A 55,951-nucleotide genomic window follows, 5' to 3' on the forward strand; every position below is an offset into this window, starting at 1 on the left:
GGTGTCGCTGGACCGGGATCTGATTCTTTATCTGTTCGGTACGCCGGGTCAGCATCGGTTCTGGTTCATGTGGGATGACCTGGTGCGGGGGGCGATCGGTGCGGTGGTGCTGGTCGACACCCGGCGGCTGGCCGACAGTTTTCCCGCGGTGGACTACTTCGAGGAGGCGCGGCTGCCGTTCGTCGTCGGCGTCAACGGCTTCGACGGGCAGCACACCCATTCGGACGACGAGCTGCGGGAGGCGCTCACGATCTCACCCGGGATTCCGATCGTCCGTACGGACGCCCGGGACCGGGAGTCGGTGAAGAGCACCCTGATCAGGCTCGTCGAGCACGCCCTGACGTCGCACGTCGGCGCGCTCCGTTGACGACCCCGGACGCCGCCGTCCTGCGATCTCACCTTGGCGGCGCGGGCGTGAACGCCGTACGGGCGGATAGTCTGGGGAGACTGATGGTTCACCGACCCGTCCACTCGCTTCGAGGCTGGCCAAACACGTGTTCGAGACGCTTTCCGACCGGCTGACTTCGGTCTTCTCCTCCCTTCGGTCCAAAGGCAGGCTTTCCGACGCCGACATCGACGCGACCTGCCGCGAGATCCGTATCGCGCTTCTTGAGGCGGACGTCGCGCTGCCGGTCGTGAAGGACTTCGTGGCCCGGATCAAGGAGCGGGCCCGCGGCGCCGAGGTCTCCCAGGCGCTGAACCCCGCCCAGCAGGTCGTGAAGATCGTCAACGACGAGCTGATCGATGTGCTCGGCGGTGAGACGCGGCGGCTCCGCTTCGCCAAGAACCCGCCGACCGTGATCATGCTGGCCGGTCTCCAGGGCTCGGGTAAGACGACCCTCGCCGGCAAGCTCGCCAAGTGGCTGCGCGACCAGGGGCACGCCCCGCTGCTCGTGGCCTGCGACCTGCAGCGACCCAACGCCGTGCAGCAGCTCGCCGTCATGGCCGAGCGGGCCGGGGTGGCGGTGTACGCCCCCGAGCCCGGCAACGGCGTGGGCGACCCGGTCGCGGTGGCGCGGCAGTCGGTGGACCACGCGCGGCGCCAGCAGCACGACGTGGTCATCGTCGACACCGCCGGCCGCCTCGGCATCGACCAGGAGCTGATGAAGCAGGCCGCCGACATCCGCGACGCGGTCACGCCGGACGAGGTCCTGTTCGTGCTGGACGCGATGATCGGCCAGGACGCCGTGAGCACCGCCGGCGCGTTCATGGAGGGCGTCGGCTTCGACGGCGTCGTGCTGACCAAGCTCGACGGCGACGCCCGCGGCGGCGCGGCCCTGTCGGTGCGGCACGTCACCGGCCGGCCGATCATGTTCGCCAGCACCGGCGAGAAGCTTGAGGACTTCGACGCCTTCCACCCCGACCGGATGGCCGGCCGGATCCTCGACATGGGTGACATCCTCACCCTGATCGAGCAGGCGCAGAAGACGTTCGACGAGCAGGAGGCCGCCAAGATGGCGGGCAAGCTCGTCTCCGGCGACGGCTTCACCCTGGACGACTTCCTCGAGCAGATGATGATGGTCCGCCGTATGGGGCCCATCAAGAACCTCCTCGGCATGATGCCGGGCATGGGCCAGATGCGCGAGCAGCTCAACCAGGTCGACGACCGCGACCTGGACCGCGTCGCCGCCATCATCCGCTCGATGACCCCGGGCGAGCGGCAGGACCCGAAGATCATCAACGGCTCCCGCCGGGCGCGCATCGCCAAGGGCTCCGGAGTGACGGTCACCGAGGTGAACAACCTGGTCGTCCGGTTCTTCGAGGCACAGAAGATGATGAAGCGGATGACCCAGGGCATGGGCATCCCGGGGATGCCCGGAGGGCGCAAGCAGAAGGCGCAGAAGGCCAAGAAGGGCCGCCGCGTCAGCGGCGACCCCCGCAAGGCCGCGCTCGGCAAGGCCGGGGCGAACGCGTCGTCGGACGGCTCGGCCGAGCCGAAGCTGCCCAAGGGCCTGCTCGGCAACCTCGGGAACGGCGGTCAGCTGCCTCCCGGCCTGGAGCTTCCGCCCGGCTTCGACCCCTCCAAGCTCAAGCTGCCCGGCCAGAAGTAACGAGCGCGGGTCAGAGGCCGGAGCCGGGAGACATCGGCCTGGCGTCGATCCTGCCGTCGTCGCAGATCGAGGCGGTGAACGGGACCTCCAGGTGCGCCACCTCGTCCGGCGGAATGATCATCAGCCGGGCCGAGACGGGGCACCGGGTCTCGTGGTCGGTCGGCACCACCGTCCAGTGGAGCCGCGCGTGCGCGCTCGCGCCGGGCCGCAGCGTGACCCGGTGCGGCGTCACGCTCTCGCGCCGGGTGCGGGTGCGCAGCACGTCGCCCCGGCCGTCGATCAGGACGAGCCCGACGAAGCCGTAGACCCAGCAGGTCCGGCCCGAGGCGTTGGTCAGGACGAGCGGCGCGTAGCGGTTGCCCGCCCCCGGGTCCTGCCGTCCGACGCGGGCCCGCAGTCCCGTCGTACGGCACCGAGCGGGCCCCTTCGCGGCGGAGGCCGTGGAAGCGGTGGAGGCGATGGAGGCGGAGGCCGCGCGGACGGTGCCGCGAGCCGCCGCCGGTGTCAGGGCGGCGGTGCCTGCCGGGACGGTGGAGACCGTACCCGTGTCTCCGCCTGTGCCGGCGGCCGACGCCCCGGTGGCGGCCGGGGGCGCGGCGTGGCCGGTGGACAGGGCGCAGCCGGTGGACAGCAGGATGGCCGCCGCCGCGACGCCGGCCCTGCTCGTGATTGCTCGCATGCCTGTTGGACGGCCGATGCCGCCGGTCAGTTCGCGTGATCGGACGCCCTTTCACGTGGACGCGCGTCTCCCTGACTCCGGCGCGGCCTCTCCGGGTCCTTCTCCGGGTGGTCCTTCTTCGGGCTGCCATTGCCGGGTGGCGGGGAAAACGGGGACGGCGGCGGGGCCGTCGTTGCCCGAGCATGCGCAATCATCTGGCAGAATGTCAGGCTGGAACATCGTGACCAGGCGGATGCCCTCTCACCTCCGCCGGCCGCGTCTGTCCCTCGAGCGGGCTCCCGTCGTGCCCCACTCGACGAGACACCGCTCACCCACGCTCTAATGCAGGAGAGACCACACCCGTGGCAGTCAAGATCAAGCTCAAGCGGCTCGGAATGATCCGCAACCCGCAGTACCGCATCGTCATCGCCGACGCCCGGAGCAAGCGGGACGGCCGTGCGATCGAGGAGATCGGCCTCTACCACCCGAAGGAGAACCCCTCGCGCATCGAGGTGAACTCCGAGCGGGCGCAGTACTGGCTGAGCGTCGGCGCGCAGCCGACCGACCCGGTCCTCAAGATCTTCAAGCTGACCGGCGACTGGCAGAAGTTCAAGGGCGAGCCCGCCCCCGCCACGCCGCTCCAGGTCGCCGAGCCCAAGCCCGACCGGCACGCGGCGTACGAGGCCGCGGCCCGGGAGTCGCTGTCGGGCGACACCGGCGCCGCCGCCACCACGCCGAAGAAGGCCAGGAAGCCCGTGAAGGCCGAAGAGACCGCCGAGGCCCCGGCCGCGGAGGAGAAGCCGGAAGGCGAGGCCTGAGGTGCTCGAGGAAGCCCTCGAACACCTGGTCAAGGGCATCGTCGAGCACCCGGACGACGTCCGGGTCCGCGCCCGGCGCATTCGCACCGGGCGCGTTCTCGAGGTCCGGGTGCACCCCGACGACCTCGGCAAGGTGATCGGCCGTGGCGGCCGTACGGCCAGAGCGTTGCGCACCGTCGTCAACGCGCTGTCGGACGGCAAGTACGTGCGGATCGACCTGGTCGACCTTGAAGAGGCGCGCTGAGCCGGCTCTGGCGGCGATACTCGCGCCCGGGGGACCCCGCACCGGGGTCCCCCGGTGTGTTTTCCGGGGTCCTCCGGGGCTTTCCGAGGGTGGTCCGCGGGATGCGGTGACGCCTCGGGACGGGCCTCCCGGTGCGGGTTTCCCGGGCTGAAAGTGACGAAGAAGGATTGTTGCGGAGGTAGGCGGCACGTGCAGCTAGTCGTGGGCAGGATCGGCCGTCCGCACGGCGTGCGGGGCGAGGTCACGGTCGAGGTGCGCACCGACGACCCGGATTCGCGTTTCGCCCCGGGTACGACGCTCGCCACCGAACCGGCCTCGGCCGGCCCGGTGACCGTCGAGCGGTCCCGGTGGCACAAGGACATCCTGCTGCTGACCATCGAGGGCGTGGCGGACCGCGACGCCGCCGAGGCGCTGCGCGGCACCCTGCTCGTCGTCGACTCGGCGGACCTGCCGCCGCTGGCGGACCCCGACGAGTTCCACGACCACGAGCTCATCGGCCTGACGGTCGTGACGACCGGGGGAGAACGTGTCGGCGAGGTGGCCGACGTCCTCCACCACGGCCAGGACCTTCTCGTGGTGACCCGGCCGTCCCGCGACGACGCGTACATCCCGTTCGTCAAGGCGCTCGTACCCGAGATCGACCTCGGGAAGGGGATCCTGGTCGTCGACCCTCCGCCAGGACTGCTCGACACCGAGGCGGAGTAGGAGCGGCCGCGTGCGCGTCGACATCATCTCGATCTTCCCGGAGTACTTCGCCCCGCTCGACGTCTCCCTGATGGGCAAGGCGCGCGAGCGCGGCATCCTGGACATCCACCTGCACCAACTCCGCGACTGGACCCAGGACGTCCACAAGACGGTGGACGACACGCCGTACGGCGGGGGCCCCGGCATGGTGATGAAACCGGAGATCTGGGGCGCGGCCGTCGACGCCGTGATCGGCGAGGGACGCGCCGTCTCCGGCGAGGACACGCTGCCCCGGCTGATCGTGCCCACGCCGAGCGGACGGCCGTTCACCCAGGAAGTGGCGCTGGAGTACGCCAAGGAGCCGTGGCTGCTGTTCGCGCCCGCCCGGTACGAGGGCATCGACTCCCGGGTGGTGGCGGAGTACGGCGCCCGCCTGCGGGCCGACGAGGTGAGCATCGGCGACTACGTCCTGGCCGGGGGAGAGGCCGCCGTCCTGGTGATGGTCGAGGCCGTGGGCAGGCTGCTGCCGGGGGTCCTCGGCAACGCGCGGTCGGTGGCCGACGACTCCTTCGCCCCCGGTGCGATGGCCAACCTGCTGGAAGGCCCCGTCTACACGAAACCACCCGTGTGGCGGGGGCACGAGGTGCCCGAGGTCCTCCTGTCGGGCCATCACGGCAGGATCGCCCGGTGGCGGCGGGACGAGGCGCTGCGCCGCACGCTGGAGCGCAGGCCGGAACTGGCCGCCAGGTTCGACCCGGAGAGCCTCGACAAGCACGACCGGCGGGTCGTCGAGGAGTTCGGGGAACGCCGGTCCGCCGCCGCGCCGGAGGGCGCGCCGGGTGCCGCGTTTCGCGAAGCGCCGGAAGATGTGGCAGACTGAATCGCTGCTGCCTCCTTCGGCATGTCCGGGTGAGCCCCGGTCGAGACGTGGCAGACAAGACGTATCAAGCCAAGCGCGCGTGTCCCCCTCGATGCCGAGCCGTGGCCCGGCCGGGTGGACCTCCGCGTGCTCATGTCAATGAGGAACCGCCGCCATGCACACGCAGATCCAGGAGCTCGAGAAGGCTGCCCTGCGCAGCGACGTACCGGACTTCCGCCCGGGTGACACGCTGGAGGTTCACGTCCGCGTCGTCGAGGGCAACCGGTCCCGTATCCAGGTGTTCAAGGGGTTCGTCCTGCGCCGTCAGGGCGGCGGCATCCGTGAGACGTTCACGGTCCGCAAGGTCAGCTACGGCGTCGGCGTCGAGCGCACCTTCCCGGTCCACAGCCCGGTGATCGAGAAGATCACTCTGGTCACCCGCGGTGACGTCCGCAGGGCCAAGCTGTACTACATGCGTGACCTGCGCGGAAAGGCCGCCCGCATCCGCGAGAAGCGCGAGGCGCTGCCGGCCGCCAAGTAGGGCCTTGGGGATGGTGGTCCGCGCCTCAGGTGCGGGCCACTTTCTTTTTGGCCGGGGATGCGGTGTCCTCGACGCTCGCCGTCCTGGACATCATCTAGGCTCAGCAGCGTTGGCTAGCGAGGACAGGGGCCGGGCACGAGTCGCCTGTCGAGGACGGGGTGGACGTGGTCGCCGAAGACGTCAAGCAGAACGCCGAGGACGGCAAGAAGAAAGGCTCGTTCTGGCGGGAGCTGCCCGTTCTGATCGTGGTCGCTCTCGCTCTGGCCCTGCTGATCAAGTCTTTCGTGGTCCAGGCGTTCTACATCCCCTCGGGATCGATGGAGAACACGCTCCTCATCAACGACCGGGTCCTGGTCAACAAGCTCGTCTACCGCGTACGCGACATCGCGCGCGGTGACGTCGTCGTGTTCTCCGGAGTGGACTCCTGGGACCCCGAGGTCCAGATAGAGGAGCCGTCGAATCCCGTCGTCGGGGCCATGCGCTGGATCGGCACGGCCTTCGGAATGGTGCCGGGGGAGAAGGACTACATCAAGCGGGTCATCGGCGTGCCCGGAGACAAGGTCAAGTGCTGCGACGCCCAGGGCCGTGTCACCGTCAACGGCGTGCCGCTCGACGAGAAGTCGTACCTGTACCCGGGCAACGCGCCGTCGGACCGGCCGTTCGAGGTGACCGTGCCGCCGGGCCGCCTGTGGGTCATGGGCGACCACCGCTCGCTCTCCTGGGACTCCCGCCTGCACACCGGTGATCCGGGCGGCGGTACGATCCCCGCCGACAAGGTGATCGGGCGCGCGTTCGTCATCGTCTGGCCGTTCGACCGGGCGAAGATCCTTCCGATCCCGGACACGTTCGGGCAGCCGGCCCTCCAGGCGGCCGCTGCCGGAGCCGCGCCGTTCGTGGCGGGCTTCGCCGGGGCCGTGCCGCTGGTCGCGGTGGGCCGCGGGTTCGGGCGCAGGCTGAGGCGGCGGCGGTAGGGCGGACGTGGCGAGCCCGGAGGAGAGAGCGAGAGCAAGTGAGCGAGGCCGACGAGAGCCGCTTAGGCGCGGGTAGGCCCGTGCGTCCCGTCGACGAGGACCCGGCCGTGGCCGGACCCCCGGAGACGGTGCCGGCGGAGACAGTGCCCTCCGGCATCGGGTCGGCGGGGACGGTGCCGACTGAGACCGGGCCGGGGGAACCGGGGAAGGACGCGCCCGCCAAGAAGGCCTCGGGCCTGCGGGACACCCTCCTGTACATGGTCGGCGGAGTGGTCGCCGCCCTGCTGATCCACACGTTCCTCCTGCAGTCGTTCTACATCCCGTCGGAGTCGATGCAGAACACGCTGCTGATCAACGACTACGTCGTGGTCAACAAGCTCGCGTACAAGCTGGGGTCCGTGCAGCGCGGCGACATCGTGGTCTTCAAGGGCTGGGACGGCGAGGACACGATCAAGCGGGTGATCGGCGTCGGCGGTGACCATGTGAAGTGCTGCGACGACAAGCGCCGCATCACCGTGAACGGGACGCCCCTGGACGAGGAGGGCAAGTACCTCTACCCAGGGGTCTATCCCTCCGGCCGGGACTTCGACGTGAAGGTCCCCAAGGGACGGGTGTGGCTGATGGGCGACCACCGGAACAACTCCGCCGACTCGCGCTTCTACATGGACGACGGACACCAGGGCACGATCTCGGAGGACGACATCATCGGGCGCGCGTTCCTGCGCTACTGGCCGCTGAACCGGATCTCGTTCCTGTCCCGTCCCGACACTTTCTCGGTCGTTCACTGAGCTCACCTGCGGCTTTGCCGCGGGAGGCGGTTTCGGCCGTATCGCGGGTCCCGAATGGGGCGTAATCTGCTTCTCGTCATGACAGCTGCCTATCGTCCGCGCCCGAGTGTCGTACGGCGGGACTCCGGACTCTACGGCTACGAGCGGGCCCTGGCCCGGCGGGGCTTCACGCCGGTCGCCGGGGTGGACGAGGCCGGGCGCGGCGCCTGCGCCGGACCGCTGGTGGTCGCCGCGGTCGTGCTGGGGCGGGAGATCGACGGGCTGGCCGATTCCAAGCTGCTCACCGAGGCCGTCCGCGAACGTCTCCACGAGCGGATCGTGGCGACCGCACGGGCCGTGAGCGTCGTCGTCATCCCGCCCGGGGAGATCGACGAGCGCGGCCTGCACAAGTGCAACGTCTCCGGCATGCGGCGGGCCGTCGCCGGGCTGGGGCTCGTCCCCGGTTACGTCCTCGTGGACGGCTTCCCGGTGGCCGGGCTGCCCGCGCCGTCGCTGGCCGTCTGGAAGGGCGACCAGGTCGCGGCATGCGTGGCGGCGGCCTCGATCGTGGCGAAGGTGACCAGGGACCGGCTGATGCACGGTCTCGACGAGACCTTCCCGCAGTACGGCTTCGCCCTGCACAAGGGGTACGTCACGCCGGGCCACAGACGGGCGCTGGCCCGCCACGGGCCGTGCGCCCAGCACCGGTTCTCGTTCGTGACGGTGGCCAGGGTGACTCATGGGACATCGGTCCCGGCGCGGGGACTGCGGACGGGGCAGGATGGGGACATGCGCGAGAATGAGGTCGGGGCCGGTGCCCTCTGAAGAGGGCCGGTCTCGACCGGCGATCTTGATGGGGACCTCGACGGGGATCTCGACGGGGAGCGGAAGAGGAGGACCGGGATGAGCGCCGAAGATCTCGAAAAGTACGAGACCGAGATGGAGTTGCAGCTCTACCGGGAGTACCGCGATGTGGTCGGACTGTTCACCTACGTGGTCGAGACCGAGCGGCGCTTCTATCTCACCAACTCCGTCGATCTCGACGTGCGCACCGCCGAGAACGGCGACGTCTTCTTCGACGTCAAGATGCAGGACGCCTGGGTCTGGGACATGTACCGCCCGGCCCGCTTCGTGAAGAACGTGCGGGTCGTGACCTTCAAGGACGTCAACGTCGAGGAACTGGCCAAGCCGGACCTCGAGATGCCGAAGGAAGGCTTCTCCAACTGATCACGTCCGGCGGCGGCTGACCCGGCACGGCGGCCGATCCGGTGCGGCGGCCGATCGTGCGCGGCGGCTGTCTTCCACGTGGGTGCCTGTCCACAGAACGGCGCTCGGCCGCCTGGTGCGGGGCTGTACGGCGCACCCTGGCCGCATGCGTCTCGTCACTTGTCCGCTCGTCGTCGTCCTGCTGATCGCGGCTGCGGCCTCTCCCTCGGCCGCCGCCCGCCTCACCGGCGCCGTTCTTCCCCCGAACCTCTCCCCGAAGCCGTCCCAGGCCACCGCGTCCTCGAAGGCGCCCCGCCCGTTCCGCCCCGTGGGGATACGGCTCCCCGGAGGCGCGCCCAGGTGGATGTGGCCGCTTTCCCGGCCGGCACGGCCGCTCAGGCGCTTCGATCCGCCCGCACAGCGCTGGCTCGCCGGGCACCGGGGCGTGGACCTCGCGGCGGATCCCGGCGAGGAGGTCAGGGCCGCGGGGCCGGGAACGGCCGGAGTGGCGGAGCGGGTCGCCGGGCGGGGAGTCGTGACGGTCGTGCACGCCGGAGGGCTGCGCACCACCTACCTGCCGGTGCGCGCCCTGGTACGCCCCGGTGAGGTCGTCGTGGCCGGACAGGTCATCGGCGTCATCGAGGACGGCGCCGCGCACTGCCCGGTGTCATGCCTGCACTGGGGCTTGTTGCGCGACCCGGGCTTACTGCGCGACCGGGGCCCGTTGCGTGACCGGCTCTACCTCGACCCGCTCCTCCTCTTCGGTCAGGGGGAGGTCCGTCTCCTGCCCCGATGGCCCATCGAGCGATCGTCAGATCCCGCGTATCGATGAGTGTGGCCGGACCTCCCAGGACGGCCGTTGGAGCTGGTCGTTGTACACGACGATGTCGGCGTGCTCGGTGGGGCGGGCGGTGGCGAAGTAGAGCTGCTGGGAAGGGATGTAGCGGCCGCGCCAGGTCCGTTCGACTGCGGCGGTGTCGGCGGTGGATCCCGCCAGCGCTGTGCTCCGGTCCCGGGCGCGATTCACCGTCGTCTCGAATGGGACGGACACGAAGACGCGCAGGTCCCACCGGGCGATGAGTTCCGGGCGCAGGAGGAAGACGCCGTCGAAGAGCAGTACGGCGTCCGCCGGGGCGCTCGTGGCCGGCGGGGACGTCGGGGCGTCGGCGTCTCTGTCGTAGACGGCGTGTCGGAACCTCCGGTCTCCGCCTGGGCCCAGTGGATCGAGCAGGACCCGGCACAGCGCGGCATGGTCGTGGGCGTCGAAGTAGCAGCCTTCGGCCGAGTACTGGCCGCGCCGGTAGCGCTGTGCACGGGGGAGAAGAAAGTCGTCGATGGTCGCGCGGATGACGTCGCGGTCTTGCGCGCGCAGGACGACGGCGAGCTCGTCGGCCAGCGTGGTCTTGCCGGAGGCGGGCGGGCCGTCGATGGCGACCCGTAGCGGGTGCCCGACCGTGACGGACCTGATCGCCTCGGCCAGCCGGCTGATGAGCTCGCCGCGGGTGCCCTGGTCCATCGCCGCCTCACTCACCGGGTCTCTTTTCAGCACCGTACGTCAGGCTGCGGTAGCCGGCTCGCGTTCGACGGGGACGACTCGTTGCGGACTGGCCCGGGAGTAGTCCGGGGGTGGCTCGGCCGGGCGCTGAAGGAGGGCGGGGTTGGCCGATCGAGGGTCGGCACGACGAGCGTCAGGCCCGGGGGTGGGCCTGGCGGTAGGCCGCCCGGAGCCGCTCGATCGACACGTGGGTGTAGATCTGCGTGGTGGCCAGCGAGGCGTGTCCGAGCAGCTCCTGGACGGACCGGAGGTCGGCCCCGCCTTCGAGCAGGTGAGTGGCGGCGGTGTGCCGGAGCCCGTGGGGCCCCATGTCGGGTGCCCCCTCCACCTGGGCCAGCCGGGCGTGGACGACGCGCCGGACGGTGCCCTGGTCGACGCGACCTCCCCGGACGCCGAGGAAGAGCGCCGGGCCGCTCCCTTCGCGGACCCACAGGGGCCTGCCACGCACACACCACGCGTCGAGCGCCCGGAGCGCGGGCAGACCGAACGGGACGGTCCGCTCCCTGCGCCCCTTTCCCATCACCCGGACCGTGTTGCGGTCCCGGTCCACGTCGTCGACGTCGAGGCCGCACAACTCGCTCACCCGCATGCCTGTGGCGTACAGCAGTTCGAGCATGGCCCGATCGCGCAGGTCCTTGGGTTCGTCCGCTTGGGGCGCGTCGAGAACGGCCTCGGCCTCGGTCTGGTCCAGCACCTTGGGCAGCCGGCGCTCCGCCTTGGCGGTGCCGAGAAGCAGACCCGGGTCGCTCGCCAGCCACCCCCGGCGGTGACAGAAGGCGGTGAAGACCCGCGCACACGCCGTCCGGCGGGCCAGCGTGGCCCTGGAGCGCCCGGCCTGGTGCTGGTCGCCCAGCCAGTCACGCAGGCCGGTGATGTCCAGGCCGGACAGATCCGTCTGCCCGGCGGCCGTCAGGTGCGTGATCAGCGCGGTGACGTCGCCCAGGTAGGCCCGCACCGTGTGCGGAGAGAGGTCCCGTTCGAGGCGCAGATGCCGCTCGAACTGCTCCAGCACGACGTCGAACCGTCCCCGGTCCCGCCCTTTGCCCGCTGTCATGCCGCCATACCCTCTCGCACTCCACCCTTGTCGCGCCGGCGGGCCGCGCGGGCGGCCCACACAGGTGAACCTACGCGCGCTCGGGGCGATGTGGGGGAGTGCCGAGGCGCCCTGTCAGGTTCGGGCGGCGGGCCGCAGCCGCCAACCTCGGTCGGCGTTCTCGACGAATCCCGCGGCGGCCAGGACGCCGAGGCAGGCCAGCGCCGTCCCGATGTCCACCCCGGCTGAGACGGCGATCGCCGCGGGACCCGCCGCGCCACGCGCCGGGATCGCCTCCAGGACGCGCCTGGTCTCCTCGTTCAGCCCGTCGCGAGGCCGGACGGGGCCGCGCCGCTCCGGGGCGAGGTCGTCCCCGATGGAGCCGACCAATTCGACGACCTCCTCCGGGGAGGTCACGCAGACGGCCCTGCCCTGCCGGATCAGGATGTGGCAGCCTGCGGAGACCTCGGTGGTGACGGGACCGGGCACGGCCATCAGGTGCCTGTTCAGGCCTGAGGCGTGGGAGGCCGTGTTGAGCGCCCCACTGCGGGCGGCGGCCTGGACGACGACCGTTCCCCGGGACAGGGCGGCGATCACCCGGTTGCGGACGAGGAAGCGGAGCCGGGTGGGGTGCGCACCCGGTGGCCACTCGCTGAGGATCACCCCTCGCTCCCGCACGACGCGGAAGAGGTCCTCGTGCGCGCTGGGATAACAGACGTCTGTTCCGCAGGCCAGCACGACGATCGTCGGCGAACCGGAGGCCAGTGCTCCCCGGTGCGCCGCGCCGTCGATCCCGTACGCGCCGCCGCTGATCACGGTCCAGCCTCGCCCGCCGAGGCTCATGGCGAACTCGGCCGCCACGGTCGTGCCGTACGCGGTGGCGGCTCTGGCCCCGACGACCGACACCGAACGCAGGCAGGAGAAACGCAGGTTCGCCGGTCCGTCCACCCAGAGCCCGAAAGGCCTGACATGCCCAAGATCATCGAGCTGGGTGGGCCACTCGGCGTCGCCCGGGACGACGAGCCGCGCCCCCTGCCGCCGGCCCTCCGCGAGGTCGGCGGCCGGATCTCTGTAGCGGGCCGCCCAGGCGGCCGCATGCCGATCGAGGTCCACGTGGCGGGTCGACGGACCACCGCGGTCGCGCTCCTCACGCACGAAGCCGGGGTCGAGCCGGCCCCGCCTCGCCTGCTCCATGGCGTCCAGCGGGCCGTGGCGGGCGATCAGGCGGCCCATCACGGCGTCACCCGCCTCCGCCATGCGCATGAGAGCCACCCGCGCCAGCCGTGCCGACTCGTCCGGCTGCTCCGCTCCGCCCGGTTGCCCTGTCCCGCCCGGCTGTTCCGCTCCGCCCGGTTGTTCCGCTCCGCCTGGCTGTTCCAGCTTGCCTGGGTGTTCCGCTCCATCCGGTCGCTCCGGCTCGCCGGGCCGTTCGGTCTTCTTCGAGGGGTCGGTCACTCGCATCAGTCCACTCCGAGCCATAGTGCGAGGGCCGCGGATGTCTCGGTGCGGCCCGGACGGTCTTCGCCCGCGAGGTCCGCGAGCGTCCAGGAGATCCGGAGCACGCGGTCGAGGCCGCGCGCGCTGAGCGTGCCCACGTCGAGCCCCCGGTGCAGCGGGGCCATGACGGTGTCAGGCAGGCGGAACCGGCGGTGCAGCGCGGACGAGGACACCTCGGCGTTGGTGTGCCATGGAGTGCCCGCAAGCCTTCGGGCGGCCCGCTCCCGGGCCTGCCGGACCCGCTCGGCCACGGTCGCGCTGTTCTCCACGAAGTGCCGGTCGGCGAGCAACTCGGCCCGGGTGGCCCGGCCGATCCGCACCTTGACGTCGACGCGGTCGAGCAGCGGCCCGGAGAGCCGGTCGAGGTAGCGGCGCCGGCCCGCGGGGGTGCATCTGCAGGGATGCCCGCCGGTGCCCTGAAGCCCGCAGGGGCAGGGGTTGGCCGCCAGCACCAGCATGAACCGGGCGGGGAATGTGACCGTGCCGACGGCCCGGGAGATCGTGACCCTTCCCGACTCGAGCGGCTGGCGCAGGGAGTCGAGCACGGTGGTCGCGAACTCCGGCGCCTCGTCGAGGAAGAGCACGCCTCGATGCGCGAGCGACACCGCCCCGGGCCGTACGACACCGCCGCTCCCGCCACCCACGACGGCCGCCATCGTCGCGCTGTGATGCGGGGCCATGAAGGGCGGCCGGGTGAGCAGCGGGCGTCCCGGCGGCAGCGTGCCCGCCACCGAGTGGATGGCCGACACCTCCAGGGCCTTGTCCTGGTCCAGCGGAGGCAGCAGGGTCGGCAGGCGCTCGGCGAGCATGGTCTTGCCGCTTCCCGGGGGACCCAGCATCCACAGGTTGTGCCCTCCGGCGGCGCACACCTCCAGCGCCTTGCGGCCCATCGGCTGCCCGGCCACGTCGCACAGGTCGGGCCCGGATGCGTCCTCCGTGCGGTCGTCGTCCCCCGTCAGGGACGCGGCGTCCGCCACCATCGGGAGCCGGCGCAGGTCGCCCGCTCGCAGCCATCCCACGAGCTCGCCGAGGGAGGTGACCGGAACGACCGTGAGGCCGGGCACCAGAGCGGCCTCGGTGGCGTTGAACGCGGGCACCACGATGGTGCCCACACCCGTCTGGGCCGCGGCGAGCGCGGCGGGCAACACGCCCCTGACAGGCCGCACCCGCCCGTCGAGACCGAGCTCGCCGAGGAACGCCGGCGTCGCGATCCGCTGCGCGGGCACCGCGCCGGCCGCGCCGAGGATGGCCACCGCGATGGCCAGGTCGAAGATCGATCCGCGTTTGGGCAGGGTGGCCGGGAACAGGCTCACGGTGATCCGCGCGTCCGGCCAGGCGAACCCGCTGTTGATCAACGCGGACCGCACGCGCCCCCGGGCCTCGCTGATCGCGGTGTCGAGGAGCCCGATGAAGTGCGTTCCCGCTATGCCGCGGCCGACGTCGGCCTCGACCTCCACGAGGCGTCCGGCGACGCCCACGATGCCGGCGCAGTGGGTCCGGGCGACGGGCACCTCAGACCACCCCGCGTTCATGCCGGAGCGAGAAGTCGCCCGCGAACCTCTCCAGCGCGATCACATCGACCCGTATCGTGTCGAACCGCTCGGCGTGCGCGGCCAGCCACCGGCCGGCCAGCGCGCGCAGGCGCAGCAGTTTGTCGCCGGTCACCGCCTCGAAGGCCGTGCCGTGGCTGCGCCCGGAGCGGGTCTTCACCTCCACGACCACCAGCGCGTTCCCGTCCCGGGCAACGATGTCGATCTCGCCGTCGGCGCAGCGCCAGTTCCGGTCGAGGACGCGCATGCCTCGCGCCGTCAGATAGGTCACGGCCAGTTGCTCGCCGTGCCTGCCCAATTGATCTTTCGCGGCCATGGGACCACCTCCGGCCCCCGACACTCGCCGAGCCCGCCTCGGCCACGTCCGGCCGAACGCCTTTCTGTGGACAGGCGGAGCGATCCACAGGCGCGGGACGGGAAGCGCTCCCTTGTCCACAGTCCGGCCCGCTGCCGGAAATCGGGAGGGGTGGCCGCGGCAGGCTGGGCACCGGCGTGGATACTTGCCCCGGTCCACCCGGGCGGGACGGCGGAGCACCACGCCGCGGCGACGTGACGCGCCGTACGCGGAGGGTTCGCCGGGCGTTCGGGAGTGAGGAGTCGGCGGTGATCGAGAAGTTGATCCGGGATCTGGGGGCGGGTGTCGGGGTCGCCCTGCCCGCCGTGCGCGTCACGGGACAGGACCCCGTGCTGCCGTCCGTCTTCCCGCTCGGCACGATGGCCGCGGCGTCGGCCGGCGCGGTGAGCGCCGCCGTCGCCGCGTACGCCGCCCGGCACGGGCGCCCGGCCGGGCCGAATCCCGGGCCGAACTCAGGGCCGGTATCCGACCCGCATCCCGGGCCGATCGCGGGACCGAGCTCCGAGCCGGACCCAGTGCCGGGCCCAGTGCCGGGCCTCGGGCCGAACTCGGGGGCGGGGAGCGGTGACCCCGAGGTGGCGATCGACGTCCGCCACGCCGCCGTGGCCTTCCAGAGCGAGCGGCACTTCCGTACGGACGGGAAGGCCATGGCCGTCTGGGCGGCTCTGTCGGGGGACTACCCCGCCTCGGACGGCTGGGTCCGGCTCCACTGCAACTTCGACCACCACAGGGACGCCGCCCTGCGCGCGCTCGGGCTCGCCCCGGGGTCGGGCAAGGAGGCCGTCGAGAGGGCGTGCGCCGGCCGTACGGCCGTGGAGGTCGAGGAGGCGGTCGTCCGCGAGGGCGGGTGCGCGGCCGCGATGCGGAGCAGGGCGGAATGGCTCGCGCACCCGCAGGCGCGGGCCCTGGCCGGCCTCCCTCTGGTCGGTCTCTCCCGGCTGCCCGCCCCCGGTTGCCCGGAGGACGGCGGCGGGAGCCGTGGCCGGGGCGAGGTGGGGGAGCACGGCGCGGGCGGCTGGGCACGACCGCTCGGCGGCGTCCGGGTGCTCGATCTCACCAGGGTGATCGCCGGTCCGGTGGCCGCCCGCACTCTCGCGGCCTACGGCGCGGACGTCCTGCGGGTGGGCGCCGCACACCTGCCGGAGGTGCCGGGGCTCGTGGTGGAGACGGCGTTCGGCAAGCGGTCGTGCCACGTCGACCTGCGCTCGGAGACGGGCCGGGAGCGGCTGCGGGAACTGGTCCGCGGGGCCGACGTGGTCATCCAGGCGTATCGGCCGGGGACACTCCGGGCCAGGGGCTTCGGGCCGGACGACCTGGCCGCCCTGCGGCCGGGCGTCGTCTGCGTCGATGTCTCCGCCTACGGAAGCCGGGGGCCGTGGGCCTCCCGGCGCGGGTTCGACAGCCTCGTCCAGATGGCGAGCGGGATCGCCCATGAGAACGGCGACGGGCTGCGGCCCGCGCCGCTGCCCGCCCAGGCTCTCGATCACGCCACGGGATATCTGGCGGCCTTCGGCGCGGTCGCGGCGCTGATCCGGCGCACCGCCGAGGGCGGCTCCTGGCACGTCGAGGTGTCGCTGGCGCGGACCGCGACCTGGCTCGACGATCTCGGCCGGATCGACGGCGGGGGAGTGCCGCGACCTGCGGTCGAGGATCTGCTGGCGACGATGGACAGTCCCTTCGGCACGCTCACCTATGTGACGCCCCCCGGCCTCGCCGGGGGCGTGCGGCCGGGCTGGACGACCCCGCCGCCCCGCCAGGGTGAGCACCCCGCCGCCTGGGCGCTCTGAAGGGGCCGCGCCCGCGGAAGCCGCCGAGGTGAAGACCCTCTTCGGGAGCGCCGGGAGGAGCCTGCGGGGCGCCGCCGGGTGCCACGCCCGCGGAGGGTCATCGGAAGGGGCGGATCCGGGTAGACTGTTCGACGGCCTGTTAGGCCGAATTCGCACGCCCATTCACGAGCCGCCTTTCTCGGTCCGGACCGCGTCCGGTGAAAGTGGCGGCCCGGGGCGTCAGGGCGCGGGCAAGAGGGCCCGCGTGACCAACCGAGACCGTGCCCAAGGGCACACGACCATGGAGGACCATCACCATGGCCCCTGTCGTCACCATGCGGCAGCTGCTGGAGAGCGGCGTTCACTTCGGCCACCAGACCCGCCGGTGGAACCCGAAGATGAAGCGCTTCATCTTCACCGAGCGCAACGGCATCTACATCATCGACCTGCAGAAGTCGCTGTCGTACATCGACCGTGCCTACGACTTCGTGAAGGAGACCGTCGCGCACGGCGGCACCATCATGTTCATCGGCACGAAGAAGCAGGCGCAGGAGTCGATCGTCGAGCAGGCGTCGCGCGTCGGCATGCCGTACGTGAACCAGCGCTGGCTGGGCGGCATGCTCACCAACTTCTCCACCGTGCACAAGAGGCTCCAGCGGCTCAAGGAGCTGGAGGAGCTCGACTTCGACAACGTGGCCGGCTCCGGGCTCACCAAGAAGGAGCTCCTCATGCGCCGCCGCGAGAAGGAGAAGCTGGAGCGCACCCTCGGCGGTATCCGTGACATGGCCCGCGTCCCGAGCGCGGTCTGGGTCGTGGACACCAAGAAGGAGCACATCGCGATCAACGAGGCCAAGAAGCTCGGCATCCCGGTCGTCGCGATCCTGGACACCAACTGCGACCCCGACGAGGTCGACTACCCGATCCCGGGCAACGACGACGCCATCCGCGCCGTCAGCCTCCTCACTCGCGTGATCGCCGACGCCGTCGCCGACGGCCTGATGACCCGTGCGGGCGCCGGTCGCGGTGACGAGAAGCCCGCGGGCGTCGCCGCCGCCGAGCCGCTGGCCGAGTGGGAGCGCGAGCTCCTGGAGGCCCCCGCCGCCGAGGCTCCGGCCGCTGAGACCGCCGAGACCGCCGAGGCTCCGGCCGCCGAGACCGCGGAGGCCCCGGCTGCCGAGGCCGCCGAGGCTCCCGCCGCCGAGCAGGGCGAGCAGGCCGAGCAGGCCTAGGGTAGGACCACCGGTCCCCGCCGGCGCGGCTCCGGCCGCTTCCGACAGGCGGGGACCCCAGGGAAGACCTGGTCCCAGGCGCCGGTGCCGTACCGGGCACCGGCGCCCACGGCTCCACCGGGCGGGCGCGCCACACGGCCGGCCCCGCCCCCACGACGATTCGCATCCGGGTCCCGAAGAGGAAATTGGACAATGGCTTCCGTAAACATGGCCGACGTCAAGCGGCTTCGTGAGCTGACCGCCGCCGGCATGATGGACTGCAAGAAGGCGCTCGAGGAGTCCGAGGGCGACTTCGACAAGGCCGTCGACATCCTGCGCCTCAAGGGCGCCAAGGACGTCGGCAAGCGCGAGGCCCGCACCGCGTCGAACGGCCTGGTCGCCGTCAAGCACGAGGGCGACTCCCTCGCGGCGCTGCTGGAGCTCAACTGCGAGACCGACTTCGTCGCCAAGAACGAGCGTTTCCAGGAGCTCGCCGCCGACATCGTCGCGCACATCGTCGCGAGCAAGCCCGCCGACGTGCCGTCCCTGCTCGAGTCCGAGCTGAACGGCAAGACCGTCAAGGAGCTGCTCGACGAGGCCAACGCGGCGCTCGGCGAGAAGATCGAGATCCGCCGGTTCTCCGTGCTGGAGGGTGGCTTCATCACCTCCTACATGCACAAGACCGACCCGCAGCTCCCGCCGGCCGTGGGCGTGCTCGTGCAGCTCGACACGCCGAACGCCGAGATCGCCAAGGACATCGCCCAGCACACCGCCGCGATGGCCCCGAAGTACCTCAGCCCCGCCGAGGTGCCCGCCGAGGTCATCGAGAAGGAGCGGTCGCTGTTCGAGCAGATGACCCGCGAGGAGGGCAAGCCCGAGGGCGCCATCCCGAAGATCGTCGATGGCCGGGTCAACGGCTGGTACAAGGACTTCACGCTCCTTGAGCAGGCGTTCGTCAAGGACAACAAGAAGACGATCGCGAAGGTCGCGGACGAGGCCGGCGTCAAGGTCCTGGCCTTCACCCGCTACAAGGTCGGCCAGGCTTAGGCTTAATTGCCAGGATCGACCCACGCGACACGAGGAGGCCGCCGCCGTGCAGGAGAACACCAGACCCGCCACGCCGGCGGCTTCGTCGTACGACGGGCCGCTGCGGTGGAAGCGGGTGATGCTGAAGCTGTCGGGTGAGGCGTTCGCCGGTGGCGAGTCCCTCGGGATCGACCCGCGCGTCGTCGCCCAGCTCGCGGACTCGGTCGCCGAGGCGGTCCGCGAGGGCGTGCAGGTGGCCGTCGTCGTCGGCGGGGGCAACATGTTCCGCGGCGCGGCCCTGTCGCAGGGCGGCATGGACCGCGCCCGGGCCGACTACATGGGGATGCTGGGGACGGTCATCAACTGTCTCGCCCTGCAGGACTTCCTGGAGAAGCGCGGCATCGACACCCGCGTGCAGACGGCCATAACGATGCAGCAGGTGGCCGAGCCGTTCCTGCCGCGCCGGGCGATCCGCCACCTGGAGAAGGGGCGCGTGGTCATCTTCGGCGCGGGCCTCGGGTCGCCGTTCTTCTCGACCGACACCTGTGCCGCGCAGCGCGCGCTGGAGATCGGCGCCGAGGCGCTGCTGAAGGGCACCCAGGTCGACGGCGTGTACGACTCGGACCCGCGCAAGAACCCCGACGCGGTCCGATTCGACCAGCTTGAGTACGGTGAGGTGCTGACGCGGGGACTCGGGGTCATGGACGCCACCGCGATCAGCCTGTGCATGGACAACGGCCTGCCCATCGTGGTCTTCGACCTCATGGGCGAGGGCAACATCCTGCGGGCGGTCCGCGGTGAGAAGATCGGCACGCTGGTGAGTCCGGCAGGGAAGTAGGGAGCCGCAGTGATCGACGAAACCCTCCTCGAGGCCGAGGAGAAGATGGACAAGGCGGTGACGGTCGCCAAGGACGACTTCGCGAGCATCCGCACCGGCCGCGTGACGCCCTCGATGTTCAACAAGATCAACGTTGACTACTACGGGTCGCCGACGCCCATCCAGCAGCTCGCGTCGTTCCACGTCCCCGAGGCGCGCATGGTGCTCATCCAGCCGTACGACAAGGGCTCGCTGAACGGGGTCGAGAGGGCCATCCGCGACAGCGACCTCGGCGTCAACCCCAGCAACGACGGCACCGTGATCCGCGTGGTGTTCCCCGAGCTGTCGGAGGAACGCCGCAAGGAGTACATCAAGGTCGCCCGCAACAAGGCGGAGCACGGCCGGGTGTCCGTGCGGAACATCCGGCGGCACGCCAAGGAGATCCTCGACAGGCTCGTCAAGGATGGCGAGGCCGGCGAGGACGAGGTCCACCGCGCGGTCAAGGAGCTCGACGACCTCACCCAGAAGCACGTCGCGAAGATCGACGAGCTGCTGAAGCACAAGGAAGCCGAGCTGCTCGAGGTCTGACACCGCGGCCCCCGGGAGTGCCTGACAAAGGCTGCCCCACGCGCAGCAGGGCTTGATTTGTCAGACACGACCTAGGGCCGAACGGCATGACCGTGATCCTTGTGCCGCGCCATGGGCAGGTGCGGCACAAGGATCACGCGTATATGGAGAGTGAGACGCTGTGGACGGAACTGCTGCCGCCGGCGACCGGAACCCGGCGGGGGGCGCGACCGGCCCCTCCGGCGCCGGGCACGGCACCGAGAGGGACGACCCGGCGGACGCGGCCGCGCCGTCCGGCGACGCCGGGAAGGCCACCGGCCGCACCGGGCGCAACCTCCCGGCCGCCGTGGCGGTCGGCGTCGCGCTGGGCGCGGTGGTCATCGGCTCGCTCTACTTTGTCAAGGTGGCGTTCCTCGTCGTGGTCCTGGTGGCCGTCGGCGTGGGTGTTCACGAGATCGTCAAGGCGCTCGGCGGCTACGGTGTGCGGGTGCCCCTCGCGCCGCTGCTCGCGGGCATGGCGGCCATGGTGCTCGGCCCGTACTGGGGCGGTGCCACGTTCCTGGTCGGCGCGTTCGCGGTGACCGTGATGGTGCTGCTGGCGTGGCGGATGTTCCAGGGCGCCGAGGGCTTCGTCCGGGACGCGACGGCCGCGTTGTTCGTCGCGGCCTACCCGGCGCTGATCGCCGGGTTCGTCCCCCTGCTGCTGGCCCCCGAGGACGGGCCCGACCGGGTGATCGTGTTCGTCGCGGTGACGGTCTGCAGCGACATCGGGGGCTACTTCGCCGGAATCTTCTTCGGCAGGCACCGCATGTCGCCGCTCATCAGCCCGAAGAAGACCTGGGAGGGCTTCGCCGGGTCCACCCTCGCCTGCGTCGTCGCCGGCGCCTTACTGGTGCACTTCCTGCTGGGCGGCGAGTACTGGGAGGGCGCGGTCGTCGGCCTGGCCGGAGTCACCTGCGCGACGCTCGGCGACCTGGTCGAATCGGTGATCAAGCGCGACATCGGGATCAAGGACATGGGCACGCTGCTGCCGGGCCACGGCGGGGCGATGGACCGTCTCGACTCGCTGCTGTTCACGCTCGTCCCCGTGTGGCTGCTGCTCACCCTGCTCGTTCCGGTCGCCTGACGACCGGCCGCGCCCGACAACCACCGCGCCTCATAACGGTCCGCGCCGCACAACCGGTCGCCCGGCGACCGCGACGCCGGGTCAGATCCGGCTGGTGAGGGTGAGCCGCTCGGTCACCGCCCGATGCCCTTGCTCGGCCACCAGGCGGAGTTCGGCGTCGGTGAGCGGGAGCAGCCACAGCCACCGTACGACGTCCCCGCCAAACATGAATCCGGACATATCCGGTAGTCCTGGCGGGTCCATCAGCATGAGGACCCCCTCATGCCCGCCGCCCAGCGGGAACGTCACCGGCTTCTGGAACCAGCGGGCCGTGTGCCCATGCCCCAGCCAGGTCACCGACCGCCACGGGTACTGCCCGAGCCAGGAGAACAACCGGGCGGCGACCCTCGGATCCTGCCTGGTCGCGAGCGCGAGTTCCACCCGGCACGCCGTGTCGTACATCTCCGCGGTGGGCATCCGCTGGCAGCTCATGCCCACGGTCGACAGGACGGTGTAGTCCCTGGTGAACGTCGGCGGGCGCTCGCTGACGCCGACGAGCGGCAGGCGGTCGCCGCCGACGTCCCAGTAGCGACCCGGCGGGCCGAGCCTGCCGTCGAGGTGACCCAGCACGAACTGCTGGAAGGTGGCCCAGCTTCCCTCCGCCTGCCGCCACTGCCAGTAGGCGCGGGCCTTGGCCACGCGGGGGGCCAGCCCCTCCAGCGCCTCCGCGAGCGACCATGCGTACGGCGACTCCCCGACCGCGTCCCTGGCGTATCCGGGCAGGCCGCGGTCGAGGTCGGCCCAGGACGGAATGACCGCGAGGAGTTCGCCGTTCTCGTACAGGGCGACGCCGTCGCCCTCCTCGAACCACAGCACCGACAGCGCCGCGGGGTCGAGCGGCGAGGTGCCCTGCGGCCGCGTGGTGCGGTTCGCGGGCAGCACCGGCGGCAGCCCGGCGCCCACCCGTGCGGGGTCCGTCTCGGCGGGGGCCGGGACGTGGTTGGCCAGCCAGACCGCTCCGTGGACGATCCCCCGCGCGTCGCGAAGGTAAGCTACGGAGGAGGTCCGGTCGGCTTCGATCGTCAGTGTGCGGCTCCCGTAGGGGTTGGGGCTGGTGAGCACGACAGTGATGTCCACACCTCACCTCTCGTAGGCCTGCGGGATTCGGCCGCCAGACAGAATGTAGAACCGCTCGCGGCAGTCGTTAAGAGGACGGCCGCGAGGAGATGGAAAGGGTTTCGCGTGAGCGAGCAGCCGAAGACCGGGCAGCTGACCTTCGTCGCGCCCCGACGGGCCAAGCCGCAGCGCCATCTGGCCGACCTCACGATGGCCGAGCGCAGGGCGGCCGTGGCCGAGATCGGCGAGAAGCCGTTCCGCGCCGACCAGCTCTCGCGGCACTACTTCACCCGGCTGACCGGCTCGCCGGAGCAGATGACCGACCTGCCGGCGCCGCTGCGCGAGCGGCTGGTGGAGCAGCTCATGCCTCCGCTGCTGACGTCCGTACGCGAGATAACCTGCGACGGCGGCACCACCCGCAAGAACCTGTGGAAGCTGTTCGACGGCTCGCTGGTCGAGTCGGTCCTCATGCGTTATCCCGACCGCGTCACGATGTGCGTGTCCTCCCAGGCCGGGTGTGGCATGAACTGCCCGTTCTGCGCGACGGGGCAGGCGGGGCTCACCCGCAACATGTCCACCGCCGAGATCGTCGAGCAGGTCGTCGCGGGGGCGCGGGCGCTGGCGCGGGGCGAGGTCCCGGGCGGGCCGGGGCGCGTCACCAACGTGGTCTTCATGGGCATGGGTGAGCCGATGGCCAACTACAAGGCCGTCATCGGCGCCGTCCGCCGCCTGGTCGATCCCGCGCCGGAGGGCCTCGGCATCTCGGCCCGCGGGGTCACCGTCTCCACGGTCGGCCTGGTGCCGGCGATCGGCAAGCTGGCCGACGAGGGCCTGCCGGTGACGCTCGCCGTCTCCCTCCACGCTCCGGACGACGAGCTCAGGGACACGCTCGTGCCGATCAACACGCGGTGGAAGGTCGCCGAGGTGCTCGACGCGGCCTGGAGCTACGCGGCCAGGACCAAGCGGCGCGTCTCCATCGAGTACGCGCTGATCAAGGACGTCAACGACCAGGAGTGGCGGGCCGACCTGCTCGGCCGCCTGCTCAAGGGCAAGCTGGTGCACGTCAACCTCATCCCGCTCAACCCCACCCCCGGCTCGAAGTGGACCGCGTCGCGTCCCGAGGACGAGCGGGCCTTCGTACGCCGCCTGGAGTCCCATGGCGTCGCCGTCACCGTGCGGGACACGCGGGGACGGGAGATCGACGGGGCGTGCGGCCAGCTCGCCGCCGCGCCCCAGCCGTAGCGCGTCGGCCGTAGCGGGTCGGCCGCAGAGTCAGCCGTAGGGTCGGCCGCGGCGGGTCACGGCCGGATGCGGCGCAGCCACGTGTAGGCCGCCAGGCCGATCGCGGGCCACAGTAGCGACTGCGCCGTGAGCAGGAGCGGGTTCGCCAGCAGCACTCCGTGATGGGCGTCCCGCATCCAGCCCATCACCGGCACGGTGAGCCAGCGGGCCCCGGTGAGGCTGATCATCAGCATCAGCAGGTACCCGAAGATCAGGGCCATCGTGGAGACCGCCGGGGAGCGCAGGATCGGGCGGCTCGTCAACGCCCCGAGGGCGAGCCCCGCCGCCGCCGACAGCAGATGCAGCCACACGCCGGTCAGCAGCACGCCGGTCGTGGGGACGGTGGTCAGCCGGCCGAGCAGCGCGGCTTCGGCGATCGCGGCGAGCACGAGCAGCGAGGCGAACGCCGCCAGCAGGCCGCTCACCTGCTCCCGCGTTCGCAGGGCGGACAGGGCGACGGCGCGCTGCTCGTCCGGCTCGGTGTCCAGCAGGCCGCGGGCGGCCCACGCGAGCACCGGCACGAGCATGGCCGCCGAGTCGGCCGTGGCGGCGATCTCCTGACCGGTGGGCACGGCGGTGGCGTAGAGGACCGCGAGCAGCGCGAGCAGCGCGAACAGTGGTTGCAGGGCCCGGTGCGAGGCGACGTATCCGGCGACGCGGAACCGCGCCAGGGCGATCACGGAGGTCATCCCGCGGCCTCCCCGGCGACGCGGGCCGTGATGCGCACCGTGCAGCCCTCGGCGCGCAGGCGGTCGGCCAGTTCCGCGGCCCTCGACGCGGGCACCGCCACCTCCAGCACGGTCAGAGGCTCCTCGGCGGCCCGCTCGACCGGCTCCAGTTCCCGTACGGCGCGGTCGCGGACCTCGAAACGGCGCAGCCCGGGGAAGTCGCGCAGGTCGCCCTGGTGGTCGCTCACCACCACGATCCCGCCGCGCGCGCGGATCTCCCCGATGATCCGGGGAAGCTCGGCGCGGGTGGCGGTGTCGAGCCCGGCGAACGGTTCGTCGAGCACGAGCAGCCCCGGCTCGGCGAGCAGCGCCTGGGCGAGGCCCACCTTGTGGGCGCTGCCCTTGGACAGGTCCGGCAGACGCCGGCCGAGCAGGTGGTCCATGCCGAGCCGCTCGCTCCAGTGGCCGATCGCGTCCTGGGTCACGCGGCGGACCGCCGCCATGTGCCGCAGATAGGCCGCCACCGTGAACGGCTGGTCGGCGGGGAAGCGCTCGGGGGCGTACCCGACGACCCGGGGGCGGCCCTCCACGCGTCCGCGTACGGGCCTGAGCAGCCCGGCGGTGAGCCGCAGGAGGGTCGACTTGCCGGTGCCGTTGGGGCCCACGACCTCGGCGACGTCCCCGGGATCGAGGACCAGATCGGCGTCGGACAGGACCCACGGGTCGCGCCGTCCGTACCGGAAGGAGACGCTGGCGATCCGCATAGGTTCCCGAGCCTATCGAAGGATCTCCACCCATTTCGGGTATTCGTGATCAATAGCCCGGCGTCCGGGCTGAAGCGGCATCCGGCTCCGCCGGAAAACCCTCATAAATCGCAACAAGTGTCAATTTCGTGGCGCGATGCACCACGATGGTGCTCATGCTTCGCAGATCATCCCCCCTGACGGCTGTCCTCGCCGCCGGTCTCACATTGACCGCCTCCCTGGTGACCGCCCCCGCGGCCTGGGCCGACACCTACACGCCGGGCTCGGCCGGCCTGGGAGACCCGTACTTCCCGCACGCGGGCAACGGCGGGTACGACGCCGGCCACTACGCGATCAAGCTGAGGTTCACGCCGAAGACGCACCACATCAGCGCCACCACCACGATCACGGCCACGGCGACCAAGAACCTGTCCCGCTTCAACCTCGACTTCTCCGGGCCGAAGATCAGCCGCGTCGAGGTCAACGGCAAGCGGGCGGCGTACCGGCGGAAGGGTCAGGAACTCGTCGTCACCCCCCGGCACGGGCTGCCGTCGGGGGAGAAGTTCACGGTCGAGGTGTCCTACGCGGGCCGGCCGAAGTCGATCCAGGACGAGGCGCTCGGCGCCTCCGGCTGGATCGACACCACGGACGGCGCCGTCGTCGTGGCCGAGCCGGACGGCGCCCGCAGCTGGTTCCCGGTCAACGACAACCCCCGCGACAAGGCCACCTTCAGCTTCCAGGTCTCCGCGCCCCACGGCGTCACGGTCCTCGCCAACGGCGAGCCGAAGAACTCCGGGATCGTCGGCGTCCGCGGCGGCTACAGCACGTGGAGGTGGGAGATGTCCCAGCCCATGGCGCCGTACCTCGCCACGGTCGCGATCGGGAAGTTCAAGGTCACCGAGGGCACCGTCGACGGCATCCCCAGCATCACGGCGGTCGACCCCTCGCTGGCCAAGGAGTTCAGGTACCTGCACCGCACCACCGCCAAGGCGATCAGGTGGGAGTCGAAGGTTTTCGGCGCCTACCCGTTCACGTCCACCGGCGGCATCGCCGACAGGCTCAACGTCTCCTACTCGCTGGAGACCCAGGGCAGGCCGGTGTACGACAAGGGCATGGCCGACGACCTGGTCATCGTGCACGAGCTGGCCCACCAGTGGTTCGGCGACAGCGTCGGCCTGCGGAGCTGGAAGGACATCTGGCTCAACGAGGGCTTCGCGACGTACGCCGAGTGGTTGTACGAGGAGCAGCACGGCGGTCCGTCGGCCGAGAAGACCTTCGCGAAGCTCTACAAGAACAAGAGCGGCAGCGATTTCTGGAAGCTCAGGACGGGCGATCCGGGACGCGCCGGCATGTTCGACGGCGACGCGATCTACACGCGCGGCGCCATGACCGTGCACGCCCTGCGCAAGAAGATCGGCGACGAGACGTTCTTCACGCTGCTGCGCACGTGGACGGAGGAGAACCGGCACTCCACGGTCACCACGAAGGACTTCGTGGACCTCGCCGAGCGGCTCTCCGGCCAGGACCTCGACGCCCTGTTCGACGCCTGGCTCTACAAGGCGCACAAGCCCAAGCTCTGAGACGCGCCGACTCCCTCGCGAAGGGCGGTGCGACGCGCCGGGGCACTCGCGACGAGCCCGGGCCGCGCCACGCGGCCGGGTCGTGTGACGCGACCGGGTCATGCGAGGAGTTCGGGCGGGCGCGGGCGGCCGGTGAGACACCCGCCGCCCGCGCACCCGCCCCCGCACCCGCCGTCTCCGGGCGGCCGTCAGCGTGACGCCCACGGCGTTCGCGACCCCGCACGGCCGCGACACCGGGCTTCACGCGTCCGCCGGACGTCCCGCGCGACGTCCGGCCTCCACGCGCCCGCGACGCGGGCGCCACGCGACGACGGATCCACGCCGGAGGTGGCGGGCGGGGCTCAGCCCGCGGAGGCCGCGGGAGCGGGTTCGAACCCCGCCGTACGGTACCGCTCGATCTCCACCCATGCGGCCGACATCCCGGTGAGGCACCGGTCGAACACCTCCGCCTGCCGGACGTACGCCTCCCGGGCGGGACCGGGACGCACGCACAGGTCGTCGGTGTCGCTGACCGACCACGGTACGTCGCTGTGGCCGAGCGCGGCGGGCAGCAGCGAGGCGACCCCCCGCGCGCCCAGCTCGCTGGTGAGCTGCCGCCGGACGGGACGGCCGAGCACGTCGGCGAACACCTGCGCCCAGACCTCCGACCGCGCGCCGCCGCCGGCCAGCCGCCAGGGCCGGTCGCCGACGTCGGCCCCGCTGGCCAGGACCCGGTCGAGCTGGACCCGGTGATACTGGGCGACGCCCTCGATGACCGCGCGGGTGAGGTGACCGCGGCGGTGGACGGCGGAGACGCCGAGGAACGTCCCGGAGGCCGCCGGATGCTCGGGGGCGCCGTTGACGAAGGGCAGGAACAGCAGACCGCCGGCGCCCGGCTCGACCGTCGCCGCCTCCTCCAGCAGTTCCGCCGCGGGGACGCCGCCGCCCGTCTGCCGGTGCGGGGCCGAGGCCGAGCTCAGCCAGTCGAGGTTGGCGGCCGACGTGGGCGCGACCTCCATGGCGAGCATCGTGCCCGAGTCCGGCATCAGCGCGCTGAGCGTGACCTCGGGCGCGGGCGTCGCCGCGGGGACGACGACCCCGTTGATGGCCCACGTCCCCACGATGATCGTGACGTCGCCCGGCGCCCGGCCGCCCGCGCCGAGTGTCGCGGCCACGCAGTCCATGCAGCCCGCGATGACCGGCAGCCCCTCGGGCAGCCCGGTCAGCTCCGCGACCCGCGCGCTCAGCCCGGCGACGACCTGCCCCGACTCGCGCAGCGGAGGGAAGCGGTCGAGGTCCGCGGCCGGCAGCCCCACGAGTTCGAGTGCCGTCGGGGTGTAGGCGCGGGTGTCCAGCGCGACCATCCCGAACGCGCTCGCGTCGCTGTAGTCGGCGCTGGGCACGCCGGTGAGCCGCGAGGTCACCCAGTCCTTGCACGACAGCGCCCACCGGGTCCTCGCGTACGCCTCCGGCTCGGCGTCGTGCATCCAGCGCAGCAGCACGGCGGGCTGGGCGGCCCACGGGATGGAGCCGGTTTCGGCGGCGAGGCGGCGGGCCGCCTCCGGCTCGATCGCGTCCACGATGTGCTGGGCGCGGCTGTCGGACGACGCGATGGCCGGCCCGACCGGCCGCAGCGACTCGTCGACGGGATAGAGCCCGTTGCCGTGGGCCGCGACGCCGATCCCGGCCGGCACGTACCCGTCGGCCGCGAGCTTGCCCGCGAGGTCGCCGAGCAGCGACACGACGGTCTCGGCGAGGCCGGCCATGTCCACGTCGTGGCGGTGGGCCGTCACGCTGGTGCGCGGCGTGCGGGCGTGCACCACCCCCACCTCGCGTCCCTCCGCGTCGAACGCCGCCGCCTTCGACGCGGTCAGGCCCACGTCGACCCCGATGTAACACGTGGCCTGGTTCGTCATGCCGTCCTCCCGCTGCCCCTGCTCCCGCCCGTGCCCCCGCCAGTGCTTCCGCCAGTGCCCGCCGCCTCGGCCAGGGCGCGGGGGCGGTGGCGCCACAGCTCCCTCTCGTACGCGGCCACCTCGGAACGGGCCCGGTCCTCGTCCCAACCGAGGTGGCGTACGGCGACGTCCGCGCAGGTCGCGGCGCTGTTCAGGCCCATGTCGCCGTTGAGCCCGACAAGGATACGCCGCAGCATGACGTCGGCCAGCGTCACCGCCCCCTCCTCGCGTACGGCCATGACGACCTCGGCGGCGAGCGCCCCGGTCTCCTTGTCGACCACCTCGGCGAGCGAGGGGTCCCCGGCGGCGATCTCCAGCACCCTGCGGGCGCGCACGCCGTAGAGCTGCAGCAGGCGGCGGGAGGACGCCCGGTCGAGCGGCGAGTCGCGGAGGAAGTCGCGGACGAACTCCGGCCAGGCCGAGGTCTCCGCGCCGGGCAGGGGCCGTTCCCGGGTGACGCACGGGCGGGGACGGCGGCCGAGCACGCGCAGCGCCGCGTCGGTGACGTCCTCCGCCAGCGCCCGGTGGGTGGTGAGCTTGCCGCCGATGACGGTCAGCAGCCCCCGGTACGCCGGCCCGTGGTCGAGCACCGTGTGCCCACGGCTGATCTTCGCGTTGTCCGACACCCCGCTCGTGTACGGCAGGGGCCGGATCCCGGCGACGCTCCACAGCACGTCGGAGGGGGTCAGCCCGGCGCCGGGGAAGATCCGGTTGGTCTCCGCGAGCAGATACTCGATCTCGGCGTCGCTCGCGACGACCTCGTCCAGGTCGCCCTCGTACGTCAGGTCGGTGCTGCCGAGCACGTAGCGGCCCTGCCAGGGGAAGACGAAGATCGGCCTGCCGTCGGCCGCCGCCTCGAAGAAGATGCAGGTGTCGGGGGCGCCGGGGAACGGGTCGAGCACGACGTGGCTGCCCTTGGTGCCGCCGTTCAGGCGGCGGCTCTCGATCTGGCCGTCGAGGATCCGGTCGATCCACGGCCCGGCGGCGTTGACGGTGACGGCGGCCCGGATCTCGCCGCGCGCCCCCGTCCGCACGTCCTCGGTGCGCAGGCCCGCGACGCGGTCGCCCTCGACGACGAGTCCGGTGACGGAGGTGTAGGTCAGCACCCGCGCGCCGAGGCGGTGCGCGTCGAGGAACAGCTCGACGCAGAGCCGCTCCGCCCAGGGCACCTGCGCGTCGTGGAAGAGCGCGGCCCCGCGCAGGCCGTCGCGGGAGAGCGTGGGCCACCTGCGGGCCACGGTGCGGACCGGGACGGTCCGGCTCAGGCCGCGTCCCCGGCCCAGAGCCAGCAGGTCGAACGCCAGCAGGCCGAGGCGGATGAGCGTGCCGGGCCGGGTGTTCCCCTTGTAGAAGGGGATCAGCATCGGGTAGTCGCGGATGAGGTGCGGAGCGGTGCGGAACAGCAGGTGCCGCTCCCGGATGGATTCGTGCACGAGCGCGAGGTCGTAGCGCTCCAGGTACTTGAGGCCGCCGTGGATGAGCCGGCTGGAGGTGCTCGACGTGCCCGAGCCCACGTCGGCGCGGTCGACGACGACGACGCGCAGGCCGCGGGCCGCGGCGTCCCGGGCGATGGCGAGCCCGTTGATACCGGCTCCGATGACGGCGAGATCGACGACGTCGTTCTCGCCGGAGGGGACATGGTGCGACATGGGAGGCTCCCGGGGGAATGACGGGCGCGGGTCCGCGGGCGGCGCTCGCCGGACCCGCGCCCTTGGGGGTTCAGATCGCGGCGCCGGCCGTCTTCTCCTGGAAGATCTCGTACGCCTCCTCGGGCTTGAGCCCGTCGTGCACGACCCCGCGGACGGCGGCGAGCATCCCGGCGGGGTTCTCGCTCTGGAAGATGTTGCGGCCCATGTCGACGCCCGCGGCGCCCTCCTGGATCGACCGGTAGGCCATCGTCAGGGCGTCCAGCTCCGGCAGCTTCTTGCCGCCGGCCACGATGATCGGCACCGGGCAGCTCGCGGTGACGGTCTCGAAGCCGTCCTCCACGTAGTACGTCTTGACGATGTGGGCGCCCATCTCCGCGCTGATCCGGGTGGCGAGGCGGAAGTAGCGCGCGTCGCGGACCATGTCCTTGCCGACGGCGGTGACGCCGAGCACGGCCACGCCGTGCCGCTGACCGGCGTCGACCAGCGCGGCCAGGTTGGCCACCGACCGCGACTCGTGCTCGCCGCCGATGAACACCTGGATGGCCACGGCCGCGGCGTTGAGGCGCAGCGCGTCCTCCATGTCGAGCGCGATGTGCTCGTCGGACAGCTCGCGCAGGATGCTCGGGCCGCCGCTGGCGCGCAGCACGATTCCCGCGCCCGTGGTCGCGGGGATGCTGGTGCGCAGCGCGCCGCGGGTCATCATGATCGCGTCGGCGTCCGGCGTGAGCGGGGCGATCCGGGTGTCGAGGCGCTCCAGACCGGCCATCGGCCCCACGAAGTAGCCGTGGTCGAAGGCGAGCATGACCGTGCGCCCGGTGTCCGGCCGGAAGATGCGCGACAGGCGGTTGCGCAGGCCCCAGTCCTGCCCGTGCGCGCCCTTGACGTGGAAGCCGCCCGCCGCGGGCCCGGACGTCCCGAAGTCGCGGGCGTCGAGCAGGCCGTCGGTGTCAGCCATCAGTGTCGTCTCCTGTGATAGTGGTGGTGGTCGTGGCGGCCGCGGGTCGCGGCCGCCGTCTGAACAGGGAGGCCAGGCCTCCGCTACGGTCGCCTCCGCCTGCGAGGAACAGGACGAAGAGCACCAGGCCGCCCTTGAGCAGGTTCTGCGCCGCGGTGCTCCAGCCGACGAGGTTGACCAGGCCGTCGAGGAGGATGAAGAACAGGGCCGCGCCCCACACGCCCACCGGGACCGCCCGGCCGCCGGAGATCAGCGTGCCGCCGATGACCACGACGGCCACGGAGTCGAGCAGGTAGCGGGTGCCGAGATCGGCCGAGGGCGCGATGTAGGCGGCGAGCAGCGCGCCGGTCAGCCCGGCCAGCGCCCCGCTCAGCAGGTACGTCGTGGCGATGACCCGGGCCACCGGGACGCCGGCCCGTTCGGCGGCGCGGCGGTTCTGCCCCACCGCGACCAGCGACCGCCCGTAGACCGTACGGCGCAGCAGGGCGGCGACGAGCACGGTCAGCACCGCGATCGCCAGCGCGAGGACCGGTACGCCCGCCGGACGGAGGTTGAGCGCCGCGCGGAGCCCGGCGTCGGGCACGGCGGTGAAGCCGTTGGCCGTCGACAGCGTGATCGACGAGGCGACGAGCCCCGCGGCCAGCGTGGCGATGATCGGGGGCACGGACAGGCCGAGGATGGCCACGGTGCTGACCGCCGCGACGAGGACGCCCACGCCGATGCCCGCGAGGATGCCCACGGCCGCCGAGCCGGTCGCGGAGGCCGCCGCCACCGAGACGAACCCGGCGAGCGAGATGACCGAAGAGACCGACACGTCGATGTTGCCCGGGCCCGCGGTGACGACCAGCATCTGCCCGAGCCCGACGATGACGAGGTAGGGCGCGAGGGACAGGGCCAGGGAGACCGTCTGCCCGCCGCCCTGGCCCGAGATGACCAGGATCACCAGCCACACGAGCGCGGCGGCGGCGAAGCCCCAGACCCAGGGGGCGCCGTTCCGGGGGCCGCTCCAGGAGCGCGGCCCGGCCACGCGGATGTTCATCGCAGCACCTTCCCCACGACGACGCGGCCGGCGAGCACGGCCAGGACGATCACTCCCTGTACGGCCGACTGCATGTCGGACCGCACGTCGAGCAGGCTGAGAACCACGCTGACCAGGCCCAGCGTGACCCCGCCGACGGCCGCGCCCCACGGCACCGCGGTGCCGCCGGCGAAGGAGCCGCCGCCGAGGATCACCGCGGCCACCGTCATGAGCGTGTAGCTGGAGGCCGACGACACGTCCCCGCCGCCCGTCTGGGAGGCCAGGACGAGGCCGGACAGCACGCCGAGCACGCCCGCCGCGGCGTAGGCGACGACGCGGGAGGTCACCGGGCGCAGCCCGGCCCGCCGCAGCGCGACCGGGTTGCTGCCGAGGCCGCGCATCCGCACCCCGAGGGCGCTGCGCGCGGAGAGCAGGTAGACCAGCAGGGCGACGACCACGATCGGCAGCAGCGGCGCGGGGAAGCCGGCGGGCTGCCACGCGCCGAAGGACGCCAGCCACTCCGGGGTCGTGCCGCCGGGGGTGGGCAGCAGGAACAGGCCGAGGCCGAGCCAGACGAACGACGCGCCGAGGGTCGCGATCAGCGCCGGCACCTGCCGCAGGTGGATGAGGAGGCCGAGGACGGCGTACGCCGCGACCAGCCCGGCCAGCACGAGGACGCCGGTCAGGGGCGACGACACCAGCAGCGTGGCGGAGACCACGGTGACCAGGCCGACGAAGTTGCCGATCCCGAGGTCGATGTCGCCGACGGCCATCAGCGTCATCTGGGCCTGCGCGGCGATCACCAGCGGCACGGTCGCGGACAGGACCAGGGTGAGGCCCTCCACGGTCAGCACGCCCGGCTGGAGCGACGAGCAGACGCCGATCATCACGATCAGGGCCACGGCGCTTACCGCGGCGGGTGCGGAGCGGCGCATCCGCGCCCGGCCCGGCAGGGCGGGGGCGAGAAGCTGGGCCATCAGTCGTCTTCTCCCTTCTCGGCGAAGGAGACGCCGATGATGCGTTCCTCGGAGATCTCCTCGCCGGTGAGTTCGGCCACCACCCGGCCGGCGCGGAAGACGTAGACCCGGTCGCAGTGGGCCATCTCGGCGTTCTCGCTGGAGTACCAGACGACGCTGCGGCCCTTCGCCGCCTCCTGCCGGATCAGGCCGTACAGATCGGTCTTGGTGTGCACGTCCACGCCCCGGAACGGGTCGTCGAGCAGCACGAGCCCGGCGGGGGAGGCGAACGCGCGGGCGACGATGACCTTCTGCTGGTTGCCGCCGCTCAGTTCGGTGATCCCGGCCTCCGCGCCGCCCCTGATCGACAGGCGCTTCACCCAGTCGGCGACGACGGCGCGTTCCTCCGCCGGGCGGCGCAGCCCGCGCCGGGCGATCCCGCGCAGCGCGGTCACGATCAGGTTGTCGCCCACGCTCCACAGGGGCAGCACCCCCGAGCGCTGCCGGTCGCCGGGCACGTACGCCCGGCTCACACCGACGGTGGTGTCGCGCCGGACGGGCCGCCACAGGCGTTCGAGCACCTCCTGCTGGCCCTGACCGGCCAGCCCGGCGAGGCCCACGACCTCGCCCCTGCCGACCCGCAGGGTGACCTCCCGCAGGCCGGGGCCGGTGGCCCCGAGCAGTTCGGCCACCGTCTCGCGGGCGGCGGTCCCGGCGGCGGCCGGCGCGCCGAACGTCGGCGGAGCGGCGACGTGCGCGCCCATCAGCCCGAGGACGTCCGGTTCGCTCAGGCCGGAGGCGGGCCGCTCGGCGGTGACCGCGCCGTCGCGCAGGACGGCGACGCGGTCGGCCACCGAGAGGACCTCCCGGATGCGGTGCGAGATGAGCAGCACGGCCGTCCCGGCCTCGGTCAGCCGCCGCACGTAGGCGTACAGCGACCGGGCGGCGTCCGGGCCGAGCGACTCGGTGGGCTCGTCGAGGATCAGCAGGTCGAGCCGGTCCACCAGGCAGGCGCGGGCGATCTCCACCATCTGGCGGCGGGCGAGCGACAGGTCCTCCACCCGATCGCGCGGGGAGACGCCGTGACCGGGGAACATCTCGTCGAGGCGGCGGCGCACCGCGTCGCTCGCGGCCCGCCGCCACCGCAGGCGGGGCAGGCAGTGCCGCGAGGACACCCACATGTTCTCCGCCACGGTGAGATCGGGGCACAGCGACGTCTCCTGGTAGGCCATCCGCACCGTGCGGAAGTCTCCGGCGGACGCCTTCGCGCCGTGGACGAGGACCGTGCCGGCGTCGCAGGGCTCCAGCCCGGCGAGGACCCGCATGAGGGTGCTCTTGCCGGCGCCGTTGTGGCCGACCAGCCCGAGCACCTCACCCGCGCGGACCTCCAGGTCCACGCCCGCCAGCGCCCGGGTGCGCCCGTACGTCTTGGTCACGCCCCTGGCGGTGACGACGGGCGGCCGGCCGGCCGGTCCGGTGTCCGTGTCCGGCGGCGCGGTGCCGCCGGCCGGGAGATTGTCGACGTGCATGCCCGGTCTCCTCCGTCTCCTGCGTGCGGTGTGTGGAGCGGGTCAGCCCTGCGCCGACGGGATCGGCGGCTGCACCGGCTTGCCACCGGTCTTGACGGCCTCGACCTGCTGCCGGAACAGGTCGCGGGTCCACGGCCAGGCGGCGTACTCGTCGGGCTTGAGCACCGAGGCCCAGGCGTCGCGGTCCTTCTGCTCGATCAGGACGATCGGGAAGGTCATCTGCTTGGGCACGTCCTTGCCGTCGAGCAGGTCGAGCGCCTCCCAGAGGGCCGCGACCGACTGGCCGGGGTCGGACATGACGGCGACCGAGCCGTTGTCGATCTTGTTGTCCCGCCAGTAGCTCAGCGCGCGGCCGTTGGTCTCGAAGTCCACCGCGGGCACGGTCTTGCCGGCCGTGGCGAACGCCTGGGCCACGCCGTAGCCGTCGCCGCAGCCGATGACGCCGTCGACCTTCGGCACGCTGGACAGCACGCCGAGCACCGCCTTCTGCGCGGTGGCGCCGTCGCACATGCCGGTCACCGTCGCCACGGTCTTCACCCCGGGGTAGTCCCCGAGGATCTTCTTGGTGGTGTCGAGCATCTCGGCCTCGGGCTGGGACCCGACGACGCCGCGGCTCACGATGACCGAGCCCTTGCCGCCGATGCCCTCCAGGAGCGGCTTCGCGGCGTACGTCGCCCAGTCGACGAAGCTGTTCTGCAGCACGTGCGCGCAGGGCGCGTCGATGGCCGAGTCGAAGACCACGACCTTGACGCCCGAATTGCAGGCCTGCTGGATGACGGGCTGCAGCGCGGTCGGCGAGGCCGGGTCGATGAGCAGGGCGTCGGGCTTCTGCAGCAGCAGGCTCTTGATCTGGGCGACCTGCTCGGTCGCGGAGTTGTCGCCCGGCGCGTTGACGACCTTGTACTTGCCGATCAGCCCGTCGCTCTTGGCCTGCTGGGCGGCGGCCTCGAACTTGGCGATCATCGTCTGCCGCCAGCCGTTGCCGATGAAGCCGTTGCTCAGCGCGATGAAGGGCTTGCCGCCGCCGTTGCCGCCGCTCGCGGCCCCGTCCGCGGCGGCGGTGTCACCGGAGCCACCGGAGCCGCAGCCCGCGGCCAGGACGGCGAGAGCGGAGATCGCCGCGGCCGAGGCGGCGCGCCAGGGCCGGCGTGTGGGACGCATGTGCATGGTGTCTCCAGTCAGAGCGGGTTCGCGAGGGGGGAGATCGGCTGGGACACGTCGGCCCGATGCCGACTTGTCATTACAGGCCTGTAGTGACAAGCAAACTAAGACGGCGTTTCGGGCATGTCAAGAGGCTGTTTCCGGTCGGACTACTTGGAGAGTCATGGATAATCTTGATGACGGCTCCCACCACTTGTAGTGACAGGTGTTGGTCGGGCATGCTGCTGCGGTGCCGCCAAGGAGGTTCCCGTGACCCTGACCTATCCGCCCCTGGACCGCGACGGGGCGGAACCGCTGTGGATGCAGCTCATGCGGGCGTTGCGCGCGGAGATCGAGAGCGGCGAGCGCGGCCCCGACCGGCCGCTGCCGTCGGAGGCCGAGCTGAGCGACCTGTTCGGCGTCTCCCGCACGGTGGTCAGGGAGGCGCTGCGCGAGCTGGTCCAGCAGCGACTGATCTACAAGGTGAAGGGCAAGGGGGCCTTCGTCGCCCCCCGCAAGACCGAGCTGAGGTTCGTCGGGTCGATGTCCGGATCCGCCGACGACCTGCGGGAGTCGGGCCGCCGGGTGACCACCCAGACCATCCGCCAGGCGCTCGGCGAGGCCGACGAACGGGAGGCCGCGCTGCTGCGGATCCCGCAGGGGGAACAGGTCGTACGGCTGCGCAGGCTCCGCCGCGTCGACGGCCAGCCGTGGCTGCTCGTCGAGACGGCCCTGCCCGCCCGGCTCGTCCCCGGCCTGGAGCGGGTCGTCCTGGAGAACCAGTCGCTCTACGACACGCTGCGGCGCCGGTACGGCATCGAGCCCGCGGCGGCCGACCGCTGGATCGAGGCGGTCTTCCCCGACCGGGAGGACGCGGCGCTCCTGGAGGTGTCCACCTCGACGCCGCTCCTTGGCATCGAGTCGGTCGCGTGGCTGGAGGACAACACCAGGTTCGAGGCCTACCACGCCCTCCACCGCAGCGACCAGACCCGCTTCTACGTCGGCATCCGCTGACCACGCCGTCGTCCGTGCCTCCGGCGTCCCGGGCGGCGGGGCGTCATCCCTCGCTTCGGAGGCCGCGGCCTCCGGACGGACGACGCCCCGCCCGGCTCACCAGCTCTTGCCGGCCTGCTCCCGGACCGTACGGTTGATCCGGTTGAAGAAGTTGGTCAGCGCGATCTCCAGATTGATCGCGGACAGCTGCGCCTCGTCGAAGTGCGCGGCGGCGGCGTCCCAGATCTCGTCGGTCACACCCGGCGCGCCGTCCTGGATCCGGGTGGCGGCCTCGGTCAGCGCGAGCGCGGCTCGCTCCGCCTCGGTGAAGAAGGGCGTCTCGCGCCACGCGACCACGTTGTGCAGCCGCTCGTCGGTCTCCCCGTGCTTCCTGGCCGCCGCGACCCCGGCGAAGACGCACGGGCTGCAGCCGTTGATCTGGCTGGCCCGCAGGTGGACCAGGTCGAGCACGCGCGGCTCGACGCCACTGGCGTGAATCGCCTTGTAGAGGTGCTGGATCGCCGTCGTCACGTCGGGATTCGCCCGGCTCTTCATGCGTGCTTCCATCGGTGTCGCCCCTTCATCGGTTACCCGCGCCCGTCCGGGCGCGTCATCACCCATGACGTGGCGGATTCGAGGAAGGTAACAACATGTCCGACACCAACCCGGCCGACCCGGTGGGCGAGGCGTTCGAGGCCCAGCGCGACCGGCTGCGCGCGGTCGCCTACCGCATGCTCGGCTCGCGGGCCGACGCCGAGGACGTGGTCCAGGAGGCCTGGCTGCGGCTCTCCCGCCAGGGCACCGAGAGCATCGACAACCTCGCCGGCTGGCTGACCACGGTGGTCGGCCGGATCAGCCTGGATGTCCTCCGGTCGCGCCGGGCCCGCCCCGAGGCGTCCTACGACGACCGGCTGGCCGAACTCGTGGTGACGGCCGACGACGGCCTTGCGCCGGAGGACGACGTGGCGCTCGCCGACTCGGTCGGGCTCGCGCTCCTGGTCGTCCTGGAGTCGCTCCGGCCGAGCGAGCGGCTGGCGTTCGTGCTGCACGACCTGTTCGCGGTGCCGTTCGACGAGATCGGCCGGATTCTCGGCAGGTCCGCCGACGCCGCCAAGATGCTCGCCAGCCGCGCCCGCGGGAAGGTGCGGGCGAACCCTCAAGAGCCCGGACGGCCGAGGGCCGCCGGACGGGAACAGCGCGAGGTGGTCCAGGCCTTCCTGGCGGCGGCCCACCGCGGCGATTTCGAGGGGCTGCTGCGCGTGCTCGACCCCGAGGTGAAGCTGACCGTTGACACCTCCGACGGTGTGGTCGTCGTCCTCGGCGCCACCAAGGTCGCCGCGGGCGCGACCGCGCGAGTCGCCGCCGGCGCGGCCGCGCGAGGGCGAGCGGTGCTCGTCAACGGCCTTCCCGGGTTCGTCTCCTGGCGCGAGGACGGGACTCCGCTCTCGGTCATGGCGTTCACCGTCGTCGACGGCCGGATCGTGGCCATCTCCACCGTCATCGACCCGGCCAGGCTCGCGTCGGCGGATCTCCCGGATCCGGCGTGAGCCGCCGCCGGGCATGAGATCGCGCACCGCGAGCCACCCGGGCCCGCGAAGCCGTCGTGGAGACCGAAGTCCGTACCGGCCCTAAAGTCCGCCGAGCTGGGAGGCGGCGCGGATGGCGAGCCACACCTCGGCGAAGTCGCCGGTCGCCGACAGGTCGCGGCCGGTCAGCGCGCCGAACCGGCGCAGCCGGTACGCCAGCGTGTTGGGGTGGACGTGCAGGGCCCGCGCGGCGTCGTCGACGCGGCGGTCGCGTTCCATCCAGGTCCGCACCGACGCGACCAGGTCCGATCCGTGCGCGGTGTCGTACCGCAGGGCGTCGCCGAGCACGTGCTCGACCAGGGCGGCCAGCACGCCCACGTCGTCCGGCAGCCACCGGCCCGTGGTGTCCTCGCCGTACGTCACCAGCGGCCGGCCGGACTCGGCGGCGCGGGAGGCCGCCCACAGCGCCTCGCGCTGGGCGACCCGCAGCGACGACCCGGGCGGGAGCGGGCGGCTGACGCCCGCCGCGATCCCCGGGATCTCCCGCAACGCCGCCCCCGCCTCTCCGGCGCCCGCCCCGCCGTCCTCCCGCGGGTCACGCGGTGCGGCGCCCGTCCCCGCGTCGCCGGTGATCACGGAGGCCGGCGTCAGCACGTACAGGTCGCGGTGCCGGCGGAGCATGAGGTGGGGGTGCTCGCCGAGGGCGCCCACGACGGCGTCGTCCTCGGCGTCGCGCGCCACGAGCAGCACGACCTCGACGTCCGGGAGGAGGCCCATGAGGGCGAGCCTGCGCCGGGCGGTCTCCGGGTCGAGCACGTCCTGCAGCAGCTCGGCCAGCGTCTCCGCGCCCTGCCGCCGCAGCGTCTCGCGCCGGCTACGCACCATCGCGAGCCGCAGCGCGGCGACGGTCGCGATGTGCTGCACCACGGCCAGCCCGGCCGGGCGGGCGCCCTGCCGCTCGAAGGCCACCAGCCATCCCGCCGGGCCGCCGGGCGCGGGGACCGGGAGCGCGAAACCGCCGGGGATGGTCGGCGGCGCGTCCGCCGAGGCGGGCAGCCGTACGCCGGGAGGGGGCGCGGGCACGCCGGGCAGCAGCGGACGCCCCTGCGGGGTGCTCAGGTGGATGGCGTACCCCGACAGCCGTTCGAGCCGCTGGAACAGCCCGGCCGTGTCCAGCCCTTCCGAGGCGAGCCAGCGCAGCGCGCCGAACACCTGGAGCTGTGCTCCCAGCCGCTGCCGGGCGTCCTCCTGCACGGCCGCCGCGACCTCCTGCGCGATCGCGATGAACGGCACGGCCAGCGGCACCTCCAGCACCGGGAACCCCCGCTCCTCGGCGGCGTCGAGGAAGGCCCGGCGCAGCGGCGGGACGTGCAGGCCCGCGCTGAGCGCGAGCGCGGCCACTCCCGCGTCGTCCAGCCGTTCCAGGTACGCGCGCTGCGCGGCGGCGGCGCGCGGCACGCCGATGCCGGTCGTCATGATGACCTCGGCCCCGAGCAGCCAGGGGGTCGGGTCGTCGAGCTCGCTCACGTGTGCCCAGGAGACCGACCTGCCGAGGCCGCGCTCACCGGCCACGACCCTCAGCTGCAGCGCGGGGGAGCGCAGCAGGTCCTCCACCGTGGTGTGCGTGTCCACATCGTGGAGCCTATTTCTGGTGATAGACCCAATTGTCCTTATTCGGAGGGCGGCTGGTGGTGCTGCCCGAGCTCGTCAACAGCGGATACGTCTTCACCGCGCTCGGCCGGATCGGCATGATGGTCTGCTACGACCTGGAGTTCCCCGAATGGGTGCGCTCGGCGGGCCTCGCCGGGGCGGACCTGCTCGCCGTCTCCACCAACTGGCCCGCCTCGCCGGTGCCGGCGGGGGAGCGGCCCGTGCTGACGGACGGTCCCGCCGTGCTGACGGCCGACTGCGACCTGGCCCGGGCGAGGGACAAGGCCACCGGCCGCCGCAACGACGTCCACCGCGACCGCCGGACGGACCTCTACCGACGCTCGACGTGGCCTACCATCTGATCGGCCTGCTCGCGCCGGGCACGGCCTGACGCCGGGGAGAAGCAATGATCGTCGACCTGTCGGTGCCCGTCGAGAGCGGCATGCCCGTCTACCCCGGCGATCCGGAGGTGGAGATCGCGCCCGCCCTCACGGTGGCGGAGGAGGGCGTGAACGTGCTCCGCCTGCACCTCGGGTCGCAGTCGGGCACTCACGTGGACGCGCCGTGCCACATCGACGACGCGCTGCCCACGCTCGACGACCTGCCGCTGGAGCGGTTCCTCGGCCCGGCGGCGGTCCTCGACGCCCGGGGCCTGCCGCCGCACGCGCCGATCACCCCCGCGATGCTCGGCCCGGTCGGCGGGCGGCTCGGGCCGGGGACCGTCCTGCTGGTCGCCACCGGCTGGGACGCCCACTGGGGCACATCCGGCTACCTGGCCCACCCGTACCTGGAGGCGGAGACCGCCCGCCTGATCGTCGCCGCGGGCGTGCGGACCGTCGGCGTCGACGCCCTCAGCGTCGACCCGACTCCCGCTCCCGCCGACCTGCCCGCGCACCGCGTGCTGTGCGGCGCGCACGCCGTCATCGCGGAGAACCTGCGCAACCTCGGCCCGCTCCTGGAGGCCCAGGCCGCCGGTCGTCCGATCGAGGTCTCCCTGCTGCCGCTGCGCCTCCACGCGGCCGACGGGTCTCCCGTACGCGCCGTCGCGGTCACGCGCTAGGCGGAGGTCAGCGCGTGCCCCAGGAGTAGGTCTGCTTGTGCAGCTTGAGATAGACGAACGTCTCGGTGGCGCGGACGCTGGAGATGGCCCGGATCTTGCCGAGGATCTCCAGCAGGTGGGTGTCGCCCTCGCAGACCACCTCGACCATGATGTCCACCGAGCCGGCCGTGAGCACGACGTAGTCGATCTCGGGGATCTGCGACAGTTCGTCGGCGATCTGCTCCAGGTCGCCCTCGCACTTGATGCCGATCATCGCCTGGCGCGGGAAGCCCAGGGTCAGCGGGTCGGTCACGGCGACGATCTGCATGACGCCGAGATCCAGCAGGCGCTGCACCCGCTGGCGCACCGCCGCCTCCGACAGGCCCACGGCCTTGCCGATCGCGGCGTACGGCTTGCGCCCGTCCGTCTGAAGCTGCTCGATGATCTGCTTGGAGATCTCGTCGAGCACCACCGGCCCGCCCTTCGCGGCAGCCGCGCGGGATCTAGGCGGAGTCGTCATCCTCGGGGGGTGTCCTCTCTTGGAGAGCGCGTCGGTCCTACCGACCTCGTGTTACGGCACCGTTTTTGCCATGTTGCGATCGTGGTCTGACATGGTGTCAGCTCAACCGCTTCCGTCAAGCGATTCCGTAGCAATTTGGTATCTTAGCCACGAAATCCCTTGTCGTAGGCTCTTTCCTCTGTCAGAGTCGCGACATCCTAGCTACCTCAACAGGAGGTCAACGGTGACCACCCGTCTCCAGAACTTCGTGAACGGGAAGTTCGTCGACGCCGCGAGCGGCCGTTTCTCCGACGTCGTAGACCCTACGACGGGAGAGGTCTACGCCCAGGCACCGGTGTCGGCCCAGGAGGACGTCGACGCCGCGTACGCCGCCGCGACGGCCGCCTTCGAGACGTGGGGCCAGACGACGCCGGGTGAGCGCGCGGCGCTGCTGCTGAAGGTCGCCGACGCGATCGAGGCCCGGGCCGACGAGATCAACGAGGCCGAGTGCCGCAACACCGGCAAGCCCCGGGCGCGCATGGCCGAGGACGAGACCCCGGTCGCCGCCGACCACTTCCGCTTCTTCGCGGGCGCGGCCCGCACCCTGGAGGGCCCGACCTCCGGCGAGTTCATGGCCGACCACACCTCCGTCATCCGGCACGAGCCGATCGGCGTCATCGGCCAGGTCACGCCGTGGAACTACCCGATGATGATGGCCGTGTGGAAGATCGCCCCCGCGCTCGCGGCCGGCAACACGGTCGTGCTCAAGCCGTCCGACACCACCCCGGCCTCCACGCTGAAGCTGGCCGAGATCCTGGGCGACGTCCTGCCGGCCGGCGTTTTCAACGTCGTCACCGGCGACCGGGAGACCGGCGCGCTGGTGGTCGGTCACCCGGCCGCGAGCATGGTCGCGATCACCGGCTCGGTGGGCGCGGGCATGGCGGTCGCGAAGACCGCCGCCGACGACGTCAAGCGGGTCCACCTGGAGCTGGGCGGCAAGGCCCCCGTCGTGGTCTTCGACGACGTGAAGGACATCAGGGCCGTCGCCGAGGGGATCGCCGGGGCGGCCCTCTACAACGCCGGCCAGGACTGCACCGCGGCCTGCCGGGTGCTGGTGCACGAGAGCATCCACGACGAGTTCGCCGCGGCGCTGACCGAGGCCGCCGCCGCCACCAAGCTGGGCGGGCTCGACGAGGAGGACGCCTACTTCGGCCCGCTGAACAACGCCAACCAGCTCGCCCGGGTCGAGTCGTTCTTCGAGCGGCTGCCCGAGCACGCGAAGGTCCTCACCGGCGGCGCCCGCGTCGGCGACAAGGGCTACTTCTTCGCCCCCACGGTGGTCGACGGGCTGCGGCAGGACGACGAGATGGTGCAGGACGAGATCTTCGGTCCCGTCATCACCGTCCAGACGTTCACCGACGAGGCCGACGCGCTGGCCAAGGCGAACGGCGTCCGCTACGGCCTGTCGGGCTCGGTCTGGACCTCCGACCACGGGCGCGCGATGCGGATGTCCAAGCGCCTCGACTTCGGCGTGGTCTGGGTCAACACCCACATCCCGTTCGTGTCCGAGATGCCGCACGGCGGCTTCAAGCACTCGGGTTACGGCAAGGACCTGTCCGTCTTCGGGCTGCACGACTACACCCGCGTCAAGCACGTGATGCACTACATCGGCGAATAGGTTCCCCCGGCGCGAGCCGTACGACCTATCGATAAAGAGGGATAAGCCTGGAATGACAGATATCCAGGCGGGCCCGGGGGCGGCGGTCGCCGCCCCCGGATCAGTCAGCGTGCCCGCCATCGAACTCGACAACGTGGTCAAGGAGTACACCTCGCACGGCGAGGTCGTACGGGCGGTCAAGGGCGTGAGCCTCGCGATCGCGGAAGGGGAGTTCTTCTCCCTCCTCGGGCCCTCCGGCTGCGGCAAGACCACCAGTATGCGAATGATCGCCGGGTTCGAGGACCCCACGCAGGGGGTCGTCAGGCTCCACGGGGAGGACGTCACGCACGTCCCGCCGAACAAGCGTGACATCAACATGGTGTTCCAGTCGTACGCGTTGTTCCCGCACATGAACGTCTGGGACAACGTCGCGTTCGGGCTCAGGCGCAAGAAGGTCCCCGACGCGGAGATCACGCGCCGCGTCGGCGAGATCCTGGAGGTCGTGGACCTCACGGGCCGTGAGAAGCGCCGTCCCAAGGAGATGTCCGGCGGCCAGCAGCAGCGGGTCGCGCTCGCCCGCGCGCTGGTCAACCGGCCCCGCGCGCTGCTGCTCGACGAGCCGCTCGGCGCGCTCGACCTCAAGCTCCGCCAGGCCATGCAGATCGAGCTCAAGCGCATCCAGCGCGAGGTCGGGATCACGTTCGTCTACGTGACGCACGACCAGAGCGAGGCGCTGACGATGAGCGACCGCATCGCGGTCATGAACGACGGCCTGGTGGAGCAGCTCGCCGAACCCCGCGAGATCTACGAGCGGCCCGCCAGCAAGTTCGTCGCCGGCTTCATCGGCACCTCCAACCTGTTCAGCGGCACGGTGCAGCAGGTGAGCGGCGACACGGCCGTGCTCGCCCTCGGCCCGAGCGACCGCATCCTCATCCCCGCGGACGGCGCGCTGTCCGCCGGGCAGGCGGTCGATCTCACCGTCCGCCCCGAGAAGATCAAGCTCGCCAAGGAGCAGCCGGAGGGCGACCTGAGCGTCGTCCGGGGGACCGTGGCCGAGGTCGTCTACCTCGGGACGTACAACAGCTACGTCGTGGTGCTCGGCGACGGGGCCGAGATCACGGTGTTCGAGCAGAACGCGAACGACAGCACGATCACCGCCGAGCGCGGCGACGAGGTATGGCTCTCCTGGCAGCCCTGGCATTCCTACGCGCTGAGGTAAAACCCCGAACTCCCCGGAGCACACGAACCCCATGAACCATCCTCACAGGCAGGACCCCGCCTTCCTCCGCGGCACGACCCAGCGCCGGCTCGGCAGGCGCGACGCCTTCCGGCTCGCGGGACTGTCGGCCGCCGGGCTCGCCCTCGCCGCCTGCGGCGTGCAGGGCAAGGGCACGGCCAAGCCGACCTCCTCCGCGCAGGCCCAGTCCGAGGTGGAGAAGTACTGGTCGGGCAAGACCGGGAACGGCCACGTGGACTTCGCCAACTGGCCGCTCTACATGGACCCCAAGCAGCCCGAGCTCAAGCAGTTCACCAAGCAGACCGGGATCACGGTGACCTACAAGGAGGTCATCCAGGACAACCCGAGCTGGTTCGCCAAGATCCAGCCGCAGCTCGCGGCCGGGCAGTCGATCGACTACGACCTGATGGTCGTCACCAACGGCCTGCACTTCACCCAGCTCGTGCAGCTCGGCTACCTCGTCCCGCTCGACCACTCCAAGCTGCCGAACTTCGCGGCCAACGCCGGCGACCGGTACAAGAACGAGTCGTTCGACCCCGGCAACGTCTACAGCATCCCGTGGGCGTCCGGCATGACCGGCATCGCGTACAACCCGAAGTACGTCGACACGCCGCCGACCAGCATGGCCGACCTGTGGAACCCCAAGTACAAGGGCAAGGTCGGCATGATGTCCGACTCCCAGGAGATCGCCAACTTCGGCCTGTTCGCGCTCGGCATCGACCCCGACAAGTCGACCGAGGCCGACTGGGAGAAGGCCGCGGCCAAGCTCCGGGAGCAGCGCGACGCCGGCATCGTGCGCAAGTACTACGACCAGGCGTACATCGACCCGCTGGCGAAGGGCGACATCTGGCTCACCATGGCGTGGTCGGGCGACGTCTTCCAGAAGAACGTCTCCGACGGCACGGACCTGAAGTTCGTGCTCCCCAAGGAGGGCGCGACCATCTGGACCGACAACATGATGATCCCGAAGACCGCGACGAACCCGGTCGACGCGATCACGCTGATGGACTTCTTCTACGACGTGAACGTCGCCGGGCGGCTGGCGGAGTACATCAACTACGTCACCCCGGTCCCGGCCGCCAAGGACGTCATCGCCGCCGACGCCGCGAAGGCCACCGGTGAGGACAAGAAGCTCCTCGACGCGGTGGCGGGCAGCGAGCTGGTGTTCCCGACCGAGGACGACTACGCCAGGCTGCGCAGCTACAAGAACTTCGCGACGCCGCAGGAGCAGAAGAAGTTCGAGTCCATCTTCCAGGCGATCACGACGGCATGAGCAGGCTCAGGGCTTCGCTGACGCCGTACGCGCTGCTCTTCCCGGGCACGCTCTGGCTGGCGATCTTCTTCGTCATCCCGACGGTGGTCATGCTGTCGCTGTCGCTGCAGTCCGGCGACGTGGTCAACGGCTACGCGTTCACGTTCAACTGGCACAGCTACGTGGACGGGATCAGCACATACCACGACCAGATCATCCGGTCCCTGGTGTACGGCCTGGCCTCGACCCTGATCCAGATCGTCATCGGGTTCCCCGTGGCGTACTGGATCGCCTTCAAGGGGGGTAGCCGCAAGTCGGTCTACCTGTTCATGCTGCTGCTGCCGTTCCTCGTGTCGTTCGTGCTGCGCACCATCTCCTGGCAGTTCTTCCTGTCCGACAACGGCCTGCTGCTCGGGCCGCTGAAGTCGGCGGGGCTGGTGCCGCAGGACTTCCACATCCTGGCCACGAGCGCGGCGGTGATCGGCGGCCTGGCGTACAACTTCCTGCCGTTCATGATCTTGCCGATGTACGTCGCGCTGGAGCGGATCGACCCGCGCGTCCTGGAGGCCGCGCAGGACCTGTACGCCAGCAAGGCGCAGACCTTCCTGCGGGTGGTGCTGCCGCTGTCGCTGCCGGGGGTCTTCGCCGGGGTGCTGATGACGTTCGTCCCGGCCACGTCCGACTACGTCAACGCGTCCGTGCTCGGCGGCACCAGCAACACGATGGTCGGCAACGTCATCCAGAACCAGTTCCTGATCAACCAGGACTACCCGACCGCCTCGGCGCTGTCGTTCACGCTGATGGCCCTGCTGCTGGTGGGCATCTTCGCGTACGCGAGGGCGCTCGGCACCGAGGACGTGCTGGAGGTGGCGGCGCGATGAAGCGTGGCCTGCTGCGGGGCCGCCTCCTGCAGATCTACACCTGGCTCGTGATCGCGTGGCTGGTGCTGCCGATCGCCGTCATGATCCTCTTCGGCTTCAACGACACCCACGGCCGGTTCAACACGAGCTGGCAGGGCTTCACGCTCAAGTGGTACGGCAAGCTGTTCGAGATCGGCGACCTCACCCAGGCCCTGGTGAACTCGCTGGTCATCGCCGTGCTGACGATGCTGGTCGCCGGGGTGCTCGGGTCGCTGATCGGGCTGGCGCTCGGCCGCTACCGCTTCCGCGGGGCAGGGGCGATGAACCTGGTCATGTTCGCGGCGATCTCCTGCGCCGAGATCGTGATGGGCGCGTCGCTGCTGTCGCTGTTCGTCACGCTCGCCGTGCCGCTCGGGTTCTGGACGATCGTGATCTCGCACGTCATGTTCTCGATCTCGTTCGTGGCCGTGACCGTGCGGGCCAGGGTGATGACGCTGGACGCCTCCCTGGAGGAGGCGGCGCGTGACCTCGGCGCGGGGCCGTGGACGACGTTCCGCCTGGTCACCCTGCCGATGATCTTCCCGGGTGTGCTGGCGGGCTCGATGCTGGCGTTCGCGCTGTCGATCGACGACTTCGTCATCACCAACTTCAACTCCGGCGGCACGGTGACGTTCCCGCTGTGGATCTGGGGCGCCACCCGGGTCGGCATCCCGCCGCAGGTGAACGTCATGGGCACGCTGATCTTCGCGGCCGGTGTGCTGATCGCCCTCGGCAACGCCCTCCTGGCCCGCCGCCGCGCCAACGCGTAAGAAGGAAGTGGAATTCGTGGTTCCGTCGAAGGCGCTCGCCGACGCGGAGCGCAGGCCGTACTGGCTGGACCGGCCGCTCGCACCCGAGCCGCTGCCGCCGCTGACCGGAGACGCCACGGCGGACCTCGCGGTGGTCGGCGGCGGCTTCACCGGGCTGTGGACCGCCCTGATGGCCAAGGAGCGCGACCCCTCGCTCGACGTGGTCCTCCTGGAGGGCCGCGCGGTCGGGTGGGCCGCCTCCGGCCGCAACGGCGGGTTCTGCGCGGCCAGCCTGACGCACGGGCTCGGCAACGGCCGGGACCGCTGGCCGGCGGAGATCGCGACGCTGGAGCGGCTCGGCCGGGAGAACCTCGACGAGATCGAGCGGACGCTCTCCCGCCACGGCGTCGACTGCTCCTTCGAGCGGACCGGCGAGCTGCGCGTCGCCACCGAGGAGTGGCAGCTCCCCGGGCTCGACGAGGACGTGAGCGCGGCGGCCTCGCTCGGCGTGCGGCTGGAGCGGCTTGACCGGGAGCGGGTGCGGGCCGAGATCGACTCGCCGACGTACCTCGGCGGGGTGTGGGACCGGGACGGCGTCGCCATGGTCGACCCGGCGCGCCTCGCCTGGGGGCTGCGCGACGTCTGCGTACGGCTCGGCGTGCGCGTCTTCGAGCACACGCCGGTGCGCTCGCTGCACGAGGACGGCCCGGCGCTCGAGCTGGGGACGCCGAAGGGCCGGGTCAGGGCCGGGCGGGTGGCGCTCGGCACCGGCGCCTTCCCGCCGCTGCTGCGCCGGCTCCGGCACTTCCTGGTGCCGGTGTACGACTACGCGCTGATGACCGAGCCGGTGCCGGACGACCTGCTCGCGGAGATCGGCTGGCGGAACCGCCAGGGCGTCGGCGACTCGGCCAACCGGTTCCACTACTACCGCCTGACCGACGACAACCGCATCCTGTGGGGCGGCTACGACGCCGTCTACCACAACGGCGGGCTGGTCAGGGCGGAGTACGACCAGCGCGACGCCACCTTCGAGAAGCTCGCCACCCACTTCTTCGAGACGTTCCCGCAGCTCCACGGCCTGCGCTTCACCCACCGGTGGGGCGGGGTCATCGACACCTGCAGCCGGTTCAGCGCCTTCTTCGGCACGGCGTACGGCTCGCGTCTCGCCTACGCCGCCGGATACACCGGTCTCGGCGTGGGGGCGACCCGCTTCGGCGCCAACGTCATGCTCGACCTGCTCCAGGGGCGTCTCACCGAGCGGACCGAGCTGGAGATGGTGCGGCACAAGCCGATGCCCTTCCCGCCCGAGCCGGTGCGGTCCGGCGTCATCCAGCTCACCCGCTGGGCCATCGCCCGCGCCGACGAGCACGAGGGCCGCCGCAACGCCTGGCTGCGCACCCTCGACGCCTTCGGCGTGGGCTTCGACTCCTGACGCGGGGTCCGCGTCACCGGCCGCGGACCTCCAGGAAGTGCCGGTTGTACATGACGCCGAGGACGTTGCCGAAGGGATCGACCACGGAGGCGGTGACGAATCCCGGGCCGCGCTCCACGGGCTTCTCGTACGTCGTGGCGCCGAGGGCGAGCAGCCGGTCGACGGCGGCCTCGACGTCGTCCACGTGCCAGTAGACGACCGCGCCCGCGGGCTCGTCCGGCCGGGGGCGGGGGGCGAAGCGGCTGTCGACGACGCCGAGCTCGTCCTCGTGGTCGCCGATCCGGAACTCGGCGTAGGCGAGCGTCCCCTCGACGGAGCGTGTGAAGTACGGCTCCACGCCGAGCAGTCCGGCGTACCAGCGGGCGGCGGCGGTGACGTCGTCGGCGTAGAAGCTGACGGTGCTGAGGCCTCGCAACATCGGGGTTTCCCTTCTCGACGGGTGATGTCGTCAATCCTCCGGGCTGAAGTGCTCACCTTCTGAGCACTTTTCCGGGCAGAATCGGGAACCATGCGCGCCGACCGTCTCGTCGCCGTCCTGCTGCTGATGCAGGCTCGCGGCCGGGTGACCGCGGCCGAGCTGGCCGCCGAACTCGAGGTGTCCGTGGCCACCGCCCGCCGGGACCTGGAGGCGCTGTCGGCTGCGGGCGTCCCGGTCTATCCGCAGCCGGGGCGTGGCGGCGGCTGGTCGCTGGTCGGCGGCGCCCGTACCGACCTCAGCGGCCTGTCGGCGGCCGAGGCGCAGGCGCTGTTCCTGCTCCTCGGCCCGGCAACGGCCGGGCCGTCCGCGTCGGGGCCGGCCGAGGCCGGAGCGGCGCTGCGCAAGCTCCTGGCGGCCCTGCCCCGGACCTTCCGGGCCGACGCCGAGGCCGCCCGCGACGCGACCCTGGTCGATCCCGTCAGGTGGGGGGAACGCGACCGCCCGCGGCCCGCGACGGTCGACCTGCTGCAGACCGCCGTGGTGAGCCGTCGCAGGGTCCGCCTGACCTACGCCGGCAGGGACGCGGAACCCGCGGAGCGGCTGGTCGACCCATGGGGACTGATCGACAAGGACGACGTCTGGTACCTGCTGGCGGGAACCGACCGGGGACGGCGGACCTTCCGCGTCGACAGGATCGTCCGGGCCGAGGCGACCGGCGAGACCGCCGAACGCCCCGCCGACCTTGTTCTCGCCGCCGCCTGGCAGGAGGTCGTCGAGGAGATCGAGCGGCGGCGTTCGCGCACCTGGGCGACCGTGCTCGTCGAGGAGCGGTTCGTGCCGGTCCTGCGCGACCGGTTCGGACGGCACTGCCATACCGAAGGCGAGGCGGGCCGGGGCCGTGTCCGGGTGCGCCTCGCCGCCCCGACCCCGCTGGACGTCGCCCGTCACCTCGCGGGGTGGGGCGCGATGATCGAGGTCGTCGAGCCGAGCACCGTCCGGGACGAGCTCGCCCGCATCGGCGCCGAACTCGTCGCCCGCAACTCGGGACGGGAGCCGGCCTAGGACGGCCGGGGTTCTCCGGCCGGCCGGCCGGTCGCCGTCGGAGTTCGTTCACATCAGGTTCGCGCGGGGGTCCGTACGTTTCCCGCATGCGAAGACTCCTGGTGGGACTGCCGGCGGGACTGACCGTCGCCTCCCTGCTCCTGACGGCCTGCGGCGCCGGGCCCGGCCGGCCGGCGCGTACCCCTGAGGCGCCCGCGTGCGCCCCCGCACTCGACCGCGCGTTCGGGGCCTGGGCGGGGGCGGGGTTCAGCGGGTCGGTCGCGATCCTCCGGGACGGCGCGTTCGAGTGCCGCGCCGCGTACGGCACGGCCGACGCCGCCGCCCACCGGCCGAACACGCCCGGCACGGTGTTCAGCATCGGCTCGGTGACCAAGGCGGTCACCGCGGCCGCGATCCTCCGGCTCGCCGACGAGGGGCGGCTGTCGCTCGACGACCGGGTGGGCGCGATCCTGCCGCGGCTGCGCGGCCCGGTGGCCGGCGCGACGGTCAGGCAGCTTCTGCTGCACACGAGCGGGCTCAACGGCACCCACGGCGGCGACTACGAGCCGCTGTCGCCGGACGCGGCGCTGGCCGCGATCGGCAGGCTGAAGCTCGCCTTCCCGCCGGGCGCCGGATACGTCTACTCCAACGCCGGATACACCCTGCTGGCCCTCGTCGTCGAGCGACTGTCGGGCCGCGGCTACCGCGACTACGTGGGCTCCGCCGTCCTGCGGCTGCCCGGCGGTCGTACGGCGGGCGGGTTCTGGGACGGGCGCCCGGCCGCGCCGGGCCCGAGAGCGATCGGCTACCTCGACGACGGGAAGCCGGGACACCAGGGCGGCTTCGCCGGGCCGTACTGGGGCGCGGAGGGCAACGGCGGGCTGGCGATGACCATGCCCGATCTGGCGGAGTGGACGTACGCGCTGTTCACCGGCCGGGTGGTCACGCCCGCGTCGGCCGGACTCGTCGCCCGCCCGGGGTGGCCGCTGGGAAACGGCAGGTCCGAGACGCCCGGCTGGGTCGCCTTCGACCGGTCGGTCTACGGCGAGCGGTTCCTGAGCGCCGCAGGCGGCGGTGGCGACGTCGGCCACAACGCGGTCGTCGCCTGGGTCCCGGCCCAGCGGCGCGTGGTCGCCATCGCGTCGAACACCGCGACGCTGCCGGCCGAGGCGCTGCTGCGGGCGGTGGGACCGGCGCTGCTGGCCGGCCGCCCGCTGCCCGGACCCAGCCCCGCCACCACTGCCGCGGGCCCCGCCCGCGGCGGCGATCTCGCGGCTATGGTCGGGACGTACCGGCTGGAGAGGGGAGGCGGGTTCCAGGTGTCCGCCGAAGGGGGCAGGCTGACCGTCTCCGCGACCGGGGCCGACGCGGTCCGCGCGCTGGCGCCGCCCGGCCCGGAGGTGACGGAGGCGGCGCTGCGCGCGCACGAACAGCGGGTGCTGGCGCTGCTGAACGGCCGGACCCAGGAGGGCCGCAGAGAACGGGCCTCCCTTGAGAAGGCCTTCGGCGCGGTGTCGGGGCTCGCGCTCGCCGGCACGGTCACGAAGGGCGCCGACACCCGCACGTACGTCACGCTCACCACCGGCAGGGGGCCGGTCCTGGCCTGGTACGCGGTCAACCAGCAGGGCGGGGTGATGGCCGCCGAGGTCCCGGCGGAGCCGCCGGCGCTGACGCTCGTGCCGTCGGGCGGCGCCGGCCGGTTCCGCCCGGACGATCCCACCGGCACCGGCCCCCGCGTCGAGGTCGCGTTCGAGGGCCGCCGCATGACCGTCACCGGCGCGTCCGGCACCGTCACCGCCGAGCGGTCCGGCTGACCCGCCGTGCGCGTGCTCCTCGTCGAAGACGACCCCGAGCTGTCGGAACTGGTCGCCCTCGGCCTGCGCAACGAGTCGTACGCCGTGGACGTGGCGGCGACGTACCGCGAGGCGGAGGAGTCGCTGCGGGTCACCTCCTACGACGTGGCCTGCCTCGATCTGGGCCTGCCCGACGGCGACGGCCTGGACCTGCTGCGCCGGCTCGCCGGCGACGCCCACCTGCGCCGCCCCCGGCGCACGCTCGTGGTCACCGCCCGCGACGCGGTCGGCGACCGCGTCGCGGGGCTGGACGCGGGCGCCGACGACTACCTGGTCAAGCCGTTCCACTTCGCCGAGCTGGTGGCCCGGCTGCGGGCGCTGGGCCGTCGCGGCGACCAGCACGGCTCGCTGCTGCGGGTGGGCGACCTGGAACTCGACCAGGTCACCCACCGGGCCTGGCGGGCGGGCGACGAGCTGGAGCTGACGTCGCGCGAGTTCGCCCTGCTGCGCTACTTCATGCACCACCCCGGCCGGGTGCTGTCGGCCGAGGACCTGCTGGAGCACGTGTGGGACGCCAACGCCAACCCATTCACCACCTCGGTGCGGGTGATCCTCAGCAGGCTGCGCAGGAAGCTCGGCGACCCGCCCGTCATCACCACCGTCACCGCCGCCGGTTACCGCCTGGAGGGACCGTGACGCGGCCCTGGCGCTCGCTCCGCGTCCGGCTCGCCGTGCTCGCCTTCCTGGGGTTCTACGTCCCGCCGCTGCTGCTGTTCGGCGTGGTCCTGCTGACCGACACCGAGACGACCGCGCAGGCGCTCAACGGGGCCGAGCACGTGCGCAGCGCCTCGGCGCACCGCCTGCCGTGGCTCTCCTGGACCCTCCTCGCGCTCGCCCCGGCCGCCGCCGCGGCCGCCTGGTGGTGGGCGGGACGGGCCGTCGCCCCGATCAACCGGGTCCGCGCGGTGGCCCGGGAGATCGGCGGCACCGACCTGAGCCGCCGGATCGGGCTCGGCCACGGCCCACTGGAGGTGGTGGCGCTGGCCGCCGAGTTCGACGCGATGCTGGACCGGCTGGCGGCGGCCGCGGCGGCCCAGCGGCGGCTGCTGGAGGAGACGAGCCACGAGCTGCGCAGCCCGCTGTCGGTGCTGATGACCAACGCCGAGGTCCTGCTCGCCCACCCCCGGCCCACCCTGGAGGTCTACCGCGACGGGCTGCGCCGTTCGGAGAGCGTGGCCCGGCGGTTGCGGGCGACCGTCGACGACCTGCTGACCGAGGCCCGCGGACGCGCCCGTACGCTCGACCACCGGCCGGCCGACCTCATGGTGGTGGCGCGTGACGTGCTCCGGCAGGCCGAGGTCCTGGCCGCCGGGAAGCGGATGACGCTGTCCTTGGCAGGCCCGGCGGAGGCCGTGTGCCCGGTCGACGAGGCCACAGTGAGCCGCGCCCTCGCGAACCTCGTAGACAACGCCGTCCGCTACGGCCCGGAGGGCACGCCGGTGACCGTGGAGATCGGCCTCACGCCCGGCCTGGCCGTGGTCACGGTCGCCGACCGGGGGACGGGCATTCCCGAGGAGGAGCGGGAGCGCGTGTTCGAGCGGTTCTGGCGCGGCCACCGCGACGTGCCCGGCACCGGCCTCGGCCTGCCCATCGCCCGGCAGATCGCCCGGGCCCACGGCGGCGACCTCACCGTCGTGTCCGGCGATCCCGGCGCCCCGGGCTGCGCCTTCCGCCTCACCCTGCGCCGCCCGCGCGGCCAGGTACGGCGGTGAGATCAGCCGGTGAGATCAGCCGGTGCGGTCAGGCTGTGTGGTCAGGCGGTGCGGTCAGGCGGCGAGGCGGCTCTGGCCGGCGGTGAGCCAGCGGACGGGGTTGTCGCGGGTGACGAGGCGGAGGGTGACGTCGTCCACCCCTGCCGCTCGCAGGGCCGGGACGACCGAGGAGAACAGCCGGCCGTACCCCTGCCCGCCGTAGCCGGCGAGGTGCTCGCGCAGCCGTACGCCGCTGCTGACCAGGATGCGCTCCGCGTGACCGGCGTCGAGGAGGGTGAGCACGTCCTCCGCGCAGGACACGCTCACGTACGCGCCGGTCTCGGCGATCTTGCGCTGGGCCGGCGTGTCGGCGCCCGGGGCGCTGAGCCGCTGGGCGGGCACGTTCTGGGAGAGCAGCAGTTCCAGCAGCTCCAGCCCACCGGCGGCCACCGGGAGGTCGGTGCGCAGCGAGGCGCGGGCGGCGGCGGTGACCGCCCGCTCCTCGGCGGGGGTGGGCGTCTCGTCCCACGACGCGGCGACGATGACGCCCGGCCGGGCGCCGGTCCCGTCCAGCCCGGCGCCGATCTCGTGGAGCAGGTCGGCGGTCAGGTCGTCGGCGCCGTACCGGGTGATCGCCGCGCCGGCGAACGGCTGGGCGGCGAAGCCGGTGGCGGCGACGATCGGGACCCGCGCGGCCATGGAGATCCGGGCGAGGGCCGCGGGGTCGCGGGCCATGCCGACGCAGCTGTGCTCGACGACGAGACCCAGCTCCCGGCCCCTGCCGAGGTCCTTGATCTCGGCCAGCACGTACCGCTCCTCGTCCAGCCACCGGGCGGGATCGGAGTCCACGCCGATCCCCCAGCGGGTGTCTGTGCGCAGGTGCTCGTGGGGGAGCACCGGCCCGTCGATCTCAGAGACGGGAAGGGCGCCGGTGACGGTCTGGATACGGGGGAAATATGCGCCGGACATGAACGGACATTAACTCATTTTTTGACGAAACCCTCTCTGGATCTCCAGATTCTTTACCTCTCTTAAGGTTTGGTCAGCTCATCGTCCTGCCGCCGTTGACGGCGAGACGTTGACCCGTCACGAACCGGGCGCCGGGGGAGGCCAGGAACGCCACCGCCTCGGCGATGTCGAGCGGCACGCCCATGTGTCCCAGCGGCACGTCACGCAGATAACCGGTGTAGTCCTCGGGCGGCACGTCCGCGTGGCGCTCCACCGGGATCCAGCCGGGCTCGACCGTGTTGACGGTGATCCCGTACGGCCCCAGCTCCCGCGCCCACGACCGGGTGAGCCCGTGCATCGCGGCCTTGGCCGAGACGTAGTGCCCGAACTCGGCGTTGCCGAGGTCGGCGACCTCGCTCCCCACGTTCACGATCCGGCCCGAGCCGGCCTCGCGCATGCCGGGCAGCACGGCCTGCAGGAGCAGCAGCGGGGCCTTGACGAAGAAGCGGAGCTGGCCGAGGTGGTCGTCCCAGGTCTGCTTCTCCACCGGCATCATCGGCTGCGGGCCGGTGGCGTTGTTCACCACGACGTCCACCCGCCCTAGCGCGGCCACGCCCTCCTGCACCGACTGCTCGTCGGTGACGTCGAACCGGGCCGGGGCCGCCGAGCCGCCGGCGGCGGTGATGCGGTCGGCGACGGCGGACGCTCCGGCGGTGTCGTTGGCGTAGTTGACGGCGACGTGCCAGCCGTCCGCGGCGAGCCGTTCCGCGATGACGGCGCCGAGCCCTCGCGAGGCGCCGGTGACAAGTGCGATTCCCATGGGAACCGTGCCTATCACACGATCTCATGGGCATGATGGGGCGCATGGATCAGATCGCCGCACTGGTCGACCGCGCCGAGATCGTGGACGTGGTGACCGCAGTCTTCGACACCGTGGACGCAAAGAACTGGCCGGTGTGCCGGGAACTGTTCGACGAGGGGGTCGACGTCGACTTCACCAGCCTGAACGGCGGGGAACCGGCCCGGATCAGCGCCGACGCCCTCGTGGACGGCTGGCGTACCGGGCTGCACGCCCGCAAGCAGAGCTTCCACACCGTGAGCAACTTCGCGGTGACCGTGGACGGCGCCGAGGCGCACGTGACCGCGAAGGGCTACGCCTACAACGTGCTCGACGAAGGGCTCGGCGGCGGCCTGTGGGAGGTGTGGGGCGTCTACCGGCT

Annotated in this window: 57 protein-coding genes (1 of these 57 cut by a window edge); 35 read left to right on the top strand and 22 right to left on the bottom strand. The window is 72.1% G+C overall.

The window, feature by feature from the left end; translation table 11 throughout:
* A partial coding sequence (locus HHX40_RS33725) for a GTP-binding protein (protein WP_182883809.1) occupies positions 1–367 on the top strand: 367 nt, incomplete at its 5' end.
* A 127-nt stretch (positions 368–494) separates the two neighbouring features.
* Positions 495–2,051, top strand: coding sequence for a signal recognition particle protein (ffh, locus tag HHX40_RS33730; RefSeq protein WP_182883810.1), 1,557 nt, complete (start codon positions 495–497; stop codon positions 2,049–2,051).
* 10 nt (positions 2,052–2,061) lie between these two features.
* On the opposite strand, the gene HHX40_RS33735 is transcribed toward ffh, so the two are convergent.
* Positions 2,062–2,730 (bottom strand): DUF4232 domain-containing protein, encoded by a 669-nt coding sequence (locus HHX40_RS33735; RefSeq protein WP_182883811.1) that lies wholly within the window; start codon positions 2,728–2,730, stop codon positions 2,062–2,064.
* Between the two features lie 341 nt (positions 2,731–3,071).
* Between HHX40_RS33735 and rpsP the strand changes: the two genes are divergently transcribed.
* From rpsP to HHX40_RS33785, 10 genes are all read left to right on the top strand, one after another.
* Entirely contained in the window at positions 3,072–3,527 is a 456-nt protein-coding gene (gene rpsP / locus HHX40_RS33740; RefSeq protein ID WP_117409794.1) for a 30S ribosomal protein S16, read from the top strand.
* A gap of 1 nt (position 3,528) precedes the next feature.
* Positions 3,529–3,771: an RNA-binding protein gene (locus tag HHX40_RS33745; RefSeq protein ID WP_117409795.1), complete on the top strand. Its 243-nt coding sequence runs from the start codon at positions 3,529–3,531 to the stop codon at positions 3,769–3,771.
* A 189-nt stretch (positions 3,772–3,960) separates the two neighbouring features.
* A complete protein-coding gene (gene rimM, locus HHX40_RS33750; protein WP_138463261.1) occupies positions 3,961–4,476 on the top strand; it encodes a ribosome maturation factor RimM in 516 nt (171 codons plus the stop codon).
* Between the two features lie 10 nt (positions 4,477–4,486).
* Positions 4,487–5,335 carry a tRNA (guanosine(37)-N1)-methyltransferase TrmD gene (gene trmD / locus HHX40_RS33755; RefSeq protein ID WP_182883812.1) on the top strand — a complete coding sequence of 283 codons (849 nt, stop codon included), beginning with the start codon at positions 4,487–4,489 and terminating at the stop codon, positions 5,333–5,335.
* A gap of 154 nt (positions 5,336–5,489) precedes the next feature.
* Positions 5,490–5,855, top strand: coding sequence for a 50S ribosomal protein L19 (rplS, locus tag HHX40_RS33760; protein ID WP_117409798.1), 366 nt, complete (start codon positions 5,490–5,492; stop codon positions 5,853–5,855).
* A gap of 158 nt (positions 5,856–6,013) precedes the next feature.
* Positions 6,014–6,826: a signal peptidase I gene (gene lepB / locus HHX40_RS33765; RefSeq protein ID WP_117409799.1), complete on the top strand. Its 813-nt coding sequence runs from the start codon at positions 6,014–6,016 to the stop codon at positions 6,824–6,826.
* An 80-nt stretch (positions 6,827–6,906) separates the two neighbouring features.
* Positions 6,907–7,614, top strand: coding sequence for a signal peptidase I (lepB, locus tag HHX40_RS33770; RefSeq protein ID WP_310738394.1), 708 nt, complete (start codon positions 6,907–6,909; stop codon positions 7,612–7,614).
* 78 nt (positions 7,615–7,692) lie between these two features.
* The gene (locus tag HHX40_RS33775) at positions 7,693–8,418 is read left to right on the top strand and encodes a ribonuclease HII (RefSeq protein WP_182883813.1); all 726 of its coding nucleotides are present in this window, start codon (positions 7,693–7,695) and stop codon (positions 8,416–8,418) included.
* 78 nt (positions 8,419–8,496) lie between these two features.
* Positions 8,497–8,820 (top strand): DUF2469 domain-containing protein, encoded by a 324-nt coding sequence (locus HHX40_RS33780; protein ID WP_012888569.1) that lies wholly within the window; start codon positions 8,497–8,499, stop codon positions 8,818–8,820.
* A 145-nt stretch (positions 8,821–8,965) separates the two neighbouring features.
* Positions 8,966–9,631, top strand: a complete 666-nt coding sequence (locus tag HHX40_RS33785) for a M23 family metallopeptidase (protein ID WP_182883814.1) — start codon at positions 8,966–8,968, stop codon at positions 9,629–9,631.
* Here HHX40_RS33785 and HHX40_RS33790 read toward each other — a convergent pair.
* The 5 genes from HHX40_RS33790 to HHX40_RS33810 form a co-directional block, all read right to left on the bottom strand.
* Complete coding sequence (locus tag HHX40_RS33790) at positions 9,611–10,330, bottom strand: cytidylate kinase family protein (protein WP_220499911.1); 720 nt, start codon at positions 10,328–10,330, stop codon at positions 9,611–9,613. The two genes, HHX40_RS33785 and HHX40_RS33790, sit on opposite strands and share 21 nt — an antisense overlap.
* Positions 10,331–10,487: 157 nt before the next feature.
* Positions 10,488–11,408, bottom strand: a complete 921-nt coding sequence (locus tag HHX40_RS33795; protein ID WP_182883815.1) for a tyrosine recombinase XerC — start codon at positions 11,406–11,408, stop codon at positions 10,488–10,490.
* A gap of 114 nt (positions 11,409–11,522) precedes the next feature.
* Entirely contained in the window at positions 11,523–12,848 is a 1,326-nt protein-coding gene (gene dprA, locus HHX40_RS33800; RefSeq protein WP_220499912.1) for a DNA-processing protein DprA, read from the bottom strand.
* Positions 12,848–14,395 (bottom strand): YifB family Mg chelatase-like AAA ATPase, encoded by a 1,548-nt coding sequence (locus tag HHX40_RS33805; protein ID WP_182883817.1) that lies wholly within the window; start codon positions 14,393–14,395, stop codon positions 12,848–12,850. The genes dprA and HHX40_RS33805 overlap by 1 nt, the downstream gene beginning before the upstream one ends.
* Position 14,396: 1 nt before the next feature.
* On the bottom strand, positions 14,397–14,750 hold the full coding sequence (locus HHX40_RS33810; protein WP_117409805.1) for a YraN family protein: 354 nt from the start codon (positions 14,748–14,750) through the stop codon (positions 14,397–14,399).
* Positions 14,751–15,037: 287 nt separating this feature from the next.
* On the opposite strand from HHX40_RS33810, the gene HHX40_RS33815 reads away from it, so the two are divergent.
* From HHX40_RS33815 to HHX40_RS33840, 6 genes are all read left to right on the top strand, one after another.
* The gene (locus HHX40_RS33815; RefSeq protein ID WP_310738395.1) at positions 15,038–16,576 is read left to right on the top strand and encodes a CoA transferase; all 1,539 of its coding nucleotides are present in this window, start codon (positions 15,038–15,040) and stop codon (positions 16,574–16,576) included.
* 296 nt (positions 16,577–16,872) lie between these two features.
* Positions 16,873–17,784: a 30S ribosomal protein S2 gene (gene rpsB, locus HHX40_RS33820; protein WP_138463255.1), complete on the top strand. Its 912-nt coding sequence runs from the start codon at positions 16,873–16,875 to the stop codon at positions 17,782–17,784.
* Positions 17,785–17,976: 192 nt separating this feature from the next.
* Complete coding sequence (tsf, locus tag HHX40_RS33825; RefSeq protein ID WP_111701995.1) at positions 17,977–18,810, top strand: translation elongation factor Ts; 834 nt, start codon at positions 17,977–17,979, stop codon at positions 18,808–18,810.
* 118 nt (positions 18,811–18,928) lie between these two features.
* Entirely contained in the window at positions 18,929–19,627 is a 699-nt protein-coding gene (gene pyrH / locus HHX40_RS33830; protein WP_244460937.1) for a UMP kinase, read from the top strand.
* Between the two features lie 9 nt (positions 19,628–19,636).
* Positions 19,637–20,194 (top strand): ribosome recycling factor, encoded by a 558-nt coding sequence (gene frr, locus HHX40_RS33835; protein WP_111701990.1) that lies wholly within the window; start codon positions 19,637–19,639, stop codon positions 20,192–20,194.
* Between the two features lie 160 nt (positions 20,195–20,354).
* Positions 20,355–21,299: a phosphatidate cytidylyltransferase gene (locus tag HHX40_RS33840; RefSeq protein WP_182883818.1), complete on the top strand. Its 945-nt coding sequence runs from the start codon at positions 20,355–20,357 to the stop codon at positions 21,297–21,299.
* Positions 21,300–21,380: 81 nt separating this feature from the next.
* Here the strand turns inward: HHX40_RS33840 and HHX40_RS33845 are convergent, their stop codons facing one another.
* A complete protein-coding gene (locus tag HHX40_RS33845) occupies positions 21,381–22,415 on the bottom strand; it encodes a suppressor of fused domain protein (protein WP_182883819.1) in 1,035 nt (344 codons plus the stop codon).
* Positions 22,416–22,520: 105 nt separating this feature from the next.
* Between HHX40_RS33845 and rlmN the strand changes: the two genes are divergently transcribed.
* Entirely contained in the window at positions 22,521–23,636 is a 1,116-nt protein-coding gene (rlmN, locus tag HHX40_RS33850; RefSeq protein WP_182883820.1) for a 23S rRNA (adenine(2503)-C(2))-methyltransferase RlmN, read from the top strand.
* A gap of 56 nt (positions 23,637–23,692) precedes the next feature.
* Here rlmN and HHX40_RS33855 read toward each other — a convergent pair whose 3' ends face one another.
* Together HHX40_RS33855 and HHX40_RS33860 are read right to left on the bottom strand one after the other, a co-directional pair.
* A complete protein-coding gene (locus tag HHX40_RS33855; RefSeq protein ID WP_182883821.1) occupies positions 23,693–24,364 on the bottom strand; it encodes a hypothetical protein in 672 nt (223 codons plus the stop codon).
* Complete coding sequence (locus HHX40_RS33860) at positions 24,361–25,107, bottom strand: ABC transporter ATP-binding protein (protein ID WP_182883822.1); 747 nt, start codon at positions 25,105–25,107, stop codon at positions 24,361–24,363. Before HHX40_RS33860 ends, HHX40_RS33855 begins: the two co-directional genes overlap by 4 nt.
* Positions 25,108–25,262: 155 nt before the next feature.
* On the opposite strand from HHX40_RS33860, the gene HHX40_RS33865 reads away from it, so the two are divergent.
* On the top strand, positions 25,263–26,666 hold the full coding sequence (locus tag HHX40_RS33865; protein WP_220499914.1) for a M1 family metallopeptidase: 1,404 nt from the start codon (positions 25,263–25,265) through the stop codon (positions 26,664–26,666).
* Between the two features lie 341 nt (positions 26,667–27,007).
* Here the strand turns inward: HHX40_RS33865 and HHX40_RS33870 are convergent, their stop codons facing one another.
* The 7 genes from HHX40_RS33870 to HHX40_RS33900 form a co-directional block, all read right to left on the bottom strand.
* Complete coding sequence (locus tag HHX40_RS33870; protein ID WP_182883823.1) at positions 27,008–28,561, bottom strand: FGGY-family carbohydrate kinase; 1,554 nt, start codon at positions 28,559–28,561, stop codon at positions 27,008–27,010.
* Positions 28,558–30,249, bottom strand: coding sequence for a glycerol-3-phosphate dehydrogenase/oxidase (locus HHX40_RS33875; protein WP_182883824.1), 1,692 nt, complete (start codon positions 30,247–30,249; stop codon positions 28,558–28,560). Before HHX40_RS33875 ends, HHX40_RS33870 begins: the two co-directional genes overlap by 4 nt.
* 70 nt (positions 30,250–30,319) lie before the next feature.
* The gene (gene lsrF / locus HHX40_RS33880; RefSeq protein ID WP_182883825.1) at positions 30,320–31,204 is read right to left on the bottom strand and encodes a 3-hydroxy-5-phosphonooxypentane-2,4-dione thiolase; all 885 of its coding nucleotides are present in this window, start codon (positions 31,202–31,204) and stop codon (positions 30,320–30,322) included.
* Entirely contained in the window at positions 31,197–32,243 is a 1,047-nt protein-coding gene (locus tag HHX40_RS33885) for an ABC transporter permease (protein WP_182883826.1), read from the bottom strand. Before HHX40_RS33885 ends, lsrF begins: the two co-directional genes overlap by 8 nt.
* Positions 32,240–33,199 (bottom strand): ABC transporter permease, encoded by a 960-nt coding sequence (locus HHX40_RS33890; protein ID WP_182877506.1) that lies wholly within the window; start codon positions 33,197–33,199, stop codon positions 32,240–32,242. Before HHX40_RS33890 ends, HHX40_RS33885 begins: the two co-directional genes overlap by 4 nt.
* A complete protein-coding gene (locus tag HHX40_RS33895) occupies positions 33,199–34,707 on the bottom strand; it encodes a sugar ABC transporter ATP-binding protein (protein WP_182877507.1) in 1,509 nt (502 codons plus the stop codon). Before HHX40_RS33895 ends, HHX40_RS33890 begins: the two co-directional genes overlap by 1 nt.
* Positions 34,708–34,749: 42 nt before the next feature.
* Positions 34,750–35,868: an ABC transporter substrate-binding protein gene (locus tag HHX40_RS33900; RefSeq protein WP_259404153.1), complete on the bottom strand. Its 1,119-nt coding sequence runs from the start codon at positions 35,866–35,868 to the stop codon at positions 34,750–34,752.
* 249 nt (positions 35,869–36,117) lie between these two features.
* Between HHX40_RS33900 and HHX40_RS33905 the strand changes: the two genes are divergently transcribed.
* Positions 36,118–36,861 (top strand): GntR family transcriptional regulator, encoded by a 744-nt coding sequence (locus HHX40_RS33905; RefSeq protein WP_182877509.1) that lies wholly within the window; start codon positions 36,118–36,120, stop codon positions 36,859–36,861.
* A gap of 96 nt (positions 36,862–36,957) precedes the next feature.
* On the opposite strand, the gene HHX40_RS33910 is transcribed toward HHX40_RS33905, so the two are convergent.
* The gene (locus HHX40_RS33910; protein ID WP_182883828.1) at positions 36,958–37,407 is read right to left on the bottom strand and encodes a carboxymuconolactone decarboxylase family protein; all 450 of its coding nucleotides are present in this window, start codon (positions 37,405–37,407) and stop codon (positions 36,958–36,960) included.
* Positions 37,408–37,490: 83 nt separating this feature from the next.
* On the opposite strand from HHX40_RS33910, the gene HHX40_RS33915 reads away from it, so the two are divergent.
* Positions 37,491–38,387 (top strand): sigma-70 family RNA polymerase sigma factor, encoded by an 897-nt coding sequence (locus HHX40_RS33915; protein WP_182883829.1) that lies wholly within the window; start codon positions 37,491–37,493, stop codon positions 38,385–38,387.
* A gap of 81 nt (positions 38,388–38,468) precedes the next feature.
* Here HHX40_RS33915 and HHX40_RS33920 read toward each other — a convergent pair whose 3' ends face one another.
* Entirely contained in the window at positions 38,469–39,998 is a 1,530-nt protein-coding gene (locus HHX40_RS33920; protein ID WP_182883830.1) for a PucR family transcriptional regulator, read from the bottom strand.
* A 53-nt stretch (positions 39,999–40,051) separates the two neighbouring features.
* On the opposite strand from HHX40_RS33920, the gene HHX40_RS33925 reads away from it, so the two are divergent.
* Both HHX40_RS33925 and HHX40_RS33930 read left to right on the top strand, forming a co-directional pair.
* Positions 40,052–40,378 (top strand): nitrilase-related carbon-nitrogen hydrolase, encoded by a 327-nt coding sequence (locus tag HHX40_RS33925; RefSeq protein WP_259404154.1) that lies wholly within the window; start codon positions 40,052–40,054, stop codon positions 40,376–40,378.
* Positions 40,379–40,422: 44 nt separating this feature from the next.
* The gene (locus HHX40_RS33930) at positions 40,423–41,076 is read left to right on the top strand and encodes a cyclase family protein (RefSeq protein WP_182883832.1); all 654 of its coding nucleotides are present in this window, start codon (positions 40,423–40,425) and stop codon (positions 41,074–41,076) included.
* 7 nt (positions 41,077–41,083) lie between these two features.
* Here HHX40_RS33930 and HHX40_RS33935 read toward each other — a convergent pair whose 3' ends face one another.
* A complete protein-coding gene (locus HHX40_RS33935) occupies positions 41,084–41,575 on the bottom strand; it encodes an Lrp/AsnC family transcriptional regulator (protein WP_182883833.1) in 492 nt (163 codons plus the stop codon).
* A 223-nt stretch (positions 41,576–41,798) separates the two neighbouring features.
* Here HHX40_RS33935 and HHX40_RS33940 point away from each other — a divergent pair, with 223 nt between their 5' ends.
* From HHX40_RS33940 to HHX40_RS33965, 6 genes are read left to right on the top strand one after another with little or no spacing between them, the layout of a single operon-like run.
* A complete protein-coding gene (locus HHX40_RS33940) occupies positions 41,799–43,232 on the top strand; it encodes a gamma-aminobutyraldehyde dehydrogenase (protein ID WP_310738396.1) in 1,434 nt (477 codons plus the stop codon).
* Positions 43,233–43,284: 52 nt separating this feature from the next.
* On the top strand, positions 43,285–44,430 hold the full coding sequence (locus tag HHX40_RS33945) for an ABC transporter ATP-binding protein (protein ID WP_182877512.1): 1,146 nt from the start codon (positions 43,285–43,287) through the stop codon (positions 44,428–44,430).
* A 31-nt stretch (positions 44,431–44,461) separates the two neighbouring features.
* Positions 44,462–45,721, top strand: coding sequence for a polyamine ABC transporter substrate-binding protein (locus tag HHX40_RS33950; protein WP_182877513.1), 1,260 nt, complete (start codon positions 44,462–44,464; stop codon positions 45,719–45,721).
* Positions 45,718–46,581, top strand: a complete 864-nt coding sequence (locus tag HHX40_RS33955; RefSeq protein WP_111701947.1) for an ABC transporter permease — start codon at positions 45,718–45,720, stop codon at positions 46,579–46,581. Before HHX40_RS33950 ends, HHX40_RS33955 begins: the two co-directional genes overlap by 4 nt.
* Positions 46,578–47,369, top strand: coding sequence for an ABC transporter permease (locus HHX40_RS33960; RefSeq protein ID WP_111701945.1), 792 nt, complete (start codon positions 46,578–46,580; stop codon positions 47,367–47,369). Before HHX40_RS33955 ends, HHX40_RS33960 begins: the two co-directional genes overlap by 4 nt.
* Before the next feature lie 16 nt (positions 47,370–47,385).
* Entirely contained in the window at positions 47,386–48,780 is a 1,395-nt protein-coding gene (locus tag HHX40_RS33965) for an NAD(P)/FAD-dependent oxidoreductase (RefSeq protein ID WP_182883854.1), read from the top strand.
* A gap of 13 nt (positions 48,781–48,793) precedes the next feature.
* On the opposite strand, the gene HHX40_RS33970 is transcribed toward HHX40_RS33965, so the two are convergent.
* A complete protein-coding gene (locus tag HHX40_RS33970) occupies positions 48,794–49,198 on the bottom strand; it encodes a VOC family protein (protein ID WP_182883834.1) in 405 nt (134 codons plus the stop codon).
* Positions 49,199–49,288: 90 nt separating this feature from the next.
* On the opposite strand from HHX40_RS33970, the gene HHX40_RS33975 reads away from it, so the two are divergent.
* The 4 genes from HHX40_RS33975 (at position 49,289) to HHX40_RS33990 (ending at position 53,804) form a co-directional block, all read left to right on the top strand.
* Positions 49,289–50,260: a helix-turn-helix transcriptional regulator gene (locus tag HHX40_RS33975; protein WP_182883835.1), complete on the top strand. Its 972-nt coding sequence runs from the start codon at positions 49,289–49,291 to the stop codon at positions 50,258–50,260.
* 86 nt (positions 50,261–50,346) lie between these two features.
* Positions 50,347–52,053 carry a serine hydrolase domain-containing protein gene (locus HHX40_RS33980; protein ID WP_182883836.1) on the top strand — a complete coding sequence of 569 codons (1,707 nt, stop codon included), beginning with the start codon at positions 50,347–50,349 and terminating at the stop codon, positions 52,051–52,053.
* Between the two features lie 6 nt (positions 52,054–52,059).
* Positions 52,060–52,728 carry a response regulator transcription factor gene (locus HHX40_RS38045; protein WP_138463237.1) on the top strand — a complete coding sequence of 223 codons (669 nt, stop codon included), beginning with the start codon at positions 52,060–52,062 and terminating at the stop codon, positions 52,726–52,728.
* Positions 52,725–53,804 carry a sensor histidine kinase gene (locus tag HHX40_RS33990; protein ID WP_182883837.1) on the top strand — a complete coding sequence of 360 codons (1,080 nt, stop codon included), beginning with the start codon at positions 52,725–52,727 and terminating at the stop codon, positions 53,802–53,804. The genes HHX40_RS38045 and HHX40_RS33990 overlap by 4 nt, the downstream gene beginning before the upstream one ends.
* Before the next feature lie 54 nt (positions 53,805–53,858).
* On the opposite strand, the gene HHX40_RS33995 is transcribed toward HHX40_RS33990, so the two are convergent.
* The gene (locus HHX40_RS33995) at positions 53,859–54,752 is read right to left on the bottom strand and encodes an aryldialkylphosphatase (RefSeq protein ID WP_182883838.1); all 894 of its coding nucleotides are present in this window, start codon (positions 54,750–54,752) and stop codon (positions 53,859–53,861) included.
* Between the two features lie 73 nt (positions 54,753–54,825).
* Entirely contained in the window at positions 54,826–55,551 is a 726-nt protein-coding gene (locus tag HHX40_RS34000; protein WP_182883839.1) for an SDR family oxidoreductase, read from the bottom strand.
* Positions 55,552–55,595: 44 nt separating this feature from the next.
* Here HHX40_RS34000 and HHX40_RS34005 point away from each other — a divergent pair, with 44 nt between their 5' ends.
* Positions 55,596–55,951, top strand: the 5' portion of a protein-coding gene (locus HHX40_RS34005; protein WP_165900768.1) for a nuclear transport factor 2 family protein. The gene runs 103 nt beyond the window's last position; the window shows 356 of its 459 coding nt (coding positions 1–356); it begins with the start codon at positions 55,596–55,598; the stop codon falls past the right edge of the window.

Origin of the sequence: Microbispora sp. H10949, assembly GCF_014161435.1 — a bacterium.
Taxonomy (GTDB): domain Bacteria; phylum Actinomycetota; class Actinomycetes; order Streptosporangiales; family Streptosporangiaceae; genus Microbispora; species Microbispora triticiradicis.

Bases quoted from the DNA above. Each gene is read 5' to 3' on its own strand.
- tsf (WP_111701995.1), top strand. From the start codon at position 17,977: ATGGCTTCCGTAAACATGGCCGACGTCAAGCGGCTTCGTGAGCTGACC.
- HHX40_RS33860 (WP_182883822.1), bottom strand. From the start codon at position 25,107: ATGCGGATCGCCAGCGTCTCCTTCCGGTACGGACGGCGCGACCCGTGG.
- HHX40_RS33950 (WP_182877513.1), top strand. From the start codon at position 44,462: ATGAACCATCCTCACAGGCAGGACCCCGCCTTCCTCCGCGGCACGACC.
- HHX40_RS33955 (WP_111701947.1), top strand. From the start codon at position 45,718: ATGAGCAGGCTCAGGGCTTCGCTGACGCCGTACGCGCTGCTCTTCCCG.
- HHX40_RS33915 (WP_182883829.1), top strand. From the start codon at position 37,491: ATGTCCGACACCAACCCGGCCGACCCGGTGGGCGAGGCGTTCGAGGCC.
- HHX40_RS33910 (WP_182883828.1), bottom strand. From the start codon at position 37,407: ATGGAAGCACGCATGAAGAGCCGGGCGAATCCCGACGTGACGACGGCG.
- HHX40_RS33960 (WP_111701945.1), top strand. From the start codon at position 46,578: ATGAAGCGTGGCCTGCTGCGGGGCCGCCTCCTGCAGATCTACACCTGG.
- HHX40_RS33895 (WP_182877507.1), bottom strand. From the start codon at position 34,707: ATGCACGTCGACAATCTCCCGGCCGGCGGCACCGCGCCGCCGGACACG.
- HHX40_RS33945 (WP_182877512.1), top strand. From the start codon at position 43,285: ATGACAGATATCCAGGCGGGCCCGGGGGCGGCGGTCGCCGCCCCCGGA.
- rpsB (WP_138463255.1), top strand. From the start codon at position 16,873: ATGGCCCCTGTCGTCACCATGCGGCAGCTGCTGGAGAGCGGCGTTCAC.
- HHX40_RS33975 (WP_182883835.1), top strand. From the start codon at position 49,289: ATGCGCGCCGACCGTCTCGTCGCCGTCCTGCTGCTGATGCAGGCTCGC.
- HHX40_RS33870 (WP_182883823.1), bottom strand. From the start codon at position 28,561: ATGACGAACCAGGCCACGTGTTACATCGGGGTCGACGTGGGCCTGACC.
- HHX40_RS33890 (WP_182877506.1), bottom strand. From the start codon at position 33,199: ATGGCCCAGCTTCTCGCCCCCGCCCTGCCGGGCCGGGCGCGGATGCGC.
- HHX40_RS34000 (WP_182883839.1), bottom strand. From the start codon at position 55,551: ATGGGAATCGCACTTGTCACCGGCGCCTCGCGAGGGCTCGGCGCCGTC.
- pyrH (WP_244460937.1), top strand. From the start codon at position 18,929: ATGCTGAAGCTGTCGGGTGAGGCGTTCGCCGGTGGCGAGTCCCTCGGG.
- lsrF (WP_182883825.1), bottom strand. From the start codon at position 31,204: ATGGCTGACACCGACGGCCTGCTCGACGCCCGCGACTTCGGGACGTCC.
- HHX40_RS33875 (WP_182883824.1), bottom strand. From the start codon at position 30,249: ATGTCGCACCATGTCCCCTCCGGCGAGAACGACGTCGTCGATCTCGCC.
- HHX40_RS33930 (WP_182883832.1), top strand. From the start codon at position 40,423: ATGATCGTCGACCTGTCGGTGCCCGTCGAGAGCGGCATGCCCGTCTAC.
- HHX40_RS33885 (WP_182883826.1), bottom strand. From the start codon at position 32,243: ATGAACATCCGCGTGGCCGGGCCGCGCTCCTGGAGCGGCCCCCGGAAC.
- HHX40_RS33900 (WP_259404153.1), bottom strand. From the start codon at position 35,868: ATGCGTCCCACACGCCGGCCCTGGCGCGCCGCCTCGGCCGCGGCGATC.
- HHX40_RS33735 (WP_182883811.1), bottom strand. From the start codon at position 2,730: ATGCGAGCAATCACGAGCAGGGCCGGCGTCGCGGCGGCGGCCATCCTG.
- dprA (WP_220499912.1), bottom strand. From the start codon at position 12,848: ATGCGAGTGACCGACCCCTCGAAGAAGACCGAACGGCCCGGCGAGCCG.
- HHX40_RS33780 (WP_012888569.1), top strand. From the start codon at position 8,497: ATGAGCGCCGAAGATCTCGAAAAGTACGAGACCGAGATGGAGTTGCAG.
- rplS (WP_117409798.1), top strand. From the start codon at position 5,490: ATGCACACGCAGATCCAGGAGCTCGAGAAGGCTGCCCTGCGCAGCGAC.
- HHX40_RS33970 (WP_182883834.1), bottom strand. From the start codon at position 49,198: ATGTTGCGAGGCCTCAGCACCGTCAGCTTCTACGCCGACGACGTCACC.
- HHX40_RS33810 (WP_117409805.1), bottom strand. From the start codon at position 14,750: ATGGCCGCGAAAGATCAATTGGGCAGGCACGGCGAGCAACTGGCCGTG.
- HHX40_RS33775 (WP_182883813.1), top strand. From the start codon at position 7,693: ATGACAGCTGCCTATCGTCCGCGCCCGAGTGTCGTACGGCGGGACTCC.
- HHX40_RS33995 (WP_182883838.1), bottom strand. From the start codon at position 54,752: ATGTCCGGCGCATATTTCCCCCGTATCCAGACCGTCACCGGCGCCCTT.
- HHX40_RS33785 (WP_182883814.1), top strand. From the start codon at position 8,966: ATGCGTCTCGTCACTTGTCCGCTCGTCGTCGTCCTGCTGATCGCGGCT.
- HHX40_RS33795 (WP_182883815.1), bottom strand. From the start codon at position 11,408: ATGACAGCGGGCAAAGGGCGGGACCGGGGACGGTTCGACGTCGTGCTG.
- HHX40_RS33865 (WP_220499914.1), top strand. From the start codon at position 25,263: ATGCTTCGCAGATCATCCCCCCTGACGGCTGTCCTCGCCGCCGGTCTC.
- HHX40_RS33980 (WP_182883836.1), top strand. From the start codon at position 50,347: ATGCGAAGACTCCTGGTGGGACTGCCGGCGGGACTGACCGTCGCCTCC.
- HHX40_RS33935 (WP_182883833.1), bottom strand. From the start codon at position 41,575: ATGACGACTCCGCCTAGATCCCGCGCGGCTGCCGCGAAGGGCGGGCCG.
- HHX40_RS33855 (WP_182883821.1), bottom strand. From the start codon at position 24,364: ATGACCTCCGTGATCGCCCTGGCGCGGTTCCGCGTCGCCGGATACGTC.